Genomic DNA, 56228 nt, shown 5'->3' with positions numbered 1-56228 from the left:
TAGGCCATGTCGGCAGTTGCCCAGTCGGCCTCCTCCAGTGAGGCGGTGTTGCGCTCCCAGTCGGTGGGTGGTCGGTCCGCCGGCAGGGGGACGGTGATGCGACCCTGGCTGGCGGCCACGTCGGGCGAGCAGTCGGCCAGATCGGCGGCCAGGTCGCGGGCCCACGTGGAGGGCAGCTCGACGTCGTCGTCCAGGAAGGCGATCCACTCCACGGAACGGTCGACGACGGCCCGCCAGCCACGGTTGCGCGCCGCCGCGGGGCCGCGACCGTAGCCGCGCACCACGCGCACGGGCTCACCGGCCACCGTGGGCGCCAGGGAGGCCAGCCGAGTGCCGGTCTCCCCCGGTTCGCGCCGGTCGTCCACCACGACGACCTCCACCGGGCCGGGGTGGGATACGTCGGTCTCCAGGGCGGCCACGGTCTCCAGGAGCCGGTCCAGAGAGGGGCGTCCGACCGAGGGGATGACGAGGGCGTAAGGACTCTGCGCCATCATGCCGCTCACGCGAAGAGCTCCGCCCGGCGGACCAGGTGCGGGCCCAGGACCAGCGCGGCCACGGGCGCCGAACCGAACAGCTCGAGGGCGTCTCGGGGGTCGTCGACCATGGGTCGTCCGGCCGTGTTCAGGCTGGTGTTGACCACCACAGGGACGCCCGTGCGTTCATCGAACGCGCGCAAGAGTGCCGCGATGCCGGCGTTGTCCCGGTCATTGACCGTCTGGATGCGGGCGGAGCCGTCCACGTGCGTGACGGTGGGGATGCGGTCGCGCCACTCCGGGGCGACGTCGTGGGTGAAGAGCATGTAGGGACTGGGGATGGGACCGCCGCTGAAGATCTCGGCGGCACGGTCCTCCAGGACCATCGGGGCCACCGGACGGAACTGCTCCCGACCCTTGACGTCGTTGAGCCGCTCCAGGTTCTCAGCATGCATCGGGTTCGCCAGCAACGACCGGAATCCGAGGGCTCGGGGCCCGAACTCGCTGCGGCCGTCGAACCAGGCGATGACGCCGTTCTGCTCGAGGATGCCGGCCACCTCCGAGGCCAGCGCCTCGCGGGACCCGGGCGTGGTGAAGGGCACCTGTGCGGTCGTGAGCCACTGAGCCAGCTCATCGTCGTGCCAACTGCGCCCCAGGGCCGCCGTCGGCCGCGGGGCGGCGAGGTCGTCGGCCTGCTGGGACAGGGTCAGGGCGGCTCCTAGCGCCGTGCCGGAGTCCCCCGACGCCGGCTGGACCCAGACGTCGTCGAAGCCGGCCTCGCGCCAGATCCTGGAATTGGCCACGCAGTTGAGAGCGGTGCCCCCGGCCATGGTGAGCACGCTCTGGCCGCTCTTCTCGCGCAGCCACCGGGCCAACTCCACCAGGGTCTCCTCGACCACACACTGAACGGAGGCGGCGAGATCGGCGTGGGCGCCGCCCCAGGTGCCGTCGTCGATGCGCCGGGGCGCGAAACGCTCCCACTGCGGGGCGCGGGCGGTGAAGCCGCCGTCTCCGGTGGCGTGGACGTACTCCCGGAGTTCCTCCAGGAAGCGCGGAGTCCCGTAGGACGCCAAGGCCATGACCTTGAACTCGTCGGACGAGCGCAGGAAGCCGAGGTGGTCGGTCAGGGATTCGTAGACCAGTCCCAGGGAGTCCGGCAGTTCCTGGCGGGCCAGGATGGAGAGTTTCCCGTCGACATACTCCCCGGCCAGGTGGGAATGGCCCTCTCCCCGCCCGTCGGAGACGAGCACCGCGCCGGTGCGGTAGGGCCCGGCGAGCCCGGAGGAGGCTGCATGGGCAACGTGGTGCTGGACGAACGTGACCTTGGACGGATCAAGGCCGGGCAAGGCTTCCGCGAGGAAGTTCGGAGCTCGGCGAACGTAGTCCAGGCGGAGGTGGTCATAGGGATCGTCGGGGATCTCCACGGCGATCTCCGGGTCGAAGGAGTACGCCACGCCGTCCAGTTCCTCGGGAGTGATCCCGGCTTGGGCGAGCACCCAGCGCATGGACTGCTCGGGCAGCTCCCACGCGGAGAACGGTACGGGCCGCTTGCCGTGCTTGCGGCGGGAGAACCTCTCCTCCTCAGCGGCCGCCACGACCTCGCCGTTGACGACAAGGGCGGCAGCCGGATCATGGAACGTTGCATTGATTCCCAAGTAGCGCACGCGGTCAGTCTTACATAAGTAGCCTGTGACGCGGGTTATATTTTTTCGCGCTTCGGTCAGTCGCTCCGCAGGTGGTGGATGAGCCTGCTCAATGCTGCGTTGACCGGGCTGTCCGCCGAGAAGTGTTGGTCGACGACAGGGTGGCCGGCACGTTGCGTCCCGCGCTCTGGACTATCATCCCCCTGCCCGTCTCCGCGTCCGGATCCCATCCCGGACGCCAAGGACTGTGCGATGGCCCGCCCCTCGGACAGGCACCACGCCAGTTGGTGGTCCAGGGTGGACTTTGAGACCGCGGCGGCGGACAGGACGGCCGGCCAGCCCAGAGCGCGCGCCTGCGCCGTCACCTTGCCGCCGCCCTCCACGGGGTCCAGGGCGATGACCGGGACCCCGGCCCGCAGCGCCAGCACGAGGCCGTGCATCCGCATGGTCACCACCGCGTCCAGGCGCCGGATCACCGACTGCAGCTGTTCCGGCGATGCCGGCAGGCGCCAGTCTCGCGGGTCCAGGCGGGTGTCCAGGTCCAGCCGGCCGGCGTCGACCCGGGACAGCCACGTCTCCAGCGTGTCCTTCACTGCATCGTGCCGGCGCCGGGTCCCGTACTCCCGCTGACCGGCCGTCAGGAACACTCCCAGCACCGGCGGAAGTCGCGCCTCGGCTGCCATCGGTGCCACCGTGGCCAGGTCCGGCCGTGGAGGCGCCCCCAGGCGGTCTCGGGCGAAGACCTGGTGGAACCCAGTCACGGCGGGATCGGTGGGATCGATGACGCTGACACCGATGGCGTACCGGGTGCAGTGGGCGAAGCGTTCATGCAATTCCACCAGTGGCGTCCCCGTGGCTGGTCCGCAGACGAAGACCAGATGCGAGTAGAGGCCCGGTTCTGCATCGTCCAGAACGAGTCCGCCCGGCGGACACATGACGGGGCTCCACGCTGTGTCGTGCCCGACGCCTGCCGTAGACAAGGCGCGTTCGACCGTCCGCAGGGCCAGCACGTCGCCCGCGGTGGCCTCCCCATGCAGGACGGACGGCCAGCCGACCACGAGGACCCGCGCGTCGGTCACCGGAGGACGGATTCGTAGACGTCCAAGGTCCTATCGGCGATGGCCACCCAGGAGAAATGGTCGATAGCGCGCTGCCGGCCGACCCTGCCCATCCGCTCTGCCTCGACGGGATCCTTGAGCACAGCTGTCAGGGCGGCGGCGAAGTCGGTGACGAAGCGCTCCTCGTCAAGCGGCGTCCCGGAGCCGTCGGCGCTCTGCTCGAGATCCACCAGAAGGCCGGTCTCACCGTGCTGGACGACCTCGGGGATGCCGCCCACGGCGGAGGCGACCACGGCCGTGCCGCACGCCATGGCCTCGAGGTTGACGATGCCGAGTGGCTCGTAGACGGAGGGGCAGGCGAACACGGTGGCGTGGGACAGGATCTGCATGATGTCCGCCCGGGGAAGCATGCCCTCGATGACGGTCACCCCATCTCGGGTGGCCTTCAACTCGGCCACCAGGCCAGCCACCTCGGCGGCCAGCTCAGGGGTGTCTGCCGCTCCGGCGCAGAGGACGAGCTGGACCTCGGGGGCGAGCCTGGCCGCGGCCCGCAGGAGATAGGGCACGCCCTTCTGCCGGGTCACCCGGCCCACGAAGGCGACGGTCGGTCGAGCCGCATCGATGCCGTGGCGAGCGAGGGTGCCGGCGTCGTGCCCGGGCTTCCACAGGGCGGTGTCAATGCCGTTGTGGACGACGCGGACCTTATCCGGGTCCACGTCCGGGTAGGCCGCCAGGATGTCCCGGCGCATGCCCTCAGAGACCGCGATGACGGCCGCCGACGAGGCGTAGGCGGTCGCCTCGGCCCAGGAGGACACCCGATAGCCGCCGCCGAGCTGCTCGGCCTTCCAGGGCCGCAAAGGTTCCAGTGAATGAGCGGAGAGGATGTGGGGGACGCCGTGGAGGAGTCCGCCGAGGTGGCCAGCAAGATTCGCATACCAAGTGTGAGTGTGGATCAGGTCCGTGCCAGCCAGGTCCCCCAGGATGGCCAGGTCCGTACCGAGGGTCTGGACGGCGGCGTTGGAGGCCTCTAGTCCGCCGGGGACGGCGTAGTTGGACACGGTGGCGCCGTGAAAGTCCGGCTCCCGTGCCTCTCCGAAAGCATGAACCCGCAGGTCGACCCGGCTGGCCAGCACGCGGGACAGCTCGGCGACATGGACGCCGGCGCCTCCATAGACGGCCGGGGGGAATTCCTTGGTCACGATGTCGATGCGCACGACATCAACGTAGTCGAGTACGGAGGACTCCCGTTAGTGTGAAGGCACGGACACTCCTCCAAGGGAACGGGACGCTGCAGATGCCACAGAAGAAGGTGCTGGCGATCGTACTCGCCGGCGGTGAAGGCAAGCGGCTGATGCCGTTGACGGCGGACCGGGCCAAGCCCGCTGTTCCGTTCGCGGGAGGCTATCGGTTGATCGATTTCGCCCTCTCCAACCTGGTGAACTCGGGATACCTGAAAATCGTGGTGCTGACGCAGTACAAGTCACACTCCCTGGACCGGCACATCTCCGAGACCTGGCGGATGTCGACCCTGCTGCGGAACTACGTGGCCTCGGTCCCGGCACAGCAGCGTCGGGGCAAGGACTGGTTCCTGGGCAGCGCCAACGCCATCTATCAGTCAATGAACCTGATTCACGACGCACGACCGGACATCGTGGTGGTCATCGGGGCGGACCACGTCTACCGGATGGACTTCCAGCAGATGGTGGAGCAGCACATCGACTCGGGGGTCTCGGCCACCGTCGCCGCCGTCCGGCAGCCGCTGGAACTGGCGTCGTCCTTCGGGGTCATCGAGACCCAGCGGTCCGATCCGAACCTGATCGAGCGCTTCGTGGAGAAGCCCGCGAAGACTGCGGGACTCGCCGACGATCCGACGCAGTTCCTGGCGTCCATGGGCAACTACGTCTTCACCGCCGACGCGCTGGTCAATGCTCTCAACGAGGATGCCCGGGCCAAGGACACGGATCATGACATGGGCGGAGACATCGTCCCGTGGTTCGTGGAGCAGAACGACTGTGGCGTCTACGACTTCACCACCAATGTTCTGCCCGAGGAGGCCGACCGCACGCACTACTGGCGGGACGTCGGCACCCTGGACTCCTACTACGACGCGCACATGGACCTGGTCAAGCCATTGCCGGATTTCAATCTCTACAACCCCGAGTGGCCCATCTTCACCCGCCAGTCCGTCTCTCCCCCGGCCAAGCTGGTGCGGTCGGCGACGAAGCGCCCGGGCACCGCAGTGGACTCCATCCTGTCCCAGGGGGTGGTGATCTCCGGGGGAACCGTGGCCCAGTCCGTGCTGTCCACGGATGTGCGGGTGCACAACGAGGCCTGGGTGGAGCAGTCCGTCCTGCTCGACGGCGTGGTGGTGGGCAAGGGCGCCAAGGTCCGCAACGCGATCCTGGACAAGAACGTGGTGGTCCCGGAGGGTGTGCAGATCGGCTTCGATCGGGCCGAGGACGAGGCGCGTGGCTTCACCGTCACCGAATCGGGCCTGACCGTGACGTCGAAGGGACAGTTCGTCCCACCCCTCGACTGAACGGCGGAGAGCCCGAGCCATTGGGCGGCGCCAGGACAGTGTCCCGAACGAACAAACCTGACGCCTTGTCTGCTTGAGGACAAGGCGGCAGCTTTGTTTTTCCCCACTGTCAGGTCGCCAACCGGGAGCGGAGCGGCCGGGACGACCCCTCGACTCAGCGGCTCACGGCCAGGAGGGCTCCTCCGCGTGGGCGATGAACAACTCCCGCACCTCGCAGCCCGCCGGCTGGGACAGGGCGAACAGCACCGCCTGGGCCACATTGGACGGGTCGTTGAGCTGAGAGTCGTCCTGGGGCTTGTACTGCTCGGTCCGGTCGTCGAAGAAGCGGGTCTTCATGCCGCCGGGGATGAGCTGGGTGACGCCGACCTCCCCCTTGAGCTCCGCGGCCAGGGCCTGGGTGAAACCGAGGACGCCGAACTTGGAGGCGCAGTAGGCGGTGGCGTCCGAGGCGCCCTTCAAGGCGAGTGTGGAGGCCACCGTGATGACACGCCCGCGCGAGGCCTTGAGCGCCGGCAGGGCTGCCCGCACAGTGGAGACGGTACCGAAGAGGTTCACGCGGACCACCAACTCCCAGTCTTCGATCGAGACGTCCTCGAGCCGCCCGCAGCGATCGATCCCCGCAGCGGTGACCACGGCATCGAGTCCGCCCGCCGTCGCGGCCGCTCGTTCGACGGTCTCGGTCACCGCGGCGGTGTCGGTCACGTCTACCTCGTAGGCGGTGACGCCGTTCAGCGAGCCGATGTCCCGGTCGAGGACGATCGGCTGACCGCCGCTGCCCCGAACCGCCTCCACGACGGCAGCGCCGAGTCCAGAGCCGCCACCGGTGATCAGGACTCGGCCGGGGCCGGAGGTTGAAGAAACCATGCGCACTACCTCTCATAGGGATGACCACCGGTACGGCGGTCTGATTCCCCCACCGTAACCTCAGACCGCTAGGGTCGGAACCATGACGACATCGATCCCCCCAGCCGAGATCACGGTCCTCAGCCCCCATGACGGCACACCCGTCGGCACGCTGCCCTGCGCGGGAGCGGAGGAGGTCCGCGAGGCCATCGCCACCGCCAGGAAGGCCGGCCGGCACTGGTCCCGCACCAGTCCCGAGGAGCGCGGCCGCCTGGTGCGCGCCGCAGCGGACGCGCTGGCCCAGCATGCCGAGGAGTTGGCCGCCCTCAACGCGCGAGAGACCGGGAAGTTGCCGGATGAGGCCCTCGGCGGCGTGTTGGCCGGTGTTGGGACCCTGCACCAGTATGCGGAGCTCGGCCCGGTGCACCGTGGCCATGCCCTGCGCGGAGATGCCCTGGCGACCGACTACACCGTGGCGGAACCGCGCGGCGTCGTGGCCGCGATCACCCCCTGGAATGACCCGGTTGCCGTCGCCGCAGGCCTGCTGGGCGCCGCCCTCGTCACCGGCAACACCGTGGTGCACAAGCCCAGTGAACGCTGCCCGCACACCGGCGCCCGCCTCGGCGAGATCCTCGCGGCGGCTCTGCCCGATGGTGTGTTAGTCACCGTGACCGGCGGCCCGGAGACCGGGAGGACACTGGCCGGAGAGGCCGGCCTCGACGTCGTGGCCCACGTGGGCTCGACCGCGACCGGTCGGGCCATCGCCCGGGCCGCACTGGACACCGGAGCGCACGTGATCAGGGAGAACGGTGGCAACGACCCCCTCGTGGTGGATGATGACGTCGCCCCGGCGTGGGCCGCCGAGCAGGCGGCCATCGGCGCGTTCACCAATGCGGGCCAGATCTGCACCTCCGTGGAACGCATCTACGTCCACCGGGCCGTGGCCGAGCCGTTCCTGCACGCACTGGCCGCCGAGGCCCGTCAACGCAACCGCGAGGCCGCACTGGCCCCGCTGGTGGACCGTCGGATGCGGGACGCCGTGCACGGTCACGTCTGTGCCGCGCTGGAAGGCGGCGCCACTGTGCTGGAGGGTGGAGAGATACCCGAAGGGGCCGGTTCGTTCTACCCAGCCACCGTCCTGCGAGACTGTACCGACGCCATGCAGGTGATGACCGAAGAGACCTTCGGGCCGGTCGCTCCCGTCAGGGTGGTGGACAGTTTCGCCGACGGCCTGTACCTCGCGTCCCGGGATCGCTACGGCTTGGCGGCGACGGTCCTGACCGGGCGGATCGCCCACGCCCAGCGGGCCATCGCAGAGCTGCCTGCGGGCACCGTCAAGGTCAACAACGTCTTCGGCGGCGCCCCGGGCGGAGCGGCCCAGCCCCGGCGGGACAGCGGCGCAGGGTTCGGCTATGGACCAGAACTGCTGGACGAGATGACCCAGGTGAAGGTCGTGCACGTGGAGATGCCCTCCAGCGGCTGAGGATCACAGCGTCACCCCGGGATTCTTCGACATCGTCGAGATTCCCCGCGACTTCTCGGTCATGATTTCGTGAAAGAGTGGTTGAATATCTCTCATGGTGACCGACAACACGCTGGACGCGCCCGTGGCCGACGCGCTCCCGACGTTCCTGGACCGCACGAACCTGACCCGGGATGAGGCATTCGCCCGGTCTAGCCAGGTCGTCACCCGCGAGTACGACGTGCACATCGACCTGTCCACGGCCCTGGACCCGGCCGCCTCCGGCTACCGCTCGACGACGACCCTCACCTTCTCCTGTGTGAATCCGGGAGCGTGGACGTTCCTCGACTTCATCAATGACGGCGTGGAGTCGGTGGTCCTCAACGGCCACGCCCTGGATCCCGAACGGGTCGCGGGGCGTGCGCGCATCCTGCTGGAGGACCTGGACACAGAGAACGAGGTCACCGTCATCGGCACGGCCCTCTACTCGACCTCGGGCGAGGGACTGCACCGCTTCGTGGATCCTGCGGACGGGCAGACCTACCTGTACACCCAGTACGAGCCGGCCGACGCCCGCCGGGTGTTCGCGAACTTCGAGCAACCCGATCTCAAGGCACGGTTCACCTTCCACCTCACCGGCCCCGGACACTGGGTACTGGCCTCGAACCAACCGGAGACCGCGCGCCGGCCGGCCGTCGTGGTGGCAGACGATGAGTCACCCGCCCGCAACCTGGTGACCGTCGACTTCGCGCCCACACCGCCGCTGTCCACGTACCTCACCACGCTGCTGGCCGGGCCGTACGCCACGTGGGCAGACCGCTGGGCCGGCCATCCGGCGTCGGGTGCCCCGGAGGCGCCCCTGGCCCTGTACTGCCGGGCCTCGATGGCCGCCTCCCTGGACGCCGAACGGTTGTTCGACACCACCCGGGCCGGGCTCGACTTCTTCCATGACCTCTTCGGGGTCCCGTACCTGTGGGGCAAGTACGGGCAGGCGTTCGTGCCCGAGTACAACCTCGGCGCCATGGAGAACCCGGGGCTGGTGACCTTCACCGAGGACTACGTCTTCACCTCACAGGCCACCGCGGCGCAGTACGAGTCCCGGGCCACCACGATCATGCACGAGATGGCCCACATGTGGTTCGGCGACCTCGTGACGATGCGCTGGTGGGACGACCTGTGGCTGAAGGAGTCGTTCGCGGACTACATGGGCACCCTCGCCGTCGCCGAGGCCACGGAGTTCACCGGGGCCTGGACCACCTTCGCCAACCGGCGCAAAGGGTGGGCCTACGTCCAGGACCAGTACCCGACCACCCACCCGATCGTGGCCGACATCACCGACCTCGAGGCCGCCCGGCAGAACTTCGACGGGATCACCTACGCCAAGGGCGCCTCCGTGCTCAAGCAGCTGGTGGCCTTCGTGGGCCGGGACGCCTTCATGGCGGCCTCCCGCCGGTACTTCGCCCGGCACGCCTGGGGCAACGCCTCCCTCGCCGACTTCGTCGGCGCCCTTGCGGAGGTCTCCGGGCGGGACCTGGAGGAATGGGTGGACACCTGGCTTCACACCCGCGGAGTACCGGAGCTGAACGTGGAGGACGGACGCCTCCATCACCGGGGCACCGACCCCGTGACCGGCGCGGAGGTGCTGCGCCCGCACGTGCTGAAGGTCGGTCGGTACTCCCCCGACGACGTCGGTCGGCTCGTCCGCACCGGCACGGTGGACGTGGATGTGCAGGCCGGTCGAGCCGGAACGAGCATTCCTGTGGTGCTGCCGGCCTCCAGTGGCTCGGAGGCGGCGCAGCTCATCCTCCCCAACGACGATGACCTCACGTACGCCAAAATCCGGCTCGACGAGGCCTCGCTGCACGCGGTGCTCCGATATCCCGTCGAAAATGGCCTGGCCTGCGCCACCGTGTGGGCTGCGCTGTGGAACATGACCCGGGATGCCATCCTGCCCGCGGCACAGTTCGTGGACGCGGTGTGCCGGCTCTCGGGACTGATGGCCGACGCCGGCCTGTACGGTCGGGTGCTTGAGCAGGCCCTGAGTGCCGTGTCCAGGTACGTCCCGCAGCCGGACCGGCCCGCCGTGCGATCCCGCCTGGGTGCCGCACTGGCCGATGCGCTGCAGACGACGGGCGCCGGCAGCGATCGGCAGCTGTCCGCAGTCCGTACGCTGACCCGATTGGTCCGTGGCATCCGGGACGAGGGACCCGCCGCAGCGGAGAAGCACCTCGTGGCGGTCCTGCAGTCTCTCGTGGACTCCGGCCCGGAGGCGGCGCGGGACCGTGCCGTGGTGGCACCGGGGCTGGACGTGGACGCCGAGATCCGCTGGGCGGCCTGGCAAGGGCTGGCGGCCCTCGGGCTGGCCGCGCAGCACGAACTGGACGCGGCGCTCCAGGCCGACGTCACCGCAGCAAACACCGTCCGGCACCGGATGGCGTCTGCGGCGATTCCCGAGGCGCCCGTACGCGGGGCGGCCTGGGAGGCCGTGATGACGGGCCGCACGGCGCACGGTCAGACGTTGTCCAACGATCACCTTTCGGCCATGGCAGCCGGTTTCACCGCCTCCCGCCCGGACCTGGCGGCACCGTTCACCGGCCGATTCTGGCCGGAACTGGAGGCCATCTGGTCCAGCCGGTCCAACGGTCTGGCCTCCCGGACCATCATCGGGCTGTTCCCCTCGGCGCAGGACGCCCTTCCGGGAACGCCCGACGACCAGCAGCGCCACCCCATGGTGCTTGCGGCGAACGCCTGGCTTCAGGCCCATCCGGACGCCCCACGCGCCTTGCGCCGGATCGTGATCGAGGAGACGGACGACGTGCTGCGGGCGCTGCGGGCGCAGGCAGCGAGCCGACCCTGAACCGGCCCCGGAATACCGGGACTACGGAACCCGGGCCGTCCAGGCCGGCGTCGCGAACTTCGCGGTGGCCAGGGCCTCGGCGCGAGAGATCTCGTCCTCGGTGAGGTGCGTCCGGGTGGCCCCATAGCGGTCGGTGAACGTTGACATCATGGTCTCCCAGATCTCCGGGCGCGTCAGGCCGGTCTGGCGGCGCAGTGGGTCGACACGCTTCTTGGCGGAGCGGATGCCCTTGTCCCTGATCTTCTCCCGGCCGATGCGCAGGACCTCGGTCATCTTGTCCGCGTCGATGTCATAACTCAGGGTGACGTGGTGCAGCAGTCCCCCGCTGGCCAGCCTCTTTTGCGCGGCGCCACCGATCTTGCCCTCCGGCGTGGCGATGTCGTTCAGCGGCTGATAGAACGCCTCCACACCGGTCCTGGCCAGGGCGTCCATGGCCCAGGCGTCGAGGAACGGGTAGGAGTCCGCGAAACTCATCCCATCCACGAGGGACTGTGGCAGGTAGAGCGAATAGGTGACACAGTTGTCTGCCTCCATGAACATGGCCCCGCCGCCGGAGATGCGGCGCGCGACTGTGATCCCGTGCCGCTCAACGCCCTCCGGATCCACCTCGTTGGCCAGGGACTGGAACGAACCGATGACGACCGCCGGCTCCGTCCACTGCCACAGTCGCAGCGCGGGCGGCCGCCGGCCAGCGGCCACGTCCTCGGTGAGGATCTGGTCCAGTGCCACCTGGGTGGTGATGGGCAGCGGCTGTGGCGCGAGGATCTCCCAGTCATGGTCCTCCCATGTGGTCGCATGACCCAGGGCACGGCGCACTGCCGTGGCCACGGAGGCCGGATCGAAGCCGAACATCACCGTTTCGGTCCCGACGGCGGCGCGCACCGTCTCGGCGATGGTCCCATGGGGTGCGGTGACGTCCAGCCCCAGGATCGAGCGGTTGATGTCCTGCAGGGCCTCGTCCGGCTCGAGGAAGAAGTCCCCGTTGATGCTGGCCGTGGAGACGGCCCCGTTCGAGACCGTCAGGTCCGCGATGACCAGCTTGCCGCCGGCGACTTTGTACTCGCCATGATGGGAGGATTCGAGAGGGGTGTTCATCATTCCATCTTCACACCTCACGTTCTGGGGAGCTGGCGCGTCTACTGTGTGATGACGATGACAGAACCGTTCGATGAGGCCGTCCAGCGGCACGGGGCCACCGTGTTGCGGGTGTGCCGAGCCGTGCTGGGGCCCGGACCCGACGCCGACGACGCGTGGCAGGAGACCTTCCTGGCCGCACTGCGGCAGTGGCCAGACTTGGCGCCAGTGACAAACGTGGAGGCATGGCTCGTGCGAGTGGCCGGCCGCAAGGCCATCGACGTCCTCCGTGCCCGAAGCCGGGGTGCGGTGCCGATGGAGACCCTCCCCGAACGTCCGGCGGCAGACGGAGTGCCGGGCGCAGGCGCGGACGGGCTCTGGTCCCTAGTGGCGTCTCTCCCGGACCGTCAACGTTTGGCCGTGGCCTACCACTACCTCGGTGGGCTCCCCCATGCCGAGACGGCCGCGCTGATCGGCGGCAGCGTGGAAGCGGTCCGGCGCGCCTCCTCGGACGGCGTCCGGGCGCTGCGATGGATCCTCGAAGAGAACGAGGGCACGCCGGATCACACCGCGTCGGAACTGACGACAGGACCGATAGGACCAGGATGATGACGAAGACCATGATGACGAAGCTTGTGACCACGTCACCGAACACACCCCCGGCCACGCCACCCGGGACACCGGTGCATGCTCCCGAGCGACTGGATCCACTAGCAGGGACCGGACTGCAAGGGCGTTTCTCCGTAGCCGAGGCGGACCTGACAGCCCTGCGGGACCGGCTGTCCCATCGCGCGGACGAGGCAGAATTGCTGGACCTGGCCTACCGCATCGTGGACAGCCCCGTGGGCCGGCTCCTGCTCGTGTCCGGCCCTCGCGGCCTGGTCCGCGTGGCTTTCGAAAGCGAGGGATTCTCACAGGTGCTGAGCGGACTGTCCGAGAGGATCAGCCCCCGGTTGCTGCACGCCCCGTGGAAGCTGGAGGCTGTGGCCCGCGAACTTGAGGAGTACTTCACGGGGTACCGCATCCGTTTCGACGTCCCCGTGGACTTCATCCTGTCCTCCGGGTTTCGGCTGGCAGTCCAACGGGAGCTTCCTGGCATCGGCTACGGGCAGACCGCCACGTACCGGGAGCTCGCCGAACGGCTCGAGAACCCCAAGGCGGTCCGTGCGGTGGGAACCGCCTGTGCCACCAATCCGCTGCCCGTGGTGGTCCCCTGCCACCGGGTGCTGCGTTCGGACGGCAGCCTCGGTGGCTACCTCGGCGGTCTGGAGGCCAAGACCCTGTTGTTGGATCTTGAGAAGGAGAACGCCGCGGCATGAGTGACGAGACACGGGCGGCGGGCCCCGCGACTGATGCTCGCGATGATGGTCTGGTGCTCGGCGAGGACGGTTTCGCCCGGCCACTGTGGGCCTCCAAGGACCTGATGCTGCGGGAGTACTACGACGGCGAATGGGGCCTGCCGGTCCGGGACGAACGGGGCCTCTTCGAGCGCCTGAGCCTGGAGGCCTTCCAATCAGGCCTGTCCTGGGCGATCATCCTCCGCAAGCGACCGGCCTTCCGGCTGGCCTTCGCGGACTTCGACCCAGACACGGTGGCCGCCTTCGACGACCGTGATGTGGAGCGCCTTCTCAGTGATGCCGGCATAGTGCGCAACCGGGCCAAGATCCTGGCTACGATCGGCAACGCCCGCGCCACGGTCGCCCTGCGAGACGAGGGAGGGCTGGCGGAGTTCATCTGGTCCTTCCAGCCGGCGGAGACTCCACAGCCTCGGACCCTGGACGAGATCCCCAGCCGATCGGCCGAGTCGGTCGCGGCAGCCAAGGCCTTGCGTTCCCGGGGATTCTCCTTTGTGGGTCCGACCACCGTGTTCGCCCTGATGGAGGCCGTCGGAATCGTGGACACGCACCTGCTCGACTCGCACCGCCGTGGCACTTCAGGAGTCTGGTCCGCTCGCTAGGATCGGACCATGTCATCGCCGGTCACCGCACCCTCGCCAACCCCTGGCTCCCCACGTCCGGAGAGTGGGGAGGAATACCGCCGGTGGACAGCGCGCCTGGGCTGGGTGTTGGCCGTGGCCGTTCCCGCGTGGCTGGCCGGTGGGCGTGTCCTCACGGACAGCACCGGGAACCTGACGCCCGTCTACGCGGCGACGCTGGCCCCGGTGCTGCTGGTCCTGTCCGTCGTCGCCCTCGCCGTGCCGGCGCGGCGTCCGGCACGCTACCCCTCCACCCGGGCCTGCACCGTCCTGCAGATCTCCTGGGCGTGTGGGATCGCCCTCGGCTTCACCCTGCCGGATACGGGCGAGGGCGCGTCGTCCGTGCTGGGTGCCTGGGCCGGTTCCGACGCGGAGGGCGTCGCTGCGGCGTTGTCCAATCCCCTGGGGATCATCATGCTGTTCATGGCCATCATGGGGTGCGTTCTGTCCATCCGCCACAGCGCCCACGGAGAGGGCAACGGACGACGGTCCCGGGATGCCGACGAGGACGACGCGCAGGGCACCGGATTCTTCCCCGTGCTGGACGTGTAGGGGCACCTGAGCGAGAGGTGTGAGGATGCGAGGCCACTCCTTAAACGCGAACCGGGGCCGATCCGGACTCGTCCCCGAGGGAAGGTCCTGGATCGGCCCCGGTGCGCTGGGGCATCCGGTAGGGCGGTAGGCCTTACTTCTTGCCGCCGAAGCCCTTGAAGCGGGCGTTGAAACGCTCCACGCGGCCGGCGGTGTCCATGATCCGCTGCTTGCCGGTGTAAAAGGGGTGCGAGGCCGCGGAGATTTCCACGTCGATGACCGGGTAGGTGTTGCCGTCTTCCCACTCCATCGTCTTCTGGGACGTGGTGGTGGTGCGGGTCAGGACCTTCTCGCCGGAGGCCAGATCGTTGAAGATCACCAGCTGGTAATCGGGGTGGATGTCAGTCTTCATGGGGAATCCTTCGGTGGCGCCACTGGATTTTGCCAGCGGCTGATGAGGAACGTGTCGTGGTCGACCGCAGTACGGCCAGCTACCCACTATAACGCATGGGCCCAAGGAGAGTCATCCGACACCTGGGGGGAAGCTGACCCGGGAGCCGGTTGCCACCTCAACATGACCCACTACCGTGTGGCGTAGAAGGCGATAGCCGAGGCGGCGGCGACGTTGAGCGAATCGAGCTCGTTCATCATGGGAATGGTAACTCTCCTATCGAGCCACCGCTCCGTCTCCACAGCCAGCCCGTCACCCTCGTGGCCGAAGATCAGGGCGAGTCTCTCATGATCCTCGGCGACCAGGTCGTCCAGCGTGATGGCGCCGTGCCCCAGGGTCATCCCCGCCGCCGTGAAGCCCGCGTCCTTCAGCACGTCGATACCAGCTGGCCAGGGGTCGATGCGAGTCCACGGCACCTGGAACACGGCGCCCATCGAGACCCGGATCGAACGGCGGTAGAACGGGTCCGCGCAGAGCGGGGTCACGAGCACGGCATCGAGGCCGATCGCCGCTGCCGACCGGAAGATGGCCCCGACGTTGGTGTGGTCGGCGATGCCCTCCAGCACGGCGATGCGGCGGGCGCCGGCCAGCACCTCGTCGACCTCGAGGGGCACGGGCCGTTCCATGGCGGCCAGGGCACCCCTGTGCAGGTGGAAGCCGGTGATCGACGCAAGCAGGGCGTCTGAGCCGGTGTAGACCGGGACGCCCGGATACGCGGCGAAGACATCGGCCATCGAGTCGAGATACCGGTGCGCCAGGAAGAAGGAGCGGGGCCGGTGGCCTGCGTCGAGGGCCCGGCGGACCACCAGCGAGGACTCCGCAAGAAAGATCCCGTGGGCCGCGTCCTGCCGCTGGCGCAGGGCGGCATCGGTGAGGCCGCTGTAGACCTCGACCCGCGGATCCGAGACGTCCGTCAGTTCGGTGACGCCGACAGCCCCGAGAGACTCACCCACCGGTCACCAAAGGCCATGCCAGGTTCACGAGGCCTGCCACCCCGACGATGACGATGACCACGCGGAGCCAGAACGGCTTGATGCGGCGGCCAATCTGGGCGCCCAGGGAGGCGCCGATCATCGAAGACACCGCGATCAGCAGCACGGCCCGCCAGTCGATGCGGTCGAAGGCGAAGATCAAGTAGGAGATGGCCGCGATGAGGTTCACCGCCAGGGACAGCCAGGTCTTGATAGCGTTCGCGTAGACGAGGGCCCCGGACAGGAACACCCCCATGATGCCCAGCAACAGGACCCCCTGGGCGGCCACGAAGTATCCACCGTAGATGCCCGCGGCGAAGATGAGCGCCCAGAGCACGGGAGACACCGGCCCCGTGGGGGTCTCCGGCTCCTCGACATGGTCTTCCCCGGCCTTCCGCCGGCGGACCCATCGGGACAGGGCAGGCTGGAAGACCACGAAACAGATGGCCACCGCGATGAGGATCGGAGCGGCAATCCCGAAGACCTCCTCCGGCAAGACCATCAGGAGGAATGCTCCCACGAGGCCACCCGCAAGGGAGGCGATCGTCAGGGTGGGCAGCACGGATTTGGAGGCCGCCAGCTCACGGCGGAAGCCGAAGACTCCGGACACGCCGGCGGCCACCAGGCCGATGGCATTGGACATCTGTGCGGTGACGGGCGGAAAGCCCATCGCGACCAGCACCGGAAAGGTCACGAGGGTGCCCGAACCCACCACGGTGTTGATGGTGCCGGCCCAAAAGCCCGCCAGGAGGATGACGATGACCTGCCACAGGTCCAGCCCCATGACATCGAGGCCCAGAACGTCCACGCAGTTCTCCCTCGGGGCCGGTCAGCGGGCGACGGCCGTGTAGCGGCCGTCAACACGCGTGACCTTGAGGGGCAGGCCAAAAGCGGTGGAGAGATGGTCTTCAGTCAGCGTCTGCTCCAGGGGTCCCGCGGCCACAACCCGGCCCTGGCGCATCAGCAGCGCATGGGTGAATCCGGGCGGGACCTCCTCCACGTGGTGTGTGACCAGCACGAGCGCGGGAGCGGCCGGGTCGGAGGCCAGACGGGTCAGCGCCCGGACGAGAGTCTCGCGTCCGGCCAGGTCGAGGCCTGCGGCCGGCTCGTCCAGGAGCAGCAACTCCGGGTCGGTCATCAGCGCCCGGGCCACGAGGACCCGCTTGCGTTCGCCCTCGGACAGGGTCCCGAACCGGCGGTCCTCGTAGCCATTCAGGCCCCACTGCCAGATCAGCCGGCGGGCTCGTTCCTCGTCGACGGTGTCATAGGCCTCATTCCAGCGGCCCATGACCCCCCAGGACGCGGTCAGTACGGCGTTCAGCACCGTCTCGCCATCAGGGAGCTGCTGGGCCAGAGCCGCGGAGGACAGGCCGATGCGCGGGCGCAGCTCGAACACGTCGACGGCGCCGAGCACCTCGTCGAGGATGCCCACCATGCCGGTGGTCGGGTGCATACGGGTGGAAGCGACCTGCAGCAACGTCGACTTCCCCGCCCCGTTGGGGCCCATGATGATCCAGCGCTCACCCTCCCGGACCTGCCAGCTGACCTCGGACAGTAGGTCCTTAGGACCCCTCCGGACCCCGACTCCGGCCATCTCCACGACCGCATCACCCGAGGGAGTGAACAGTTCGGGATCCATGGCGGCGCGCAGGGGCTGGGAAGAGGGGCTGGTCATGAGTCAAACACTAGGCTAGAACCACCCCTTGAAGCACGAAAGGCCTCGGCATGCCGCGCATTGTTTCCCCGTCCACGAATCCGGACATCGTCCCCTCCTCCATCGGGACGGACCTGGTCCTGGTCTATGCCCCGGGTTCCGGCGGATCAGACTCCGACCCGATCTCGACCCCACCGGTGGTACCCGCCCATGCCGAGCCGGTGGCCGGCGTCGGCTTCCACGGCTGGCGGTGGCATGTGCAGGCCGGTGACGCAGCGGGCCGCCCCGACCTCGGGCTGCTCCCGGAGGGGTACGCCGCCGCGGTGGTCCCGGCCACCGCACTGGCGGCACGGCCGAAGATGCTGGTCATGGATGTGGACTCGACCCTCATCCGCCAGGAGGTCATCGAGCTGTTGGCCGCTCACGCAGGCCGAGAGGCGGAGGTGGCCGCCGTCACCGAGGCCGCGATGCGGGGTGAACTGGACTTCACCCAATCGCTCCATCACCGGGTCAAGGCTCTGGCAGGACTGGATGCCGCGGTCATCGACCAGGTGGTGGCCGCCGTCGAGCCCCAACCCGGTGCCCGAGAGGTCATCGGTGCCTTCCAGACGGCCGGGTGGCAGGTGTGTGCCGTGTCCGGCGGCTTCACCCAGGTCCTCGCGCCCCTCGCGGCCGACCTTGGTCTGGACCAGTACCGGGCGAACGACTTGGAGATCGTGGAGGGCCGTCTCACCGGCCGGGTCCTGGGCACTGTGGTGGACCGAGCCGTGAAGGCCGAGATGCTGCGTACCTGGTCCGAGGCGGCCGGGGTCGCCGCGGATGGCGTGATCGCAGCCGGCGACGGCGCGAATGACATCGATATGCTCCGGGCCGCGGGCCTGGCCGTGGCGTTCTGCGCCAAGCCCGCCCTGCGCGCCCATGCGCATGTTGAGTTGGTTCTGCCCTCCCTGGACGTCCTGCGCGTGCTGGCCGGACTCTAGCCGCCCGCACCACGCATGCTCAGTCGACGTCGTGGGGGTGTCGACGCAGAACACCCCCACGAAGTCGACTGACAACCCCCTGATTCAGCGGTGGTCGGGGTCCCCGGCCACGTCGAGGAAGTCCTGGGCACCGCCGACGTACTCGGTGTGACCGATCGGTAGATCCCGACCAGCAGAACCCACCACAGCGGCGATCTCCGCTGCGAACTCGGCTACCGAGTAGAGCTTGCCGGCGGCCTCGCGTCGTGCCTCGAGGGCACCGGGCTCGGCACGGTTGAGCATGGTGGCCGTGATGGTCCCCTCGATCATGTCCCCGGACACCACCACGAAGCCGATCCCCCGATCCTGCAGAGCGGGAATTCGCTCACGCAGGGCAACCTCGCCGGCGCGCTTGGACTGGGCAACCGGAACGTAGGCGTCCATGGTGGGGACCGAGTCGATGAAGTGTGCCTGATGGCTCGTGACGAAGACCACCTGTCCGCCGGACGGCATGACCTCCAGCGCGGCCTCAAACATGGCCACCTGGGAATCGCGGTTCAGCACGGTGGCGTAGTCCTCGCCCATCGAGGTCTCCATGCCGCCGGAGGCGTTCAGCACCAGGATGTCCAGGGACCCGAAGGTCTCGACGGCAGCGTCCACCATGGCCTTGCGGCCCTCGGCGGTGGTGATGTCCGCGCCCACGGCCACGGCACGGCCGCCGGCGGCCTCGATTCCAGCCACGACCTTATTGGCGCGAGGCGCCTTCTGACGGTAGTTGACGACGACGCCGGCGCCCCGGGCGGCGAGCAGTTGGGCCGTGTCCGCGCCCACACCCCGGCTGGAGCCGGTGACGATGGCGCCCTTGCCGGCCAGGTCCTGGGCGGTGGCCGAACTGGAGTCGCGTTCTGCTGCGTGCTCTGCGTTCTCGGAAGTCTCAGAAGTCATGGGAATCAGTGTCCCATCCCGAGACCGCCATCCACGGGGATGACGGCCCCGGAGATGTACGAGGCCTCGTCCGAGGCGAGCCAGCGCACCACGTTGGCGACCTCGGCGGGCTCGGCGAAGCGCCCCGCGGGGATCTGGGACCGGTACTGCTTCTGCAGATCCTCCCCCAGGGACTGGGTCATCTCCGTGTCGATGTAACCCGGCGCCACCACATTCGCCGTGATGTTGCGGGATCCGAGTTCGCGGGTCAGTGAGCGGGCCATGCCGACCAGCCCGGCCTTGGACGAGGCGTAATTGATCTGACCCGGTGAGCCCATGAGGCCGACCACCGAGGAGATCAGCACCACGCGACCCTTCTTCTTCCGGATCATGCCCTTCGACGCCCGCTTGAGAACGCGGAAGGCCCCGGTGAGGTTGGTGTCGATGACGGCGGAGAAGTCCTCTTCGCTCATGCGCAACAGCAGCTGGTCCCGGGTGATGCCGGCGTTGGCCACGAGGACCTCGACGGGGCCGTGAGCCTCCTCGACCTCGGTGAAGGCCCGGTCCACGGACTCGGCATCCGTGACATCGGCCTGCACGGCGAACAGGCCGTCCGGCGCCTCGCCAGAGCGGGAGGTCACGGCGACCTTGTCCCCATTGGCCCGGAATGCCTGGGCGATGGCGAGGCCGATGCCCCGGTTGCCGCCGGTGACGAGCACGCTGCGGCCGGCAGCCGGGGCGTCCGGGGAATCTGTCGTGGGGGTGGAAACGGTGCTGGCCTCGGCCATCGGGGTCCTCCTGGGACTGGTCTCTCGTGCGATCACTGCGGTATGTCAGATCACTTCTCCGGTCATCCACTCTAGGGCGGAAAGTGGGACAATGGACGGAACCGAAACCCCGCTGGACGGTCGCCGTGCCAGCGCTCAGCCTTGCAGGAGCGTCTCATGTCCACCCGTCACGTCCAGACCGGCTCGCAAGCCGGACAACCGGGCCGTGACGACGACGTGCAGCGGATCACCAGCGCCCCGGAGGCCGGACACGTGGACCGGGACGCCCGATTCGTCCGTTACGCGTGGCAGATGGGCATCCGGACGGCCTGTTTCGTCGGGGCCTTCTTCACCACTGGCTGGGTGCAGATCGTGCTCTTCATTGCGGCCATCGTGTTGCCCTACATCGCCGTGATGCTGGCCAACAACGGGGCCGTGTCCAACGGCGAGGTGCTGGATGCGGTGCCTCCGGCGTCCCCAGGTACCCCGCAGCTCGGCGCTCGGCTCGAGCTGACCGCCGGACCCGAGACCGTCGTGGGCGAAACCGTGGACGACGATAGGGCAGGGCCGCATGAGCCACGATGACCTCCTCGGTGCCCTGGACGGTACCAATCCGCCGATCCCTCCGCCGACCGTTCCCGGTGGCCGGCCGTCGTCGGGACGTGGAGCGCGCAGCGCTTCTGAGGCGGACCAGCAAGTCTGCTCCCGGAAAGGTTGCGGGCATCCTGCGGCCTGGCGCCTGGAATGGAACAATCCCCGGATCCATGCCCCCGAGCGGCGCAAGACATGGTTGGCCTGCGAGGACCATCGGGACTGGCTGGCCGACTACCTGCAGTCCCGGGGACTGCTGAGGGACGTGCTGTCCCTGGCCTTCAACGGTACTGACACCCGCGAGAAGGATTCATGACCCAGACGAGCAATGACCGCGTCACCGGCGCCGGCGGAGATCCGCGTGGCGAGAACGCCGGGCGATACGAGTCTTCCGAGAGCGACCGCCAGGCCGATTCCGGTCGACCTGGACAGAAGCGTGCCCGGCTCGACTTCCGGTTCCTGCTCTCCCCCCAGTGGCTCGGTGGGCTGGCGTTCTGCGCCATCTTCTCCGTGGCCTGCGCCCTGCTCGGCCAGTGGCAGATGGACCGACGCATGGAGGCCGTCACCGAGATCAATAAGGTGCTGGAGAACTACGACGAGGCCCCCATCCCGCTGGCCGGCAACGAGGACCTCTTCACGGCGTTCGAGGCCTCCCGCGAATGGACCCCGGTGGAGATGACCGGCGAGTACCTGGCCGAGGACACCCAGATCGTGCGCAACCGGCCGAAGGCCGGCAAGCCTGGGTACGAGGTCATCGTCCCGTTCCGGGCGGACACCGGGGACGTCATCGCGGTCGACCGCGGCTGGCTGCCCATCGGCAACACCGCCGGCTGGCCCGACGTCGTACCCGCACCCCCCGAAGGTGAGGCCACCGTGGTGGTCCGCACCAAACCCGGCGAGCCCACCCTGGAGCGGGATGCCCCGGACGGGCAGTTGGCCTCGATCGACCTGGTAGCCATGGAGGAAGCCGTCGGCTACCCGATCGCGGACACCGCCTACGGGGAGATGGTCGAGGAGGACCCCGCCCCGGCGAGCCGACCCCAGACCCTGGTGCCGCCCACCCTGGATGAAGGACCGCACCTGTCCTACTCGCTCCAGTGGTTCCTCTTCGGTCTGATGAGCTTCATCGTGTGGGGCTACATGGGACGGCAGCGGGCCGTGAACGACCGCGATGACCGTGAACTCGGGTTGACCGAGGAGCAGGGGTATCTGTCCGCCTACCGAGCGCCGAAGCGCAAGCCGGTTCGGCGCCGCGACGGTGTGCTCACCGACGAGGAAGCCGAGGACGCATTGCTGGACGAGGCGGAGGCCCGCCGGTAGCGCTCAGGCACTCAGGCACTCAGGCCAGGGTGATCAGGTCCTGATAGGTGCTGTTCCAGTGGTCTTCCACCCCGTCCGGCAAAAGCACGACCCGCTCCGGGTCGAGGGCCTCCACAGCACCCTCATCGTGTGTCACCAGCACCACGGCACCCTCGTAGGTACGCAAGGCGTTGAGGATCTCCTCGCGTGAGGCCGGGTCCAGGTTGTTCGTCGGCTCGTCCAGCAGCAGGACGTTCGCACTGGAGGCCACGAGGGTGGCCAGGGCCAGCCGGGTCTTCTCACCGCCGGAGAGCACGCCGGCCGGCTTGGCCACGTCATCACCCTGGAACAGGAAGGAACCGAGGACGTTGCGCACCTCGGTGTCCGCCAGGTCCGGTGCGGCGGTCTTCATGTTCTCCAGCACCGAACGGTCGGTGTCCAGCGTCTCATGTTCCTGGGCGTAGTAGCCGAGCTTGAGCCCGTGCCCGGCGATGACCTCGCCGGTGTCCGGCTGGTCCACCCCCGCGAGCATCCGCAGCAAGGTGGTCTTGCCGGCGCCATTGAAGCCGAGGATCACCACGCGGGAACCGCGGTCGATCGCCAGGTCCACGCCGGAGAAGATCTCCAAGGATCCATAGGACTTGGAGAGGTCCTCTGCCTTGAGCGGGGTCTTACCGCACTTGGCCGGCTCCGGGAAGCGGATTGCGGCCACCTTGTCGGCCGCCCGCTCCCCCTCCAGTCCCTTCATCATGCGCTCAGCCCGCTTGATCATGCTCTGGGCGGCCACCGCCTTCGTCGCCTTGGCGCGCATCTTGTTGGCCTGCTCCATCAGATGGGTGGCCTTCTTCTCGGCATTGGAGTACTCGCGCTTGCGGCGGGCCTGATCCTGCTCACGCTGCAGCAGGTAGTTCTTCCAGCCCATGTTGTAGGTGTCGATCACCTGACGGTTGGCATCCAGGTACAACACCTTGTTGACGGTCATCTCCATGAGGTCCACGTCGTGGCTGATCACGATGAACCCGCCCTGGTAGGCCTTCAGGAAGTCGCGCAGCCACACGATCGAGTCGTGGTCCAGGTGGTTGGTGGGCTCGTCCAACAGCAGGACGTCCGCGTCCGAGAAGAGGATCCGCGCCAACTCCACGCGGCGCCGCTGACCACCAGAGAGGGTATGCAGGGGCTGGTCGAGGATTCGGTCCGGCAGACCGAGGTTCGCGCAGATCGTGGCGGCCTCGGACTCCGCGGCATACCCGCCCGACGTCGTGAACTCCGCCTCGAGCCGGCCATAGCGGTTCATGGCCTTCTCGCGGATGGCGTCATCGGCATTGGCCATGTCGTCCTCGGCCTGACGCATGCGGCGGATGATCTGGTCCAGGGACCGTGCTGAGAGGATGCGGTCCCGCGCCGTCTGGTCCATGTCCTCGACCTTGGGGTCCTGGGGCAGATAGCCAACGGTGCCACGGCGGGTCACATTGCCTCCGGCAGGGAGGCCGCCGCCGGCCAGAACCTTTGTCAAGGTGGTCTTACCGGCACCGTTGCGCCCGACCAGGCCGACCTTGTCCCCCTTGTCCACCTTGAAGGAGACTCCGTCCATGAGCAGCCGGGCCCCCACGCGAAGTTCGAGGTCTGTGACGGCAAGCACGGGGAGGACTCCTTGAGGTGAATAGACTGTCCGGCAGGGTTGGCGGAACCCGCCAAGTCTACCGTCGTCGTCAAAACCGGCATGCCCGCCATCCGCACCACCGTCCCACCGCTTTCGAGGAGTCCACCGTGAGCCAGTCAGTTACCGTTGCCGGCCGCAAGCCGCTGGCCGTTCCGGCCCAGGTGGCCCTTGCCGGCGTCTTCGCCGCCCTGATTGCTGTATGCGCCATGCTCCCGCCGATTCCGGTGGGTGGATTCGGCGTGCCGATCACCCTACAGACCTTCGCGGTCATGCTCACCGGGCTCATCCTGGGGGCACGGCTCGGCTTCCTCTCGGTGGCCCTGTACGTGGTGGTGGGCTTGGTGGGACTGCCGGTGCTTTCCGGCTTCAACGCCGGCTTCGGTGTGCTCGCCGGACCTTCCGGCGGCTACCTGTTGGCGTTCCCCTTCGCGGCCGCCTTGACCGGTGCCCTCTCAACGCTGGTCCTGAAACGGGGGCAGTCCGCCGCTGCCCGGCGCGTTGCCCGGGGCACGGAGGTGGCCGCAGGACGGATCGGCTTCGGTTGGTGGGCCCTGGTCTGGATCGCGGCCATGGTGGGATCGTTCGTGTTCATCCACCCCATGGGCATCGGCGGGATGATGCTCGCGCTCGACCTGGACCTGCCGACCGCCCTGGCGGCGGACATGGTGTTCTGGCCCGGTGACGTCATCAAGAACGTGCTCGCCACCGCCGTGGCCGCCACGGTGATCCGGGCCTTCCCAGCCCTGGCCCTCCGGCGGTTCTGAGCGGAGTGGAGCCCTCCATCACACGGCACCGCGAGAACGTCACCCAGGGCCAGCCCGGCAACGGAGGAGCAGCCTCCGGCCTGGAGCTGCGGGACGTCGTGGTGGATGTCCCCGGGGCCGCGCCGGGACCTGGCCAGTCGACCGGTTCAGAAGCCGGCACCGTCCGCGTCCTGGGCCCGGTGGACCTGATGGCGTCCGAACCCACGGTCGCGGTGATCGGGGCCAACGGCTCAGGTAAGTCGACGCTCATCCGCCTCCTCAACGGCCTGGTACCGCCCGCTGTGGGAAGCGTGCGCGTGCACGGTCTGGACGCGGTCACGGAGACCACGGCCGTCCGCGCACGGACGGGCTTCGTCTTCACCGACCCCCTCGTCCAGCTGGTGATGCCTACCGCCGGCGAGGACGTCGAGCTTTCACTGCGGCGCACGCACCGGCGGCGCCCGGAACGAAGGATGGCTGCCGAGCGTCTGTTGCAAGAGCACGGCCTCGGAGGCCTGGGACACCGCAGCATCTACGACCTCTCCGGTGGGCAGCGCCAGCGACTGGCCCTGGCCTCCGTGTTGGCCACGGACCCTGTGCTGCTCGTGGCCGACGAACCCACCACCCTGCTGGACCTGGACTGGACACTCGAGGTCCAGGAGCTCTTGCTGTCCTTGCCGGGATCCGGCCGATGTGAGCAGATTGTCTACACCACCCATGACCTCGACTTCGCCGCCCAGGCGGACCGGTGTCTGGTGATCGCCGACGGCCAGATCGTCCACGACGCCACCGGCCCGGCCGCCGTTCAGTGGTATCGCACGGACGTTCTGGCCCGGCGCGCCCGCAGGGACGGCCCGGATGCGGGAACGGGACGGCTGTGAACCTGCTGGACTACCGGCCCGGTACCAGCGCGGTGCACCGCTGCCCCCTGTGGGCCAAGTACACCGTGCTGCTGGCCCTCTCTGCCGTCCTCGTCTTCTGGCGTCAGCCGCTGGTGGTCGGCGTGGCCGTGGCGGTGGTCTTCGCCCTCTACCTGACGGCCGCACTCCCGCGCGAGTTCCTCGCGCCGTGGCGCCGCGGCTGGCCCCTGCTGCTGTTCGCGGGAATCGCCCGCTTCGTCTCCGGGATCTGGGGACCGACGTCGTCCCCGCCCCTCGAGGCGCTGGGTCCGGCCCTCGTGGTGGTAGCCGCGGTGTTCGGTGCCCTGGCCGCGGCGCGGTTGCTGGTGATCACCACCCCGGGCACGGAACTGCTGGACGGCCTGGAGCGGTTCTTCGGCGTCCTGCGCCCGGTCGGCGTCAACCCCGAGGCGGCGGCCCTGGCGGTCAACGTGATGATCCGGTCCATCCCCTGGGTCGGTGGTGCGGTTCGTCGCAACGCCGACGCCCTGGCCTCACGCGGGCTGCGGCGTGGACCGGTGCGGCTCATGGGCCCTGTGCTGGTGGCGACCGTGGGGCACGCCCACGCCACAGGTGAGGCCCTGGCCGCCCGCGGGCTGCCTGGGGATCATCACGTTGAGACAGCAGAATCCCGGTCATCCTGACCTTTCCCGGTGATGATTCTCGGGAAAGGTCAGGATGACCGGGATTTTCCGGCGCATCGGGTCAGATGCTGGATCAGATGTTGAAGCCGAGGGCCCGCATCTGCTCACGGCCGTCATCCGTGATCTTCTCGGGGCCCCACGGTGGCATCCAGACCCAGTTCAGGCGCCACTCGTCCACCATGGTGCCGATCTCGTTGCCGATCTGTTCCTCGATCATGTCCGTCAAGGGGCAGGCGGCGGTGGTCAGGGTCATGTCAAGGATCAGTGCGCCGTCCTCGGCGTAGTGCATGCCGTAGAGCAGGCCCAGGTCCACGATGTTCACGCCCAGCTCGGGGTCCATGACCTCGTGCAGGGCCTCCCTGATGTCATCCAGTTCGGTCTGGGGTGCTTCAGTGGTCATGGGATACTCCTCAGGCTCCGGTTGCCGCGGTCTCGAAGCGCTCGTAGCCTTCGGCCTCGAGGCGGTCGGCCAGCTCGGCGCCCCCGGACTCGGCGACCTTGCCGTCCACGAAGACGTGCACGAACTGCGGCTTGATGTACTGCAGAATCCGGGTGTAGTGGGTGATCAGCAGGGTGCCCATGGTGCCCGAGTCCTGGGACCGGTTGACGCCCTCGGAGACCACGCGCAGGGCGTCGACGTCGAGGCCGGAGTCGGTCTCGTCCAGCACGGCGAACTTGGGCTTGAAGAGTTCGAGCTGAAGGATCTCCACGCGCTTCTTCTCGCCACCCGAGAAGCCCTCGTTGACGTTACGGGCCGCGAAGGTCGGGTCGATCTTCAGGTTCTCCATGGCGGCCTTGACGTCCTTGGTCCAGTGACGCAGGGAGGGTGCCTCGCCGTCGATGGCGGTCTTGGCGGTGCGCAGGAAGTTGGTCATGGTGACACCCGGGATCTCGACCGGGTACTGCATGGCCAGGAACAGGCCGGCACGGGCCCGCTCGTCCACGGACATCTCCAGCACGTCCTCCCCATCCAGGGTGATGGTGCCGGAGGTGACCTCGTAGCGGGGGTGGCCGGCGATGGTCGAGGCGAGGGTGGACTTGCCGGAGCCGTTGGGGCCCATGATGGCGTGGGTCTCACCGGTGTTGATGGTCAGGCTGACGCCCTTGAGGATCTCCTTGGGACCGTTCTCGGTCTCGATGGAGACGTGCAGGTCCTTGATTTCCAGGGTTGACATTCGTGTTCTCCTTGCGGGTTCCGCCGGCGAGGCGGGAAATTCTGGTGGGACGGGTTACGAGTTCAGGGAGGCGCTGTTCAGCACGGTGGCGGTGTCGACCCACACGGAGTCGTCCTCCACGGACAGCGCGTAGACGGCGACCGGAGCGGTGGCGGGCAACACGTTCGGCTCGCCGGTGACCAGGTCGAAGGCGGAGCCGTGGCCGATGCACTCCAAGGCGCACCCCTCGACGAAGCCATCGGAGAGGGACACCTCCTCGTGCGAGCAGATGTCGTTGACCGCGTGGAGCGAGCCGTCGGAGGCCCGGACCACGGCGACGTCGATGCCGTCGACCGTGAACCGCTTGGCCTCCTCGGCGCCGATCTCCGCGACGGCGCACACGCGCTGACCGGCGGCCATCAGAAGCTGGCCACCTGCAGTTCGGAGTCCATCTGGTCGATGAGGGACTCCTCGACGTCGGCGATCCCGATCTTCTGGATGATCTCGTGGAGGAAGCCGCGGACGATGAGTTCCCGGGCGTCCTGCTCCTCGATGCCACGGGCCATCAGGTAGAACAGCTGCTCGTCGTCGAACTGAGCCGTGGAGGAAGCGTGGCCGGCTCCGTCGATGAGGCCCGTCTCGATCTCCAGGTTCGGGACAGAGTCCACGCGGGTACCCTCCGAGAGGACCAGGTTCTGGTTCTTCTCGTAGCTGTCGGTGCCCTCGGCCTCCTTGCGGATCAGGACGTCGCCCACCCAGACGGTGTGCGCGTCCTGACCCTGCAGGGCGCCCTTGTACAGGACGTTGGACTTGCAGTTCGCCACGGCGTGGTCCACGAACAGACGCTGCTCCAGGTGCTGGCCGGCGTCTGCGAAGTAGAGGCCGAACATCTCGGTCTCGCCGCCCTGACCGGCCAACCGCGAGGTCGGCGTCAGGCGCACCAGGGAACCGCCGTAGGAGACGGCCACGTGCTTGAACGAGGCGTCCTTGCCGATCCTGGCCTGCTGGGCGGAGACATGCACCGCACCGTCATCCCAGGACTGCAGGGAGGTGACGTTCAGGCCGGCCCCCTCCTGAACGTCGAACTCGACATTCTGCGAGACCACGGCGGAACCGCGGTGCTGAAGCACGACGTCGGCGCGCGAGTTGGGCGCGGCGACCACCAGCAGGTGCTGGGCGGCCGGGGCCGTGCCAGTCCCGGTGATGTCGATGCGCACCGGGGCGGTGGCCTCGACATCAGCGCCGATGGTCACGACGGTGGCCTGCTCGAACGAGGCCCAGGCCGCAGCCGAGACACGGTCGTCCGGCGTGAGGACGGTGCCCAGTCGGGCATCGTCCCGGCCGACGGTCTCCACGGTGACGCCATCCAACTCGGTGACCGAGACGGCAGGTGCCGCACCGGTCAGGCGGGCGTCGTCGCCGTCGGGCAGGTGCAGGCCGGCCAGCCGGTTCAGGGGCGTGAAGCGCCAGTCCTCCTCGCGGCCCGTCAGGGCCGGGAAGTCCGCCAGCTCGAAGCTGGAGAGGCGGTCGGCACGGGAGGACCCGGGCTTCACCGGGCGCTTGTCCGAACGGGACGGCACACTGTGCGTGGCGTGGCCGGCGTCGGACGCGGCAGCCACGGTGGTGGAGAGCTTCTCGCCCTCCTCACCCATGCCGGGAATGACGGGCACACCGGCGCCGTCGGCGTCGATTTCCTCCGGGGAGGCGTTGTCAGTGGTGTTGACGGTCTGTGACACGCTCAGCCTACCGATCCTTCCATCTGCAATTCAATCAGCTTGTTCAGTTCCAGGGCGTACTCCATGGGCAGCTCACGAGCGATGGGCTCGATGAACCCGCGCACGATCATGGCCATGGCCTCGGTCTCGGACATGCCGCGGCTCATCAGGTAGAAGAGCTGCTCCTCGGAGACGCGCGAGACCGTGGCCTCGTGGCCGAGGGTGGCGTCATCCTCGCGGATGTCGATGTACGGATACGTGTCCGAGCGGGAGATCGTGTCCACCAGCAGGGCGTCACAGACCACGGAGTTCGCCGCGTTCTTGGCACCCTCCATCACCTGGACGAGTCCGCGGTAGGCGGCGCGGCCGCCGGAGCGGGCCACGGACTTGGAGACGATCGAGCTGGAGGTGTTCGGGGCCAGGTGCACCATCTTGGAGCCGGTGTCCTGGTGCTGGTCCGCGCCGGCGAAGGCGATGGACAAGGTTTCGCCCTTGGCGTGCTCACCGGTGAGGTACACGGCCGGGTACTTCTGGGTGACCTTGGATCCGATGTTGCCGTCGATCCACTCCATCGTGGCGCCCTCTTCGGCCACCGCGCGCTTGGTCACCAGGTTGTAGACGTTGGTGGACCAGTTCTGGATGGTGGTGTAGCGAACGCGGGCGTTCTTCTTCACCACGATCTCGACGACGGCCGAGTGCAGGGAGTCCGAGTTGTAGATCGGGGCGGTGCAGCCCTCGATGTAGTGGACGTAGGAGTCCTCGTCCGCGATGATCAGGGTCCGCTCGAACTGGCCCATGTTCTCGGTGTTGATGCGGAAGTAAGCCTGGAGCGGGATCTCCACGTGGACGCCCTTGGGGACGTAGACGAAGGAGCCGCCGGACCAGGTCGCGGTGTTCAGCGCCGCGAACTTGTTGTCCCCCACCGGGATGATGGAGCCGAAGTACTCCTTGAAGATCTCCGGGTACTCCTTCAGGCCCGTGTCCGTGTCCAGGAAGATGACACCCTGCTCCTCCAGGTCCTCGCGGATCTGGTGGTAGACGACCTCGGACTCGTACTGCGCGGCCACGCCCGAGACGAGGCGCTCACGCTCGGCCTCGGGGATGCCGAGGCGCTCGTAGGTGTTGCGGATGTCCTCCGGCAGGTCCTCCCAGGACTTCGCCTGGCCCTCCGTGGAACGGACGAAGTACTTGATGTTGTCGAAGTCGATGCCGGAGAGGTCGGCGCCCCAGGTCGGCATGGGCTTGCGGTCGAAGTACTTCAGGCCCTTCAGACGCAGGTTGAGCATCCACTCGGGCTCGTTCTTCTTCGCCGAGATATCCCGGACGACGTCCTCGTTGATGCCGCGGCGGGCGTTGGCGCCCGCGTCGTTCTGGTCCGACCAGCCGAACTGGTAGGCGCCAATGGCATTGAGTTCGGGGTTCTTCTCCAGTACCTCGGAGATCACGCCCGGGTCGGCGTTCTCCTTGATGATCTGATCGGTCATCGCTGCCTCTCTGGTGATCGAGCTGATGGTCTGTTGGATCTGTGTAAATCTGTGTGAAGCCGTCCGGCGGGGCCGGCGAATGGTGCGGTGCCGCTTCAGAGCCCGTTCAGGGACGAATCACGGCACCGTCGGGTCTGTCTGGTCCGCATCCCGACCCAACGGCACGTGGGTGGTGCAGACGTGACCCCCGGTGGGCAGGGTGGACAGTCGGCGCACGTCCACGCCGAGCAGGCGGGCGAAGAGCTCCGTCTCCTCCTCGCAGAACTGTGGGAAATCCGCGGCCAGGTCCTGGAGTGGGCAATGGCCCTGGCAGATTTGCGCGGCCTTCAAGGTGGTCCGGCCTCCGGCGTTGGCGGCCAGGCCCACGGTGCGGACACTGGCGGCGAAGCCCTCCTCATCCAGGACCCGGGCCAGGGCGGCGGTCCGGTCCTTGAGGTTCGAGGCGGTGCCGATGGCCTCCCGGTAGCGGTCCTCGACGGCGGCGAAGCGATCCCGGGCCACGGAGCGGACGGCGTCCGCCCCTCCGACCTGGTTCAGCCGATGGAGAGCCTGTGCGGCGACCTCGAGGTAGTCGTTGCCCAGGCGGGACTGACCGGCACGGCTGACCACATAGCGCCGTGAGGGGCGGCCAGCGCCGCGATTGCCGGAGACCAGCTTGACCTCGACGGCGCCTTCCTCGGACAGCACGTCCAGATGGCGACGGACGGCGGCCGCGGTCAGGCCCAGCAACTCGCCCACGCGGGCGGCGCTGACCGGGCCCTGGGTCAGGACGACCTGCAACACCCGGTCCCGGGTGCTCTCGCGCTGTCCGTCGACCGGGCCCGCGGCGGGCACGTCTAGCTGGCTGGTGGAATACACAACCCTTAGTTTACCTAATTAACCTCACCACGAAAGTAAGGCGTGCCTTTCCCGAGGGTGGTGTTGACCACGGAAGTTCTACGGGCCGTAGAACTGCCGGTCCACGCGGGTATCATGGATAGGTGCCATCCTCACCCTCCGTCCTGGTGTCCCTTGAGGGACTGCAGAAGACCATCCGCAGCCGTCGGGGAGATCTCCATATCCTCAAGGGCGTTGACTTCCGAGCCCGCAGTGGAGAGGTGACCGCTCTGCTCGGCCCCAACGGCGCCGGCAAGACCACCACCCTGACCATCGCACAGGGGCTCGACCGCCCTGACTCCGGCACCGTTCGCCTGCTCGGCGAGGACCCCTGGCATGCGGGGTCTGCTCTGCGCAGCCAGGTCGGCGTCATGCTCCAGGACGGCGGACTGCCCCCGTCCGCCACCCCGGCACGGTTGCTGCGCCATATCTGCTCGCTCTATCGGGAGCCGGCCGACATGGCCGCCCTGACCGACCGCCTGGGCATCGACGAGTTCTCCGGCCGGGACATCCGCCGCCTGTCCGGTGGCCAGAAGCAGCGTGTGGCGCTGGCCGCCGCCCTCGCGGGCCGCCCGCGCGTCGTGTTCCTGGACGAACCCAGTGCCGGACTGGACCCCGTCTCCCGCCAACTGGTGTTCGACCTGATCCTCGAGCTGAAGCAGGCCGGACTGGCCGTGGTGCTCACCACCCATCTGCTCGACGACGCCGAACGGCTGGCCGATCACGTGGTGCTTCTGCGGGAGGGTGCCGTGGAACGGTCCGGGTCGGTTGCCGAGCTCACCGACCGCGCTGGCCCGACCCCGATTCACTTCTCCGTCCCCCAGCCACTGGGCTCCGACGCGCTGGCCGCTTTCCCGTCCGGACTCCACCTGGTGCCGGAGGGCCCCAGCGCGCCGGCCGACTGCACGTTCCGCGTCGAGGGACTGACCACTCCCGACGCCTGGGCGGACCTGGCCGTCTGGTGGCGCGATCACCGCATCATGCCGACGGACGTGCGTCTGCTGCACCGTTCCCTTGAAGACGTCTTCCTGGAGGTCGCCCCGTGAGCAGTTCCGTGAACACCCCTCACAGCACCGCCAGCACCGCCGCGGCCGTATCCCCGCTGGGCAGCCCCTCGCGGCACGGCAACGCCAGCTCCCTGACCCGCCGGGTGATGGCGCAGGGACGCTATGAATCCGTCACCGCGATCCGCAACGGCGAGCAGCTGCTGATCTCTCTCGTCCTACCCCTCATGGCCCTGTTCGCCGTCGTCTGGTCCGGACTGATGGACAGCGCGGGGGTCCGCGGGGTGGACGTGGCCGTGCCGGGCGTCCTCGCCCTCGCCGTGCTCAGCTCGGCCTTCACCGGCCAGGGCATCGCCACCGGGTTCGACCGCCGCTACGGCGTGTTGGCCTACCTGTCCACGACTCCCCTCGGGCCGGCCGGGCTCATCCTCGGCAAGGCCTGCGCCGTCCTAGCTGTCTTGTTGCTCCAGGTCGTGGTGATCGGCGGGATCGGTCTCGTGCTGGGCTGGCAGCCCGTCTGGGCCGGGGTGCCGTGGGCCGTCCTCTTCCTCATCCTTGGGGCGGCCTCCTTCACCGCCCTCGGTCTGCTCATCGCGGGCACCGCCCGGCCGGAGGCCACCCTGGCCCTCACCAACCTGTTGTGGGTGCTGCTGGGCGCCGTGGGCGGGGCCGTCTTCCCTGTCCCCGCCATCAGCTGGTTCTCCGGCATCGCCTCCTTCCTGCCCTCGGCCGCGCTGGGCGACGGGCTCCGGTTCGCCTTCGGCACCGGAACGCCCGACGTCGGCGCCCTGCTCGTCCTGGCGGGCTGGGGCCTCCTGGCCACGGTGTGCGCGTTGAAGTGGTTCAGATGGCGCTGAGTGTTTCGCTGTCCATCCCTGTCCGTCTCCTTCAAAGGAGCCTGTTGTGAGTATCCCCACCCAGTCCACCACCCAGAACGGCGCCGCCACCCACCCCGGACTGTGGCGCCGCATCGATGCGGGCATCGGCCGATACACGCCGCGGGACATCACCCGGGTCACCCTCGTGCTCGCGGTTATCTCGCTCGTAACCGAGATCGGCATCATCGTCACCGGTGGCGCCGTACGTCTGACCGCCTCCGGCCTCGGTTGCCCGACCTGGCCCACCTGTACTGACGACTCCTGGACCAACACCCCGGAGATGGGGATCAACGGCGTCATCGAGTTCGGCAACCGACTGCTGACCTTCGTGGTGGGACTGGCGGCCCTGGCGGTGCTGCTGTGGGTCTGGAACCTTCGGAAGTCCCACCCGAGCCTCTTCTGGATCTCGGTGGGGATGCTGGCCTGCATTCCGGCGCAGGCCGTCGTGGGCGGCATCACCGTGTGGACCGACCTGAATCCCTGGGTGGTCGCGTTCCACTTCCTCGTCTCCTCGGTGATGGTCTGCTTCGCGACCCTGCTGGTGAACCGGGTGGGCGCGGAATGGCGTCACCGTCAGGCACACGGGGGCCACCCGGCCGCCCCGGCCACCGTGGTCGACGGCCAGACGTCCGCTCTCTCCCGAAATCTTGCTCGAGGCATCTTCGTGATCGGCTGGGTCGTCCTGTACCTCGGGACGATCGTCACCGGGACCGGTCCGCACGGAGGGGACGCCAACGCGCCCCGCCATGACTTTGACCCGCTGGTGGTCACCCGATTGCACGCCTTCCCCGTCTACCTGATGACCGCCGCGGCGCTCGTGCTGCTCGTGGCGGTCCTGCGCCAGCAGTCCTCGCGGCGGCAGCGGGTCTCGGCATGGGTCCTCATCGCGGTGATTGCCTTCCAGGGGGCCGTCGGCTACATCCAGCACTTCACCGGACTGCCGATCGGCGTGGTCCTGCTGCACATGCTGGGCACCGGCCTCGTCGTCTGGGCCGTCACCACCGTCTGGGACCGGCAGGTCTCCACCTACCACACCCGGCCGGCCGCAGTCCGTTCCTGACCAGGCGTGAGGCGTCCAGAGTGACCTGTTGCCTGGCTGGGTTCCGGAGGGAGGCTCCGCGGACGCATCTGAATGAGGGGACGGCTGAGATGGGCCCGGAGAAGTTCGTGGATTTCCGCACGCTCGGAACCCCGCTGCTCGCCGTCAGGGGCTCCCACCCTACTGGCGCGCCCATGCCACACTGGGTTGCATGACCGGCGCTGGTGCACGTGTACATCACTTCAGGCTGTGGCCACCGGCCGTCGCCATGGTGTCCGTCGCCTGGTTGGTCTTCTGGAGGTCACAGCAATTCCCGCTCGTCTGTGCGCTTGCGTTTCCCTGTCCAGACCCGCATGCACGGATAGCCCCAGCGCTGATCTTTGGCGGCTTCATGCTCGTGCCCCTGCTGGTGCTGGTGATGGGGTCTTCTACGCGGCGACCAAGAGCGTGGCTGGGCAACGTGTCCGACACGATGACGGCACCCTTCACAAACCCCTGCCGTGATCAGCACGTCCGTGGCGGGGTCCAGTAGGGCGCAGGGGGCTACTCGGGGGAACTCTGGCAGGGCTGGCAGGCACGGCGGTATTCTTCGCCTCATTCTGGATGGCGAGCCGGGCCACCCGTGGTCGTCGAATCCCGTGGCTTGTCGGTCGCCCGGAACGGTTCCCGCAGGGTCTACGCATACCGCCTCGTCGCCGCGGTGTTGCTCCTGCTCTCCGTCAGGGTCTGGATGGAGGCCATCGGCACGTGGATTGTCCTAATTCTCTCGGTGGCCATCATCCCACCGCGATCCTCGACAGTCACCACAACCGCCAGGTCGCGCTCACCTCGAGTCCCTGACGTGCTCCGTCCAGTCCTCGCCCTCAGGTGAGAGAAGTCAGGACGGGATGCCCGGGACCGGCATGAGCGGGCTGCCCACGAAGGGGTCCACGGCCAATGCGACGAAGACGAGGGTCAGATAGGTGATGGAGAGGTGGAAGACCTTCATCGCCTTCTTGTCGTTGTACTCCGGCTTCTGTGACTCTCCGTAGAGCACGTGGGACTCGTAGACGAACCAGCCACCGGCCACGAGGGCGACCGCCGTGTAGACGATGCCGGCCCACCCCAGCGGCACCAGCAGCAATGAGCAGGCAACGGTGGCCCAGGCGTAGAGCACGACCTGGCTGGAGACCACGCGTGCCGAGGCCACGGCCCCGAGCATCGGCACCTCCGCGGCCTGGTAGTCGCGCTTGTACTTCAGGGACAGTGGCCAATAGTGCGGCGGGGTCCACAGGAAGATGATGAGGAACAGGACGATGGCCGGCCATTCCACGGTCTCGCGGACCGCGGCCCAGGCGATGAGGACCGGGAAGCAGCCGGCGATCCCGCCCCACACGATGTTCTGCTCGGTGCGGCGCTTCAGGATCAGGCTGTAGATGACCACGTAGAAGAAGATGGCCAGGACGCCGAGGCCGGCGGCCAGCAGGTTGGTGCCCCAGAGCAGGATGGCGATGGACACCACGCCGATGGCCCAGGCGAAGATGAGGGCCTCGCGGGGAGTGACCTCGCCGGTGACCAGGGGGCGCTTCTTCGTCCGGTTCATCAGCTTGTCGATGTCCCGGTCGATGTAGCAATTGAACGCCGCGGAGGACCCGGCGGCCAGCGCGCCACCCACCATGGTGGCGATCATGGTGACCACGTCCGGGAAGCCCCGCTGCGCGAAGATCATCGTCGGCAACGTGGTGACCAGGAGCAGTTCCATCACCCGCGGCTTCGTCAGCGAGACGTAGGCTGCGGCCTTCCGCTTGAACCCGATCTTCCGGTGGACCGGACGGGCGCTGGAGGGCGCCGAGCTCGCGGCGGACTGGGCATCAAGGGTGCTGGGCATCTACTTCTCACGGTGCAGGCGGGCGGGATGAGGTCAACGGTGCTGGAACACCCCCTCCAGTGTACCGTTCCCCGCACGGAATGTCGGGTCATGACAGGTCACTGGCGGTTCACCCCCTGCAGGACGTGGCCCCATTCGGGATAAGCTGGCGTCAGGTCGGCACCGGCCCCCAGTTTCATTGCGTCAGGAGCAGCTTTCGTGACTTCAGCCCCGGCAACATCCACCGGATCCGCCACCGGGGGGACTTCCTCCCTGCAGCGTCTTCAGCCCGCCCGCGAGTACACGTATTCGGCCACCGACCGGAAAGCCGTGGACACCCTGCGAGTGCTGGCCGCTGACGCCGTGGAGAAGGCCGGTCACGGCCATCCGGGCACAGCCATCTCCCTCGCCCCGGTCGCCTGGCAGCTGTTCCAGAACGTCATGCATCATGACCCCGCGGACGCCAGGTGGGCCGGTCGCGACCGATTCATCCTCTCGGCCGGCCACTCCTCCCTGACCTTGTACCTGCAGCTGTTCGCCGCAGGCGCGGGGCTGGAACTCGAAGACCTCCAGGCCCTGCGCACCTGGGGGTCCAAGACCCCGGGCCACCCCGAGTACGGGCACACGGACGGCGTGGAGATCACCACCGGTCCCCTGGGCCAGGGCCTGGCCTCCGCGGTCGGCTTCGCCTTCGCCCAGCGCCGTCTGCGCGGCCTGTTGGACCCGGACGCCGCGCTCGGGACGAGCCCCTTCGACCACCACATCTTCGTCATCGCCTCCGACGGCGACCTCCAGGAGGGCGTCACCTCCGAGGCCTCCTCACTGGCGGGTCACCAGGAGCTCGGCAACCTCGTGGTGATCTACGACGACAACGAGATCTCCATCGAGGACGACACGGACGTGGCGTTCAGCGAGGACGTGGCCGCCCGGTATGAGGCCTACGGCTGGCATGTCCAGACCGTCGACTGGCTCACCACCGGGGACTACGTCGAAGACACGGAACAGCTGTACACGGCTCTGGCCGAAGCCAAGGCACAGCCCTCCAAGCCCTCCCTCATCAAGCTCCGCACCGTGATCGGTTGGCCCTCGCCCGGCAAACAGGACACGGGTGCCATCCACGGATCCAAACTCGGCGGCGAGGAGCTGGCCGGCCTGAAGACGGTTCTGGGCTTCGACCCGGAGCAGCACTTCGCCGTCGATGACGGCGTGCTGGCCCACGCTCGCAGCGTCGGCGACCGCTCGGCGGCCTACCGCGCCACCTGGGAGGAGTCCTACTCCGCGTGGCGTGGCGCCAACGTGGAGCGTGCCCGGCTGTTCGACCGCCTCACGGCGGGTGACCTACCCGAGGACTTCGCCGAGGCGTTCCCCGCATTCGAGGTGGATTTCGATGCCAGCTTCTCAGGCGGAGCCAAGGGGATGGCCACCCGCGCCGCCTCCGGCAAGGTCCTGTCTGCCCTGGCCCCGGTCATGCCGGAGCTGTGGGGCGGGTCCGCCGACCTGGCCGGCTCCAACAACACCACCATGGACGGCGAGCCCTCGTTCATCCCCGCCAGCCGGCAGACCTCGACCTGGAAGGGCGGTCCGTACGGCCGGACTCTGCACTTCGGCATCCGCGAGCACGCCGCCGGCTCGATCGTGAACGGCATCTCACTCGGCTCGCTGCTGCGGGCCTACATGGGAACCTTCCTGATCTTCTCCGACTACCAGCGCCCCGCGATCCGCATCGGTGCACTGATGGGCACCCCGGCCATCTACGTCTGGACCCACGACTCGATCGGGCTCGGCGAGGACGGCCCCACCCATCAGCCGGTGGAGCAACTTGCCTCGCTGCGTGCCATCCCGGGGTTGGCCGTCGTCCGCCCCGCCGACGCCAATGAGGTGTCCTGGGCCTGGAAGACCATCCTGGAGAAGACCGATGGCCCCGCGGGCCTCGTGCTCTCCCGCCAGAACCTGCCGGTCTTCCCGCGGAACGAACAGGGCTTCGCCGGCGCGGAGGGCACGGCACGGGGCGCCTATGTGCTGCTGGACGCCACCGATGACTCGGGCACGGCCGTCGAGCCCCAGGCGATCCTGATCGGGACCGGTTCCGAGGTTCAGCTCGCGGTTGCCGCACGGCACGAGCTGCAGTCCGAAGGCGTGCCGACCCGGGTGGTGTCCGCCCCCAGCCTCGAGTGGTTCGACGCCCAGGACGAGTCCTACCAAGCCTCGGTGCTGCCGGACAACGGTGCCGTCCGGGTCTCCGTGGAAGCCGGGATCGCGCAGGGCTGGGCCAAGTACACCGGAGTCCGCGGTGCCCAGGTCTCGCTGGAGCACTACGGTGCCTCGGCGGACTTCCAGACGCTGTTCCGCGAGTACGGCATCACGGCCGAGGCCGTGGCCGCCGCCGCTCGAGACCTGCTCGGCCGCTGACCCGGCACCGGCCGGTCACCACCGCCACGCAAAGCACCCCCCCAGACGTACGGAGCACACGATGACCGAACAGAACCCGAACACCCGTGCACTGGCCGAGGCCGGTGTGTCCATCTGGCTCGACGATCTGTCCCGTGAGCGGATCGCCACGGGCAACCTCGCCGAGTTGATCGAGACGCGGACTGTCACCGGCGTGACCACCAACCCCTCGATCTTTGCCACCGCCCTGAAGAACGGGGAGGCCTATGCGGAGCAGTTGGCGCAGTTGGCCGGCGACGGAGCTGCACTGGACCGGGCCGTCTTCGAGCTCACCACCCGGGACGTCCAGGCGGCATGTGACCTCTTCACGCCCGTCTACCAGGCGTCCAACGGCGTGGACGGCAGGGTGTCCATCGAGGTCGATCCCCGGTCCGCCCGGGACGCCGAGAAGACCGTTGCCGAGGCGGGCCAGCTGGCCCAGGCCGTGGACCGTCCCAACGTGCTGATCAAGATCCCCGCCACAGAAGAGGGCCTGCCGGCCATCACGGAGACCCTCGCCCAGGGGCTGAGTGTCAACGTCACCCTGATCTTCTCGCTGACCCGTTACCGCGAGGTGCTCAACGCCTGGCTGCTCGGCCTGGAGCAGGCGCATGCCGCCGGGATCGACCTGTCCACCCTGCACTCCGTCGCCAGCTTCTTCGTCTCCCGGGTGGACACCGAGGTGGACCGACGACTCGCCGAGTCCACGGCCGAGGGTGCCGCCGAGCTGACGGGGCAGGCGGGCCTCGCCAACGCCCGCCTCGCCTACCGCATCTTCACCGAGACCCTGGACACGGAGCGCTGGCGCGTCCTGGAGGCGGCCGGTGCCCGCCCGCAGCGTCCGCTCTGGGCCTCCACCGGGACAAAGGACCCGGCGCTGCCGGACACGCTCTACGTCACCGGCCTGGTGGCACCGGGAACCGTCAACACCATGCCGGAGAAGACCCTGGAGGCCCTGGCCGACCACGGTGAGGTCACCGGTGACACCATCACGGAGAGCTACGAGGAAGCGGACCGTGTGCTGGACGCGATCGCCCATGCCGGCGTCGACTACAACGACGTGGTGGCCGTCCTCGAGGCCGAGGGTGTCGAGAAGTTCGTGACCAGCTGGAGCGAACTGCTGGAGACCGTGCGCACCGCGCTCGTGGACTCCGCGAACCGCTGACGTCCATCGACCGCGGCCAGATCGCCTCGTGATCACGGCTTGACCAATTCCTGAATTCCTCCCCGCACGACCCAGGAGACTGACATGAGCTCACTCGGATTGCAGGCCACCGGCGCCGCCCTCGCGGCGATCGACCGGCACGTCCCGGCCTTGGTGGACGAGCGTGTCGCCAGTCGACTGGACAGCAAGGACCACACGCTGTGGGGTCCGGCCGCGGAGGCGGAGGCATCCCAGCGCCTCGGGTGGATAGACCTCTTCGAGGACTCGCGGGAACTGGTGTCACAGATCGAGGGCCTGCGCGCCGAGCTGACAGCCGAGGGCATCACCCGCGTGGTCCTCGCCGGCATGGGCGGGTCCTCCCTGGCCCCCGAGGTGGTCGCCGCCACCGAGGGACGTCCGCTCACCGTGCTCGACTCCACCGACCCCGAGATGGTGGGCAACGTCCTGGCGGCCGGATTGGTGGATACAGTCCTGGTGGTGTCCTCCAAGTCCGGTTCCACGGTGGAGACCGACTCTCAGCGGCAGGTCTTCGAACAGGCCTTCAACGACGCCGGCCTCGACGCCGCCTCTCGGATCGTCGTGGTGACGGACCCGGGCTCCCCGCTCGAGCAGTCTGCCCGCGAGGCCGGCTACCGGCGGGTCTTCACCGCGGATCCCACCGTCGGAGGTCGTTACTCCGCCCTCACCGCCTTCGGCCTGGTGCCCACCGGTCTGGCCGGGGTGGACATCGCCACCCTGCTCGACGACGCGGAGGAGACCTGCGAAGTCCTCGCCACCGACGACCCGGGCAACCCCGGCCTCCAGCTCGGTGCCGCCCTGGCGGGCACCGTACCGCTGCGCAACAAGCTGATCTTCTCCGACGAGGACTCCGGGCTGATCGGCTTCGGCGGATGGGCCGAGCAGCTCGTCGCCGAGTCCACGGGTAAGGACGGCACCGGTGTGCTGCCCGTGGTCGTGGACGCCGGCGACCCGGAGACTGTCTCCGCCGCCGACGACCTCCTGCAGGTCCGCCTGGTGGCCGACCCCGAGGACCGGGAGGAACCGGACGCGTCCGACCCATCCGGCAGTGTCCCGCCGTCCCGCTCCGAGCACGCCGTGGAGGTCTTCGGATCCCTCGGGGCCCAACTGCTCCTGTGGGAGTTCGCCACGGCGGTGGCCGGCCGCATCCTCGGGATCAACCCGTTCGATCAACCGGACGTCGAGGCGGCGAAGACCGCGGCCCGTGGCCTGCTGGCCGCCACGCCCTCGGCGGAGCGGCCGGACACCGTGATCGGGGCTGTCGAGGTCACCGGGCCGGCGGACGTAGTGGACGGCCACGGCGGGACCCCGGACGACCTCGGGCCGGTGCTGGCCGCCGTCGCGCGGCTGGTGCCCGCCCACGGCTACCTGGCCGTCCAGGCGTACCTGGACCGCGTGGGCTACCCCGAGCTGGAGGTCCTGCGCGCAGCCCTGGCCACGCTGTCCGGCCGCCCGGTCACCTTCGGCTGGGGCCCTCGGTTCCTGCACTCGACCGGTCAGTACCACAAGGGCGGCACGCCCGAGGGAGTGTTCCTGCAGATCACCGCAGATTCGGACCTGGACCTGGACATCCCGGGCCGCCCCTTCACCTTCGGCCAGCTGCTGGCCGCCCAGGCCGCCGGGGACGCCTCGGTGCTGCGCGAGCACGGCCGGCCTGTGGTGCGGCTGCACCTGACCGAGCGCACAGACGGCATCGGCCAGCTCCTCCGGGCGGCGCACGGCACGCAGGGATCCGATGGTGCCTGAGTCGTTGACCGGAGCGCGCCCGGCCAATCCCCTGCGCGACCCTCGAGACCGGCGGCTGACCCGGATCGCGGGTCCCTCCGCACTCGTCCTGTTCGGCGTCACCGGAGACCTGGCCCGCAAGAAGCTGCTGCCGGCGATCTACGACCTCGCCAACCGCGGGCTGCTCCCACCCGGCTTCTCCCTGGTCGGCTTCGGCCGGCGCGACTGGAGCGACGAGGAGTTCACGGCGTATGTGCGCGAATCCGTGGAGGCCTCGGCTCGGACCGGCTGGAACGACACCGTCTGGAATCAGCTGCGCGGTGGCTTCCGCTTCGTCTCCGGCGGCTTCGACGACGCCGCGGCCTACGAGGACCTCCACGGGACACTGGCTGACCTCGAGGTCTCCCGAGGCACCGCCGGCAACACCGTGTTCTACCTGTCCATCCCCCCCGACTGGTTCGAGGAGGTCAGCCAGCAGCTCGCCGACCACGGCCTCGCCGGCCGCCACCACGACGCCGGCACGCGGCCCTCCCCCGCCCAGGCCGGCTCCTCGGGGCGTCCATGGCGCCGAGTGGTCATCGAGAAGCCCTTCGGTCACGACCTGGCCAGCGCCCGGGAGCTCAACGACGTGATCGAGCAGGTGTTCGTCCCGGATGCCGTCTTCCGGATCGACCACTACCTCGGCAAGGAGACCGTCCAGAACATCCTGGCGCTGCGCTTCGCCAACCGCCTGTTCGAACCCGTGTGGAATTCCAACCACGTGGACCACGTGCAGATCACCATGGCCGAGGACATCGGCATCGGCGGCCGCGCCGGCTACTACGACGGGGTGGGCGCAGCCCGCGACGTCATCCAGAACCACCTGCTGCAGCTGCTGGCCCTGACCGCCATGGAGGAGCCCATCTCCTTCGACGCGGACCACCTGCGTACGGAAAAGGAGAAGGTCCTGGCTGCCGTCGAGGTCCCCGCGGACGACGCCGGCCTGGGCGCCGCGTCGGCGCGCGGTCAGTACACCGGTGGCTGGCAGGGCGGGGAGAAGGTGACCGGCTTCCTCGAGGAGGAGGGCTTCAACCCGGAGTCCACCACCGAGACCTACGCCGCCCTGAAGCTGGGCATCCGCACTCGGCGCTGGGACGGGGTGCCGTTCTACCTGCGTGCCGGCAAACGGCTGGGCCGCCGAGTCACCGAGATCGCCGTGGTGCTCAAGCGCGCCCCGAACCTGCTGTTCCCCGGACACGGTGAGGACGAGTTCGGCCAGAACACCATCGTCATCCGTGTGCAGCCGGACGAGGGCGTCACCATCCGCTTCGCCTCCAAGGTCCCCGGGACCCAGCAGGAGGTCCGGGACGTGACCATGGACTTCGGCTACGGCCATGCCTTCACCGAGGACAGCCCGGAGGCCTATGAGCGGCTGATCCTCGATGTGCTGCTCGGCGAACCACCCCTGTTCCCCCGCCAGGCCGAGGTGGAGCTCTCCTGGGCCATCCTCGACCCGTTCGAGGAGTACTGGGAGTCCCTGGCCGGGCAGCCGGAGCCATACGCCCCTGGCAGCTGGGGACCGAAGAGCGCCGACGAGCTCGTGGCCCGTGACGGCCGCGTCTGGAGGAGGCCCTGATGATCATCGAGGTCCAGGACACCACCACATCCCAGGTCGCCAAGGAGATGAACCGCCTGCGCGAGGCCGGGGGCGTCGTCGCGCTCGGCCGGGTGCTGACGCTGATCATCTCCACCTCGCCGGACCATGCCGAAGAGGCCATCGTGGCCGCCAACCTGGCCAGCCGCGAGCACCCCTGCCGGATCATCGTGCTGGCCGGCGGGGACGCCGCCGCGCCCACCCGGCTAGATGCTGAGATCCGGGTGGGCGGTGACGCCGGGGCCTCCGACGTGGTCATCCTCCACGGCTCCGGCTCCAATGCGGAGGAGTCCGAGTCGCTCGTCGGCGCCCTGCTGCTGCCGGACGCCCCCATCGTGGTCTGGTGGCCCCATTCCGCCCCGGTGATTCCGGCCGACTCGGCCCTGGGGCGGATCGCCCACCGCCGCATCACTGACACGGCCACGGCCCCCTCGCCGCGGCGGGCCCTGATGCATCTGCGCCAGACCTACCGGGCCGGGGACACCGACCTGTCCTGGACCCGGCTGACCGGATGGCGCATCCAGCTGGCCGCGATCCTGGACGGGTTGGATCCCGCTGAGATCCTCTCCGTCACGGTGGACGGAGCCGAGGACTCCCCCTCCACGATGCTGCTGGCCGCCTGGCTCACCCGATGCCTCGGTGTCCCCGTCACCATGGCCCACTCGAAGGCCGGCCAGGGCATGCGCTCCGTGCGGCTGCGGCGCCAGCAGGGCGATGTGGTGTTGTCCCGGCCCGCCGGTGACGTGGCGTCCCTGTACCAGCAGGGCCGCCCGATCCAGCACATCTCCCTGCCACGGCGCAGCGACCAGGACTGCCTGGCCGAGGAGTTGCGCCGACTGGATCCGGACGAGGTCTTCGGCGATGTGGTGGTCAACGGACTGCCCCTGACCGATCTGAAAGCGGTGTTGCCCAGTGACCGATGAAACCCGCCTGTTCTCCGACCGCGAGTCGCTCTGCCATGATGCCGCCGGTGAGCTGCTCAGAATCCTTGCTGACGGTGTCCGTGACCGGGGTGCGGCCTCGGCCGTCCTCACCGGTGGCGGGACCGGCACGGGGATCCTGGCGGCGCTCTCGGACCTGGTGTCGTCTGCCTCGAACGTCGCCGAGTCTTCGGCCGGTCTCCGTAGCCCGGATCTGCGCATGCCGGATTGGTCCCGGGTGCACCTGTGGTGGGGTGATGAGCGTTTCCTGCCCGCCGGGGACCCGGACCGCAACGAGCAGCAGGCCGAGGAGGCCCTCCTCCAGGAGCTGACGGCCAGACACGGGATGCCCGCCGCGAACATCCACCGGATGCCCTCTGCTGCCAGGACAGCGGGGGCGGCGACGATGCTGCCCATGACGCAGTCGATCACGACGGCGGCGGAGGCCTACGCGTCCGAACTCGCCGCCCAGGCGCGCGTGGACCCGGGGCCGGACGACCGCCTGCCGGTCTTCGATGTGGTGATGCTGGGCGTGGGGCCGGATGCCCATATCGCCAGCCTGTTCCCGGGCCTGCCCGGCCCCCTGGCCCGCGGAGCGACGGTGATTGCCGTGGAGGACTCCCCCAAGCCGCCGCCGCGGCGGCTTTCGTTGACCGTGGATGCGCTCAACACGGCCGAGCGGCTCTGGTTCGTGGTGGCCGGTGCGGACAAGGCCGAGGCCGTCGCAGAGGTTAGGCGCGCCCGAGACGACGAGACCACCGACGCGGCCCGTTGGCCGGCCTCGGTGGTCTCAGGTCGGGATGCGACTGTCTGGTGGTTGGACGGGGCGGCGGCCGGCCAGGACTGATCCGATGGGTTGACTCGCCGGGCTGGTCCTGCGCCACGTATCCTGTCCGGCCCGCCCGTCCAGGACGGATTAGAAGTCTTGCGAGAACCGCATGATCAGGCCGAGGGCCACCACGATCGCGCCCCAGGTCAGGCCCAGGGTGATGGTGATGCGGTTCAGGTTCTTCTCGGCCACGCCGGAGGCTCCCAGCGAGGAGGTCACGCCGCCGCCGAACATATCGGACATACCGCCGCCGCGGCCCTTGTGCAGCAGAATCAGCAGGACCAGCAGGACGCTGACGGCGGCCAGGGCGATCTGCAGGATGAGGGTCAGGACGTCCACGTCACTCTTTCCATTGGCGGGAGGCCGTCACCGGCCCGTTCGGGTACTTCTGCGCCATCCGACCAAAGCCGGACAGCCGGAATCAGTCGGTCAGCAGGTGATGCTCGAACCTGACTATGCTAGCAAACTCGGCCTCGTCCAGGCTGGCGCCACCCACGAGGAGGCCGTCCACGTCCTTCTCCCGCAGGATGGAGGCCGCGTTCGAGGACTTGACGGATCCGCCGTACAGCAGGCGAAGGCCCACGGCGGCCTCCTCACCATACCGGGAGGCGACGTCGGTGCGCAGGGCGGCGCACATCTGCTGGGCGTCATCCGGACCGGCCACCTCGCCGGTGCCGATGGCCCACACGGGCTCGTAGGCCACCACCATGTCGGTGACCTGCTCGGTGGACAGGCCATCGAGCGCTCCCCGGAGCTGGGCCAGGGTGTGCTCCACGTGATGACCGTCCTGCCGGACATCCAGCCCTTCCCCCACGCACAGGACGGGCGTGAGGCCATGCCGCAGGGCTGCGGTGAGCTTGCGGTGGGACACGGCGTCGTCCTCGCCGTGCAGCGTGCGCCGCTCGGAGTGGCCGACCAGGACGTAGCGGCACCCCAGCTTGGACAGGAACTGTGCCGAGATCTCGCCGGTGAACGCACCGGAATCCTCTGCCGAGACGTCCTGGGCCCCGTACACCAGGGGCAGCCGGTCCCCCGCCACGAGGGTCTGGACGCTGCGCAGATCCGTGAAGGGTGGGAACACCGCCACTTCGACCTTCTCGAAGTCGTGGTCCGCATCCGTGAGGATCCAGGTCAGTTTCTGTACAAGGGTGACGGCCTGCTGGTGGTCCAGGTTCATCTTCCAGTTCCCCGCGATGAGCGGGGTGCGGTCATAGACGCCGTTGGTTTTCGAGGTCATCCTCAGGCACCTGCCCGCGCCGCGTCATGACCTGCACCGTGGTCCGTGCCGTGGTCCGTGGCCGAGTGCTCCAGGGCGTCGACACCCGGCAGGGACTTGCCCTCGAGGTACTCCAGGGAGGCACCCCCACCGGTGGAGATGTGGCCGAACTGCGCGTCGTCGAAGCCCAGGGCGCGCACAGCGGCCGCCGAGTCACCGCCACCCACCACGGTCAGTCCGGTGGACTCGGTCAGGGACTGGGCCACCGTGCGGGTGCCATGGGCGAAGGCCTCGAACTCGAAGACACCCATCGGCCCGTTCCAGAACACGGTCTCGGCTCGGCGGATCTCCTCGCTGAACGCCACGCGCGTCTCGGGTCCGATGTCCAGGCCCAGGGCCGCGGCACCGTGGGCCCCGGACGTCAAGGCCTCCACGGGCAGGACCTCATGCTCGGCGTCGGCGGCGAACGCCGAGGCCATGACGATGTCCGTGGGCAGGACGATCCGGCAACCGCCCTTCTCGGCGCGCTCCAGGTAGTCGGTGACGACGGGGATCTGGTCCTCCTCCAGCAGGGAGGCACCGACCTCATGGCCCTGGGCCTTGAGGAAGGTGAACAGCATCCCGCCCCCGATCAGCAGGGTGTCCGCGCGGTCCATCAGGTTGTCGATCACCGCCAGCTTGTCCGAGACCTTGGAACCGCCGAGAACCACCACGTAGGGGCGGTCCGGCTCGCCGGTCAGGCGGGAGAGCACGTCCAGCTCCCGGAAGACGAGGCCGCCCTGGTAGGACGGCAGCAGACCGGCGATGTCATACACCGAGGCGTGCCGGCGGTGCACGGCGCCGAAGGCGTCATCCACATAGGCTCCCAGAGTCGCAGGAGCTGACTCGGACGAGACTCTGCCACCGGTCAGCGCCGCCATCTCGGCGGCCAGCGCGGCACGCTCGGCATCGTCCTTGGAGGTCTCGCGGGGATCGAACCGGACGTTCTCGAGGAGGAGGATGCCGCCGTCGGGCAGGTTCGCCGACTCCTCACGGGCCGAGGCGCCCGTGACGTCCGCGGCCAGGCGCACCTCACGACCGGCCAGCTCGGCCATCCGCTCGGCCGCGGGCCTCAGGGAGAAGGCCGGGTCCGCCGTGCCCTTCGGGCGCCCGAGGTGGGCCATGACGACCACGCGTGCGCCGGCGTCGGCCAGCGCGGTGATGACCGGCAGGGAGGCGCGGATACGACCGTCGTCGGCCACGGCGCCGTCCTCCAGCGGGACGTTGAGGTCGGAGCGGACGAGGACGTGGCGTCCTGCCACTCCTGCCTCCAGCAGGTCGTCAAGGGTCTTGGCGGTCATGCACAGGGCCTTCCGGGGTGGTGGAACGGGGGTGGGCGGGATACGAACCCGGACTACAGCTTAGAGGCGACCATGGAGGTCAGGTCCATCAACTGGCAGGTGTACCCCCATTCATTGTCATACCAGCCGATGATCTTGACAGTCTTGCCGATCGACTTGGTCAGCGGGGCGTCGAAGGTGCAGGCCGCCGGCGAGGTGATGATGTCCGAGGAGGTGATCGGGTCCACGTTGTAGACCAGGCGGCCCTGCAGCTCGGGGGTCTGCGCCGCGGCATGGAAGGCCGCGTTGACCTCATCGATCGAGGCCTCCCGCGCCAGTTCGACGGTGAGGTCCGTGGCGGAGCCGGTGATCGTGGGCACCCGCATGGCGAAACCGTCCAGCTTGCCCTTCAGTGAGGGGATCACCTCACCGATGGCCTTGGCCGCGCCGGTGGAGGTGGGGACCATGTTCTGGGCGGCGGCACGGGCGCGGCGGCGGTCCTTGGGGTGCGGCCCGTCATGCAGGTTCTGGTCACCGGTGTACGCGTGGATGGTGGTCATGATGCCGTCCACGATCCCGAAGGAGTCGTGGAGGACCTTGGCCATGGGGGCCAGGCAGTTCGTGGTGCAGGAGGCCGCGGAGATGATGTCCATGGCCGGGTCATAGGAGGAGTCGTTCACGCCCATCACGAAGGTGCCGTCCACCCCCTTGCCGGGGGCCGAGAGCACGACCTTGCGGGCGCCGGCCTCCAGGTGCTTGCGGGCACCCTCGGCGTCGGTGAAGTGACCGGTGCACTCGACGACGATGTCCACCCCGAGCTCGTCCCAGGGCAGCTTCGACGGGTCCTCTTCCGAGAAGACCCGGATGGTCTTGCCGTTGGCGACCAGGTCGCCGTCCACGAGTTCGATCCCGTGCGGGTAGCGACCCAGGATCGTGTCGTACTTGACGAGGTACAGCAGGTCCTCGACGTCCGCGAGGTCGTTCACGGCCACCAGCTCGAGATCGTGGCCCTCCTGTTCGATGACACGCAGTGCGTTGCGGCCGATGCGGCCGAATCCGTTGATGGCGATCCTGGTTGCGGTACTCACGGTGGTGCCTTTCGATCGGACGGAGTGGGGTGAGAAGTGTTGTCTGAGGACACGAAGCGGGCCGGCCGACCGCAATGGCCGGCCGGCCCGTCAACGGGTCACCTGGTTCAGGGGGTGATGAGCTTGGAGGCACCGGCGCGGGCTGCCTCGAAGCGGGCCGAGACGTCCGCCCAGTTCACGATGTTCCAGATGGCCTTGACGTAGTCCGCCTTGACGTTCTGGTAGTCGAGGTAGAAGGCGTGCTCCCACATGTCCAGCTGGAACAGCGGGATGGTGGCCACGGGGACGCCGTTCTGCTGGTCGTAGAACTGCTCGATGACCAGGTTGCCACCGATCGGCTCGTAGGCCAGTACGGCCCAGCCGGAGCCCTGGATGCCCAGCGCGGCGGCGGTGAAGTGGGCCTGGAACTTGTCGAAGGAGCCGAAGTACTCGTCGATCGCGGCGGCCAGTTCGCCCTCCGGCTTGTCCCCGCCGTTCGGAGACAGGTTCTTCCAGAAGATGGAGTGGTTGGTGTGCCCACCCAGGTTGAACGCCAGGTCCTTGGAGAACTGGTTGACGGTGCCGAAGTCGCCGGCCTCGCGGGCGGCGGCCAGCTTCTCGAGGGCGGTGTTGGCACCCTTCACGTACGTGGCGTGGTGCTTGGAGTGGTGCAGCTCCATGATCTTCGCCGAGATGTGCGGCTCCAGCGCGCTGTAGTCATAATCAAGTTCCGGCAGGGTGAATTCAGCCATGTTTCCTCCTTGATGGACATGTATCCAGGGCCCGGGGTGCCGGGCCCTGGTGTCTGGCCCCCGTCAGGAGACCTTGCTTCCCATCCTAAGCACCCCTGTGGGGGCGTTGGCCACCGGTTCCGCTCAGAGCCGGAATGTTCAGCCGCCGGAAAGTCGCAGGCCAGTTGCAGGCCAGCTGCAGGCCAGGTGCCGTGTGGTCATCGCAGCACCGACGCAGAGCGTGGCCCAGGGAAACTCAGAGGTCGCGTCAGGCGTCGTGGTCGGCCGAGTCCGACGGCAGGGCCGCATCGGTCCCGGGCAGGCCCTCCTCGATGGCCCGCTTGTCCGCCATGGCCAGCAGCCGGCGGATCCGGCCGGCGATGGCGTCCTTGGTCATGGGCGGGTCGGCCAGCCGGCCGAGCTCGTCCAGGGACGCCTGCTTGTGGTCCACGCGCAGCTGCCCGGCGTACTTGAGGTGGTCCGGGACCTCGTCCCCGAGGATGTCCAGAGCCCGTTCCACCCGTGCTCCGGCGGCGACGGCGGCCTGGGCCGAACGGCGCAGGTTGGCGTCATCGAAGTTGGCCAGCCGGTTCGCCGTGGCTCGGACCTCCTTGCGGGTGCGGCGCTCCTCCCACACCAGCACAGTGTCATGTGCCCCCATCCGGGTCAGCAGGGCCGAGATGGCGTCTCCGTCACGGATGACCACGCGGTCCACACCGCGGACCTCCCTGGCCTTGGCGGCGATGCCGAGTCGGCGGGCGGACCCCACCAGCGCCAGGGCGGCCTCGGAACCGGGGCACGTCACCTCCAGGGAGGATGAGCGGCCCGGCTCGGTCAGCGACCCGTGGGCCAGGAAGGCTCCGCGCCACACAGCCTCGGCGTCGGCGACGGAACCGTTGACGATCATGGGGGGCAGGCCACGCACAGGGCGGCCGCGAACGTCCAACAGGCCGGTTTGCCGGGCCAGGGACTCGCCATCACGGATGACCCGGATGACGTAGCGGCTGCCCTTACGCAGGTTGCCGCCGGACACGACGATGATCTCGCTGCCGTGGCCGTAGACCTCGGCGATGGCGGTCCGGAGGCGGCGGGCGGTGGCGGCCTGGTCCAACTCGGCCTCGATGACGATCCGGCCGGAGATGATGTGCAGTCCCCCGGCGAAGCGCAGCATGGCCGAGACCTCGGCCTTCCGTTCGGAAGAGCTCTTGATCCCGTGATGGGCCAATTCCTCTTTCACCGCCGCAGTCAACGCCATGGCGTCTCGCCTCACATCTCTCGGTTGTACTGGTGGAGCCGCCATACCGGTGGGCGTGACGGACGACGATGACCGTATCAGGAGCCTTTGAAGGCCTCCTGGAAGGCCAAGGCCAGACGCAGTGGGTCATGGATCGGGGTCCCCGAACCGGCACCAACCCTACTAAACAGGACCGCGGCCCCCAGACGCTCGGCCGCATCCACGAACCCTTGGGCGTCCTGCACCGCGTCCTGGTCTGCTATGACGACGTCCAACCGCAGATCGGGCGCGTAGTGATGGATGACCTCCAGGTGGTCCGCCGCGTTCATGCCCGAGGTTTCCGCGGTGTCCGTGGTGAGATTCATCACGAGCGCCTTCCGCGCCGGAGTGCGGACCAGGGCGTCCCGCAGCTCGGGCAGCAGCAGGTGCGGCAGGACGGAGGTATACCAGGAACCAGGACCGAGCACGACCCAGTCGGAGAGCTCGATGGCCTCCATGGACTCCTCACACGCCGGGGCGCTCTCCGGTTCAAGCCGGATGTGGGAGACCCTCGTGTTCTTCCCCGCGGCGGCCAGCGAGGACTGGCCGGTCACGGTCCGCCGGACCAGCTCGCCCTTCTCGTTCTCGGACAGCACGGCACCTGAGATCATCAACGGAACGGTGGACATGGGCAGCACCTGGCCGCGGGCACCCAACAGGGCCCCGGCCCAGCGCAGTCCGCCCACCGGGTCGCCGAGCAGCTCCCATAGGGCCACGATCAACAGGTTGCCCAGGGAGTGGTTGTCCAGGGTGGCCTCGGTGCCCTCCTTGGAGGTGAACCGGTGCTGCATGACATCGCGCCAGGTCCGCCCCCAGTCAGTGTCATCACACAGGGCGGCCAGAGCCATCCGCAGGTCACCGGGCGGCAGCACGTCCATCTCCCGGCGGATGCGGCCCGAGGATCCTCCGTCATCAGCCACCGTGACCACGGCCGTGATCTCTCCAGCGATGAGCCGCAGGGCCCGCAGTGTGGCGGACAACCCGTGGCCGCCACCGAGCGCCGTGACACGCAGGGTGGGGTCGTACGTGCCGGCCGGCTGGCCCGGCGCCGGAACGGAACTGGGCGCCAGGGGCAACTGGCCCGTGAAATTGCTGCTCATGCCCGGCATCCCCGCCATCCCACTCATTCCCGGCCCAGGTCCCGGTGGTGCACATTGACCGTGACGCGCGGTTGCTGGCTCAGCCGGTGGCCCAGCTCCTCGGCCACGGCCACGGAGCGGTGTTTGCCGCCCGTGCAGCCGATGGCGAAGGTGGCGTAGTGCTTGTTCTCCCGGCGGTAACCGTCCAGGACGGGCACCAGCGCCTCGAGATAGTGGTCCACGAATTCGCTGGCACCCTGTTGCTGCAGCACGAAATCGGAGACCGCGGTGTCCTGGCCCGTGAAGGGACGCAGCTCGGGGACCCAGTGCGGGTTGGGCAGGAACCGGACGTCGGCCATGAAGTTCGCGTCCTGGGGGAGCCCGTATTTGAAGCCGAAGCTCATGACGTTCAGGCGCAGCACGATGGGGCCGGACTCGGTGAACAGCTCTGTGATGGTGGTGGCCAGCGAGTGCACGTTCTTCGTGGTGGTGTCCACCACGATCTCTGCCTCTTCCTTCAGTTCCCGCAGGAGTAGGCGTTCGGCGGCGATCCCGTCCGGGATGCGGCCGGAACCCTGCAGCGGGTGCGGTCGGCGGGCCGACTCGAAACGGCGCACCAGCAGCTCGTCACTGGCGTCCAGGAAGAGCACCCGGTAGTTGACGCCCTGGGCACGCAACTGCCCCAGGGCCTCCTGGATGTCCTTGAAGAGCTCTTTCGACCGCACGTCCACCACGAGCGCCAGCCGCGGGATCGCCTCCGGGGAACGGCCCACCAGGTCCGTCAGGGTGATGAAGAGCTGTGGCGGGATGTTCTCCACCACGTACCAACCATGGTCTTCCAGCGCGTGAGCGGCGGTGGTCCGTCCTGCCCCGGACATGCCGGTGACGATGAGGACTTCAGAGGTGGGTGGTTTCACCGGGGTCAGTCCGTCGCTCATACCTCCAGACTACCCAGATTCACCCCGGCCACGTCGCTCAGTCCAAGATCTCCCCGGTGGTGAGGTTGACGCCCTGCGTCACCCGGTCGACTGCAGTCTCGCCGGCAGTCTCGCTGGTCACCGGGGAATTCGGGTGCAGCGCCGCATGGACGGTGGCCGCCAGGGCCGGGCCGATGCCCCGGGCCTCCTGCAGCTGATCCACGCTGGCGGCACGGATTCGCTTGACCGAGCCGAAGTGCTTCAGCAGGACTTTCTGTTTGGCCGGGCCCAGACCCTCGATGCCGTCCAGTGCAGAGGACACCATGGACTTGCCACGTTTCTCCCGGTGGAAGGTGATGGCGAAGCGGTGGGACTCATCGCGGATCCGCTGCAGCATGTAGAGCCCTTGGGAGGCACGCGGGAGCACGAGCGGGAATTCCTCGCCGGGCAGCCACAGTTCCTCGAGCCGCTTGGCGAGACCGACCACGGGCAGGTCGGTGATGCCGAGGTCCGCCAGGGCCTGGACGGCCGAGGCCACCTGTGGGGGGCCGCCGTCGACCACCACGAGGGAAGGCGGATAGGCGAAACGGCGCGACGACGGGCCGGCCGCGGGCACCCCTGCCGGACCCTCGGCCGCTCCGATGTGACCCGTCTGATCAGCTGGATCATCCAGGACTGCCGGATCCATCGGGTCCGGTTCCAGAGCGATCTCCCCGGTGGCAAATGTGCCGCTGCGTTCCTGATCCTCCAGATAGTGGCGGAATCGGCGGGTGAGGACGTTGCGCATGGCGGCGGTGTCATCCCGGGCGGCGTCCCCTGTCACGCTGAACTTGCGGTAGTCGGCCTTCTTCGGCATCCCGTCCTCGACCACCACCATGGAGCCGACCACGTTGGTCCCGGACACGTGGGAGATGTCATAGCACTCGATCCGCAGCAACGGTTCGGGCAGTTCGAGGGCGTCCTGGAGCTCGCGCAGGGCGGCGGAGCGGGTGGTCAGGTCTCCGGAGCGGCGCGTCTTGTGCACCCGCAGGGCGAGTACGGCGTTCTCCTTGACGGTCTCCATCAGGGACCTCTTGTCACCGCGTTGTGGCACCCGCAAGCTCACCTGGGCACCTCGCATGCCGGACAGGAGAGCGGCCACCTGGTCGGCGTTGTCCGGCAGCTCGGGCACGAGGACCTCGCGTGGGATGCGGCTGGTGTCCTCGAGCGAGCCGTAGACCTGCTCGAGCAGCTGCTCCACCATGGTGGCGCCCGAGACGTCCTCGACCTTCTCGACCACCCAGCCACGCTGACCGCGGATGCGCCCGTCTCGGACGTGGAACACCTGGACGGCAGCCTCGAGCTCGTCGTCGGCGAAGGCGAAGATGTCCGCCTCCGTGGACTCCGAGAGGACCACGGCATTGCGCTCGAACACCCGCTTCAAGGCTGCGATGTCGTCCCGGCGCCGCGCGGCGTCCTCATAGCGCAGATCCGCCACAGCCTCGTTCATCTGGGTCTCGAGCCGGCGGATGTACTTCTGGGCGTCCCCGGCCATGAAATCGCAGAAGTCCTGCGCGAGCTGCCGGTGCCCCGCCTGGCTGATGCGGTCCACGCACGGGGCGGCGCACTTGTCGATGTAGCCCATCAGGCAGGGGCGGCCCGAGAGCTCGGCCCGGCGGAAGACGCCAGAGGAGCAGGTCCGGACCGGGAAGACGCGGAGCATCAGGTCCACGGTCTCGCGGATGGCCTTGGCCGGGTGGAAGGGGCCGAAGTACTTGACGCCCTTGCGCTTGTCCCCACGCATGACCTGGACTCGTGGGTACTTCTCGTTCATCGTCACGGCGAGGTACGGGTAGGACTTGTCATCCCGGTACATGATGTTGAATCGCGGCGTGTACTGCTTGATCCACGTGTACTCGAGCTGCAGGGCCTCCAGCTCAGAACCGACCACGGTCCACTCCACCGAGGCAGCGGTGAACACCATCGCCCGGGTCTTGGGATGCAGCCCGTTGGGATCCTGGAAGTAGGAGGCCAGTCGAGACCGCAGGTTCTTGGCCTTGCCCACGTAGATGACGCGCCCGTCCGGATCGCGGAAGCGGTACACCCCCGGCGAGGTGGGCACCTCACCGGTCCTTGGGCGGTAGCTGGCCGGATCAGCCATGGCGCCTCAGTCCTGGGCAGGCGTCGGGTTCTGTCCGGCGTGAGCGCCGGAGGTGTTGCCCGAGACCGGTTCGTTGTAGGTGGCCGCGCGTTCTTGGCCCGAGAGGGCCGCGATGGCGTCCATGATCTCCGCTGTCGCCTGCCGCCGGGGCGGCAGCGGGTGCTTGGTGCCGAGGTGATCGAATTGCAGCGGCTGACCGATGGTCAGGGAGAAGCGATGCGGCGTGAACCGGTTCGAACCGGGGGGCTGGAGGCGATCGGTGCCCCGCAGCCCGACGGGCACCACCGGCACACCCGTGGCCAGGGCCAGCCAGCCGACACCGGTGCGGCCCTTGTAGAGGCGGCCGTCCCGGCTGCGGGTGCCCTCGGGGTAGATGCCAACGCCCGAGCCGGCCTCCACATGGCCCACGAGCAACTCCAGGGCCGCCACGGAGGCGGCCATCTCACCGCGTTCGACGGGAATTGATCCCACGGAGTCGAAGAAGCCCTTCATCACCTTGCCCTTGACGCCGGGTTGGGTGAAGTACTCGGCCTTGGCGAAGAAGTGCACCATGCGCGGCATGACAGCCTGAAGGATCACGGAGTCGAAGAAGGACAGGTGATTGCTGGCCACGATGAACCCACCGGACTCCGGCACGTTCTCCAGGCCGCTGATGGTCGGCCGGCAGGTGACCTTGACCAGGGCACGGATCCCCGTGCGCACGGCTTCATTGGTCGCCATGACCGTCCTCTCAGTGGAATCGACAGAGCTGAGTGTCCCGGATGCTCCTGCGGACCGGGTCCATCATAGTGCCCGGGTCAGAGCCGGGCCGCGGTCACCAGTGCTCGGCAGTGCTCCGGCAAGTCGCCCGCGCCCTCACACAGGACCGTGGCCCCGGCTTCCTCCAGCTCGTTCCGACTGCCGAAGCCCCAGAGCACTCCGACGCCCGGGATCCCGTGGTGGGCGGCCCCGGCCAGGTCGAAATGCCGGTCCCCCACCATCACGGCGCGCTCCGGATGCCCGACGGCGGCCAGGGCCTCGGCCATCGCCTGCACCTTGGTGCCGTGCGGTGGCAGCGGTGCTGTCTCGTCGTCGTTCGATCCGCAGACAGCCGCGAAGAGGTGGTCAAGGTCCTGGACGCGCAGCAGCTGGCGCGCGAGTGATCTGGGCTTGGAGGTCGCGACCACCAGCCGGTGGTCAGTCCCCAGGCTCTCGAGGGCGTCGCGGACACCGGGGTAGACGGTGCTGGCCGCCATACCGTGGCTCAGGTAACCGGCCCGATAGTCCCGGATCACCGAGGGCATGTTCTCCGCCGTGACGCCCTCGAGGGACGCCAGGCTCTCCTGCAACGGCGGCCCCACGAGTGACGCGAGGTGGTCCGGGCCGGGCACGGGGAGCCCGTGACGCTCCAGGGCGGCGGCGATGCCCCCGGTGATGGCCCCCGCAGGGTCCACCAGCGTTCCGTCCAGGTCGAAGAGAATTGCAGTGCCTGCCGTGGTCATAGGATCTCCGCGAGGAACTGACCGGTGTGGCTGGCCCCGATCCGGGCGACCTGTTCCGGGGTGCCGACGGCGACGATGCTGCCGCCGCCGGAGCCGCCCTCGGGACCGAGATCGATCACGTGGTCGGCCGACTTGATGACGTCCAGGTTGTGCTCGATCGTGATCACCGTGTTGCCCTTCTCCACGAGGGACTGCAACACGCCCAGCAGCTTGCGGATGTCTTCGAAGTGCAGACCGGTGGTGGGTTCGTCCAGCACGTAGATGGTCCGGCCGTT

55 protein-coding genes (2 of these 55 running past the window's edge) are annotated in these 56228 nt (G+C 68.6%); 23 read left to right on the top strand and 32 right to left on the bottom strand.

Annotated elements, in window-relative coordinates; genetic code table 11:
- From ABD134_RS04405 to glgA, 4 genes are all read right to left on the bottom strand, one after another.
- On the bottom strand, nt 1-494 hold part of the coding region annotated (locus ABD134_RS04405) for a glycosyltransferase (protein WP_344227691.1) (this coding region is incomplete at its 3' end). The annotated region extends 294 nt beyond the left edge of the window; 494 of 788 annotated nt are visible.
- A gap of 5 nt (nt 495-499) precedes the next feature.
- Nucleotides 500-2137 (bottom strand): carbamoyltransferase family protein, encoded by a 1638-nt coding sequence (locus tag ABD134_RS04400; protein WP_344227036.1) that lies wholly within the window; start codon nt 2135-2137, stop codon nt 500-502.
- A gap of 56 nt (nt 2138-2193) precedes the next feature.
- Nucleotides 2194-3195: a polysaccharide pyruvyl transferase family protein gene (locus ABD134_RS04395; RefSeq protein ID WP_344227034.1), complete on the bottom strand. Its 1002-nt coding sequence runs from the start codon at nt 3193-3195 to the stop codon at nt 2194-2196.
- On the bottom strand, nt 3192-4388 hold the full coding sequence (gene glgA / locus ABD134_RS04390) for a glycogen synthase (RefSeq protein WP_344227032.1): 1197 nt from the start codon (nt 4386-4388) through the stop codon (nt 3192-3194). The genes ABD134_RS04395 and glgA overlap by 4 nt, the downstream gene beginning before the upstream one ends.
- A 74-nt stretch (nt 4389-4462) precedes the next feature.
- On the opposite strand from glgA, the gene glgC reads away from it, so the two are divergent.
- Nucleotides 4463-5713 (top strand): glucose-1-phosphate adenylyltransferase, encoded by a 1251-nt coding sequence (glgC, locus tag ABD134_RS04385; protein ID WP_344227689.1) that lies wholly within the window; start codon nt 4463-4465, stop codon nt 5711-5713.
- 162 nt (nt 5714-5875) lie between these two features.
- On the opposite strand, the gene ABD134_RS04380 is transcribed toward glgC, so the two are convergent.
- Entirely contained in the window at nt 5876-6577 is a 702-nt protein-coding gene (locus tag ABD134_RS04380) for an SDR family oxidoreductase (RefSeq protein WP_344227030.1), read from the bottom strand.
- 82 nt (nt 6578-6659) lie between these two features.
- Between ABD134_RS04380 and ABD134_RS04375 the strand changes: the two genes are divergently transcribed.
- Together ABD134_RS04375 and pepN are read left to right on the top strand one after the other, a co-directional pair.
- Nucleotides 6660-8039 (top strand): aldehyde dehydrogenase family protein, encoded by a 1380-nt coding sequence (locus tag ABD134_RS04375; RefSeq protein ID WP_344227028.1) that lies wholly within the window; start codon nt 6660-6662, stop codon nt 8037-8039.
- A gap of 94 nt (nt 8040-8133) precedes the next feature.
- Complete coding sequence (gene pepN, locus ABD134_RS04370; RefSeq protein WP_344227026.1) at nt 8134-10875, top strand: aminopeptidase N; 2742 nt, start codon at nt 8134-8136, stop codon at nt 10873-10875.
- Between the two features lie 21 nt (nt 10876-10896).
- Here the strand turns inward: pepN and lplAB are convergent, their stop codons facing one another.
- Nucleotides 10897-11973, bottom strand: a complete 1077-nt coding sequence (gene lplAB, locus ABD134_RS04365) for a lipoate-protein ligase LplAB (RefSeq protein WP_344227024.1) — start codon at nt 11971-11973, stop codon at nt 10897-10899.
- 54 nt (nt 11974-12027) lie between these two features.
- On the opposite strand from lplAB, the gene ABD134_RS04360 reads away from it, so the two are divergent.
- From ABD134_RS04360 to ABD134_RS04345, 4 genes are read left to right on the top strand one after another with little or no spacing between them, the layout of a single operon-like run.
- Nucleotides 12028-12558 (top strand): RNA polymerase sigma factor, encoded by a 531-nt coding sequence (locus tag ABD134_RS04360; protein ID WP_344227687.1) that lies wholly within the window; start codon nt 12028-12030, stop codon nt 12556-12558.
- Nucleotides 12555-13268, top strand: a complete 714-nt coding sequence (locus ABD134_RS04355) for a methylated-DNA--[protein]-cysteine S-methyltransferase (RefSeq protein ID WP_344227022.1) — start codon at nt 12555-12557, stop codon at nt 13266-13268. The genes ABD134_RS04360 and ABD134_RS04355 overlap by 4 nt, the downstream gene beginning before the upstream one ends.
- Nucleotides 13265-13906 carry a DNA-3-methyladenine glycosylase I gene (locus ABD134_RS04350; RefSeq protein ID WP_344227020.1) on the top strand — a complete coding sequence of 214 codons (642 nt, stop codon included), beginning with the start codon at nt 13265-13267 and terminating at the stop codon, nt 13904-13906. The genes ABD134_RS04355 and ABD134_RS04350 overlap by 4 nt, the downstream gene beginning before the upstream one ends.
- 9 nt (nt 13907-13915) lie before the next feature.
- Nucleotides 13916-14476 carry a hypothetical protein gene (locus ABD134_RS04345; protein ID WP_344227018.1) on the top strand — a complete coding sequence of 187 codons (561 nt, stop codon included), beginning with the start codon at nt 13916-13918 and terminating at the stop codon, nt 14474-14476.
- A gap of 133 nt (nt 14477-14609) precedes the next feature.
- Here ABD134_RS04345 and ABD134_RS04340 read toward each other — a convergent pair whose 3' ends face one another.
- The 4 genes from ABD134_RS04340 to ABD134_RS04325 form a co-directional block, all read right to left on the bottom strand.
- On the bottom strand, nt 14610-14867 hold the full coding sequence (locus ABD134_RS04340) for a type B 50S ribosomal protein L31 (RefSeq protein WP_115931261.1): 258 nt from the start codon (nt 14865-14867) through the stop codon (nt 14610-14612).
- A 170-nt stretch (nt 14868-15037) separates the two neighbouring features.
- The gene (locus ABD134_RS04335; RefSeq protein WP_344227016.1) at nt 15038-15859 is read right to left on the bottom strand and encodes a TrmH family RNA methyltransferase; all 822 of its coding nucleotides are present in this window, start codon (nt 15857-15859) and stop codon (nt 15038-15040) included.
- On the bottom strand, nt 15852-16661 hold the full coding sequence (locus ABD134_RS04330; protein WP_344227685.1) for a sulfite exporter TauE/SafE family protein: 810 nt from the start codon (nt 16659-16661) through the stop codon (nt 15852-15854). The genes ABD134_RS04335 and ABD134_RS04330 overlap by 8 nt, the downstream gene beginning before the upstream one ends.
- 45 nt (nt 16662-16706) lie before the next feature.
- Entirely contained in the window at nt 16707-17516 is an 810-nt protein-coding gene (locus ABD134_RS04325; protein WP_344227683.1) for an ABC transporter ATP-binding protein, read from the bottom strand.
- An 86-nt stretch (nt 17517-17602) separates the two neighbouring features.
- Here ABD134_RS04325 and serB point away from each other — a divergent pair, with 86 nt between their 5' ends.
- Entirely contained in the window at nt 17603-18511 is a 909-nt protein-coding gene (serB, locus tag ABD134_RS04320) for a phosphoserine phosphatase SerB (protein ID WP_344227014.1), read from the top strand.
- A gap of 84 nt (nt 18512-18595) precedes the next feature.
- On the opposite strand, the gene ABD134_RS04315 is transcribed toward serB, so the two are convergent.
- Both ABD134_RS04315 and fabG read right to left on the bottom strand, forming a co-directional pair.
- Nucleotides 18596-19435: an SDR family oxidoreductase gene (locus ABD134_RS04315; RefSeq protein ID WP_344227012.1), complete on the bottom strand. Its 840-nt coding sequence runs from the start codon at nt 19433-19435 to the stop codon at nt 18596-18598.
- A gap of 5 nt (nt 19436-19440) precedes the next feature.
- Nucleotides 19441-20202: a 3-oxoacyl-[acyl-carrier-protein] reductase gene (fabG, locus tag ABD134_RS04310; protein ID WP_344227010.1), complete on the bottom strand. Its 762-nt coding sequence runs from the start codon at nt 20200-20202 to the stop codon at nt 19441-19443.
- A 156-nt stretch (nt 20203-20358) separates the two neighbouring features.
- On the opposite strand from fabG, the gene ABD134_RS04305 reads away from it, so the two are divergent.
- The 3 genes from ABD134_RS04305 to ABD134_RS04295 are packed head-to-tail and all read left to right on the top strand — an operon-like array spanning nt 20359 to nt 22092.
- Complete coding sequence (locus tag ABD134_RS04305; RefSeq protein ID WP_344227009.1) at nt 20359-20766, top strand: DUF3099 domain-containing protein; 408 nt, start codon at nt 20359-20361, stop codon at nt 20764-20766.
- Complete coding sequence (locus ABD134_RS04300; protein ID WP_344227007.1) at nt 20753-21088, top strand: hypothetical protein; 336 nt, start codon at nt 20753-20755, stop codon at nt 21086-21088. The genes ABD134_RS04305 and ABD134_RS04300 overlap by 14 nt, the downstream gene beginning before the upstream one ends.
- A complete protein-coding gene (locus ABD134_RS04295; protein ID WP_344227005.1) occupies nt 21085-22092 on the top strand; it encodes an SURF1 family cytochrome oxidase biogenesis protein in 1008 nt (335 codons plus the stop codon). Before ABD134_RS04300 ends, ABD134_RS04295 begins: the two co-directional genes overlap by 4 nt.
- Nucleotides 22093-22111: 19 nt before the next feature.
- On the opposite strand, the gene abc-f is transcribed toward ABD134_RS04295, so the two are convergent.
- Entirely contained in the window at nt 22112-23710 is a 1599-nt protein-coding gene (gene abc-f, locus ABD134_RS04290; protein WP_344227003.1) for a ribosomal protection-like ABC-F family protein, read from the bottom strand.
- Nucleotides 23711-23838: 128 nt separating this feature from the next.
- On the opposite strand from abc-f, the gene ABD134_RS04285 reads away from it, so the two are divergent.
- Genes ABD134_RS04285 through ABD134_RS04275 form a run of 3 tightly spaced genes read left to right on the top strand, consistent with a single transcriptional unit; the run spans nt 23839 to nt 26017 of the window.
- Nucleotides 23839-24495 (top strand): biotin transporter BioY, encoded by a 657-nt coding sequence (locus tag ABD134_RS04285; protein WP_344227001.1) that lies wholly within the window; start codon nt 23839-23841, stop codon nt 24493-24495.
- Nucleotides 24496-24500: 5 nt separating this feature from the next.
- Nucleotides 24501-25355, top strand: coding sequence for an energy-coupling factor ABC transporter ATP-binding protein (locus tag ABD134_RS04280; RefSeq protein WP_344226999.1), 855 nt, complete (start codon nt 24501-24503; stop codon nt 25353-25355).
- Entirely contained in the window at nt 25352-26017 is a 666-nt protein-coding gene (locus tag ABD134_RS04275; protein WP_344226997.1) for a CbiQ family ECF transporter T component, read from the top strand. The genes ABD134_RS04280 and ABD134_RS04275 overlap by 4 nt, the downstream gene beginning before the upstream one ends.
- A gap of 73 nt (nt 26018-26090) precedes the next feature.
- On the opposite strand, the gene ABD134_RS04270 is transcribed toward ABD134_RS04275, so the two are convergent.
- The 6 genes from ABD134_RS04270 to ABD134_RS04245 all read right to left on the bottom strand — a co-directional run bounded on the left by ABD134_RS04270 (nt 26091) and on the right by ABD134_RS04245 (nt 31228).
- Nucleotides 26091-26417 (bottom strand): metal-sulfur cluster assembly factor, encoded by a 327-nt coding sequence (locus ABD134_RS04270; RefSeq protein WP_115931250.1) that lies wholly within the window; start codon nt 26415-26417, stop codon nt 26091-26093.
- A 10-nt stretch (nt 26418-26427) separates the two neighbouring features.
- The gene (gene sufC, locus ABD134_RS04265) at nt 26428-27192 is read right to left on the bottom strand and encodes a Fe-S cluster assembly ATPase SufC (RefSeq protein ID WP_344226995.1); all 765 of its coding nucleotides are present in this window, start codon (nt 27190-27192) and stop codon (nt 26428-26430) included.
- A 54-nt stretch (nt 27193-27246) separates the two neighbouring features.
- The gene (locus ABD134_RS04260; RefSeq protein WP_115931248.1) at nt 27247-27591 is read right to left on the bottom strand and encodes a non-heme iron oxygenase ferredoxin subunit; all 345 of its coding nucleotides are present in this window, start codon (nt 27589-27591) and stop codon (nt 27247-27249) included.
- On the bottom strand, nt 27591-28823 hold the full coding sequence (gene sufD, locus ABD134_RS04255; protein ID WP_378108464.1) for a Fe-S cluster assembly protein SufD: 1233 nt from the start codon (nt 28821-28823) through the stop codon (nt 27591-27593). Before sufD ends, ABD134_RS04260 begins: the two co-directional genes overlap by 1 nt.
- 86 nt (nt 28824-28909) lie before the next feature.
- Nucleotides 28910-30370 (bottom strand): Fe-S cluster assembly protein SufB, encoded by a 1461-nt coding sequence (sufB, locus tag ABD134_RS04250; protein ID WP_229672671.1) that lies wholly within the window; start codon nt 30368-30370, stop codon nt 28910-28912.
- Nucleotides 30371-30487: 117 nt separating this feature from the next.
- Complete coding sequence (locus ABD134_RS04245; protein ID WP_344226989.1) at nt 30488-31228, bottom strand: helix-turn-helix transcriptional regulator; 741 nt, start codon at nt 31226-31228, stop codon at nt 30488-30490.
- Nucleotides 31229-31350: 122 nt separating this feature from the next.
- On the opposite strand from ABD134_RS04245, the gene ABD134_RS04240 reads away from it, so the two are divergent.
- Genes ABD134_RS04240 through ABD134_RS04230 form a run of 3 tightly spaced genes read left to right on the top strand, consistent with a single transcriptional unit; the run spans nt 31351 to nt 34188 of the window.
- Complete coding sequence (locus ABD134_RS04240; RefSeq protein WP_344226987.1) at nt 31351-32292, top strand: ABC transporter ATP-binding protein; 942 nt, start codon at nt 31351-31353, stop codon at nt 32290-32292.
- Complete coding sequence (locus ABD134_RS04235; protein WP_378108358.1) at nt 32289-33107, top strand: ABC transporter permease; 819 nt, start codon at nt 32289-32291, stop codon at nt 33105-33107. The genes ABD134_RS04240 and ABD134_RS04235 overlap by 4 nt, the downstream gene beginning before the upstream one ends.
- A 46-nt stretch (nt 33108-33153) precedes the next feature.
- On the top strand, nt 33154-34188 hold the full coding sequence (locus ABD134_RS04230) for a COX15/CtaA family protein (RefSeq protein WP_344226985.1): 1035 nt from the start codon (nt 33154-33156) through the stop codon (nt 34186-34188).
- Nucleotides 34189-35044: 856 nt separating this feature from the next.
- On the opposite strand, the gene ABD134_RS04225 is transcribed toward ABD134_RS04230, so the two are convergent.
- Nucleotides 35045-36034 (bottom strand): heme o synthase, encoded by a 990-nt coding sequence (locus tag ABD134_RS04225; protein ID WP_344226983.1) that lies wholly within the window; start codon nt 36032-36034, stop codon nt 35045-35047.
- Nucleotides 36035-36232: 198 nt separating this feature from the next.
- Here ABD134_RS04225 and tkt point away from each other — a divergent pair, with 198 nt between their 5' ends.
- The 6 genes from tkt (at nt 36233) to pgl (ending at nt 44748) form a co-directional block, all read left to right on the top strand.
- Entirely contained in the window at nt 36233-38422 is a 2190-nt protein-coding gene (gene tkt, locus ABD134_RS04220; RefSeq protein WP_378108359.1) for a transketolase, read from the top strand.
- A gap of 61 nt (nt 38423-38483) precedes the next feature.
- Complete coding sequence (gene tal, locus ABD134_RS04215; protein ID WP_344226981.1) at nt 38484-39605, top strand: transaldolase; 1122 nt, start codon at nt 38484-38486, stop codon at nt 39603-39605.
- Nucleotides 39606-39689: 84 nt separating this feature from the next.
- A complete protein-coding gene (locus tag ABD134_RS04210; protein ID WP_344226979.1) occupies nt 39690-41369 on the top strand; it encodes a glucose-6-phosphate isomerase in 1680 nt (559 codons plus the stop codon).
- A complete protein-coding gene (gene zwf, locus ABD134_RS04205; protein ID WP_378108360.1) occupies nt 41359-42963 on the top strand; it encodes a glucose-6-phosphate dehydrogenase in 1605 nt (534 codons plus the stop codon). Before ABD134_RS04210 ends, zwf begins: the two co-directional genes overlap by 11 nt.
- Nucleotides 42963-43904 (top strand): glucose-6-phosphate dehydrogenase assembly protein OpcA, encoded by a 942-nt coding sequence (locus ABD134_RS04200; RefSeq protein ID WP_344226977.1) that lies wholly within the window; start codon nt 42963-42965, stop codon nt 43902-43904. Before zwf ends, ABD134_RS04200 begins: the two co-directional genes overlap by 1 nt.
- The gene (gene pgl / locus ABD134_RS04195) at nt 43894-44748 is read left to right on the top strand and encodes a 6-phosphogluconolactonase (protein ID WP_344226975.1); all 855 of its coding nucleotides are present in this window, start codon (nt 43894-43896) and stop codon (nt 44746-44748) included. Before ABD134_RS04200 ends, pgl begins: the two co-directional genes overlap by 11 nt.
- Nucleotides 44749-44817: 69 nt before the next feature.
- On the opposite strand, the gene secG is transcribed toward pgl, so the two are convergent.
- From secG to uvrA, 12 genes are all read right to left on the bottom strand, one after another.
- Complete coding sequence (gene secG / locus ABD134_RS04190; protein WP_344226973.1) at nt 44818-45069, bottom strand: preprotein translocase subunit SecG; 252 nt, start codon at nt 45067-45069, stop codon at nt 44818-44820.
- A gap of 82 nt (nt 45070-45151) precedes the next feature.
- A complete protein-coding gene (gene tpiA / locus ABD134_RS04185; RefSeq protein ID WP_344226971.1) occupies nt 45152-45967 on the bottom strand; it encodes a triose-phosphate isomerase in 816 nt (271 codons plus the stop codon).
- A gap of 2 nt (nt 45968-45969) precedes the next feature.
- Complete coding sequence (locus ABD134_RS04180; RefSeq protein ID WP_344226969.1) at nt 45970-47286, bottom strand: phosphoglycerate kinase; 1317 nt, start codon at nt 47284-47286, stop codon at nt 45970-45972.
- A 53-nt stretch (nt 47287-47339) separates the two neighbouring features.
- Nucleotides 47340-48353 carry a type I glyceraldehyde-3-phosphate dehydrogenase gene (gene gap / locus ABD134_RS04175; protein ID WP_344226967.1) on the bottom strand — a complete coding sequence of 338 codons (1014 nt, stop codon included), beginning with the start codon at nt 48351-48353 and terminating at the stop codon, nt 47340-47342.
- Nucleotides 48354-48460: 107 nt separating this feature from the next.
- Nucleotides 48461-49084 (bottom strand): superoxide dismutase, encoded by a 624-nt coding sequence (locus ABD134_RS04170; RefSeq protein ID WP_344226965.1) that lies wholly within the window; start codon nt 49082-49084, stop codon nt 48461-48463.
- A gap of 247 nt (nt 49085-49331) precedes the next feature.
- Complete coding sequence (whiA, locus tag ABD134_RS04165; RefSeq protein WP_344226963.1) at nt 49332-50318, bottom strand: DNA-binding protein WhiA; 987 nt, start codon at nt 50316-50318, stop codon at nt 49332-49334.
- Between the two features lie 77 nt (nt 50319-50395).
- Nucleotides 50396-51436 carry a gluconeogenesis factor YvcK family protein gene (locus ABD134_RS04160; RefSeq protein ID WP_344226961.1) on the bottom strand — a complete coding sequence of 347 codons (1041 nt, stop codon included), beginning with the start codon at nt 51434-51436 and terminating at the stop codon, nt 50396-50398.
- Nucleotides 51437-51459: 23 nt separating this feature from the next.
- Entirely contained in the window at nt 51460-52353 is an 894-nt protein-coding gene (rapZ, locus tag ABD134_RS04155) for an RNase adapter RapZ (protein WP_344226959.1), read from the bottom strand.
- Nucleotides 52354-52390: 37 nt separating this feature from the next.
- Nucleotides 52391-54472, bottom strand: a complete 2082-nt coding sequence (gene uvrC, locus ABD134_RS04150) for an excinuclease ABC subunit UvrC (protein ID WP_344226958.1) — start codon at nt 54470-54472, stop codon at nt 52391-52393.
- A 6-nt stretch (nt 54473-54478) separates the two neighbouring features.
- A complete protein-coding gene (locus ABD134_RS04145; protein ID WP_344226956.1) occupies nt 54479-55192 on the bottom strand; it encodes a lysophospholipid acyltransferase family protein in 714 nt (237 codons plus the stop codon).
- A gap of 77 nt (nt 55193-55269) precedes the next feature.
- Nucleotides 55270-55953, bottom strand: coding sequence for an HAD hydrolase-like protein (locus ABD134_RS04140; protein WP_344226954.1), 684 nt, complete (start codon nt 55951-55953; stop codon nt 55270-55272).
- On the bottom strand, nt 55950-56228 hold the 3' portion of the coding sequence (gene uvrA, locus ABD134_RS04135; protein WP_344227675.1) for an excinuclease ABC subunit UvrA. 2715 nt of this gene lie beyond the right edge of the window; the window shows 279 of its 2994 coding nt (coding positions 2716-2994); its start codon lies off the right edge, out of view; its stop codon occupies nt 55950-55952. The genes ABD134_RS04140 and uvrA overlap by 4 nt, the downstream gene beginning before the upstream one ends.

This window comes from Citricoccus alkalitolerans (genome assembly GCF_039528175.1).
In the GTDB taxonomy this organism is placed as follows: domain Bacteria; phylum Actinomycetota; class Actinomycetes; order Actinomycetales; family Micrococcaceae; genus Citricoccus; species Citricoccus alkalitolerans.
Note: the sequence above shows the minus strand (reverse complement) of the source record. Positions and strands in the feature narration are given on the sequence as shown.

Excerpts from the sequence above, each read along its gene's own strand:
- ABD134_RS04380 (WP_344227030.1), bottom strand. The coding sequence starts at position 6,577 with ATGGTTTCTTCAACCTCCGGCCCCGGCCGAGTCCTGATCACCGGTGGC.
- ABD134_RS04375 (WP_344227028.1), top strand. The coding sequence starts at position 6,660 with ATGACGACATCGATCCCCCCAGCCGAGATCACGGTCCTCAGCCCCCAT.
- pepN (WP_344227026.1), top strand. The coding sequence starts at position 8,134 with ATGGTGACCGACAACACGCTGGACGCGCCCGTGGCCGACGCGCTCCCG.
- lplAB (WP_344227024.1), bottom strand. The coding sequence starts at position 11,973 with ATGATGAACACCCCTCTCGAATCCTCCCATCATGGCGAGTACAAAGTC.
- ABD134_RS04360 (WP_344227687.1), top strand. The coding sequence starts at position 12,028 with ATGACAGAACCGTTCGATGAGGCCGTCCAGCGGCACGGGGCCACCGTG.
- ABD134_RS04355 (WP_344227022.1), top strand. The coding sequence starts at position 12,555 with ATGATGACGAAGACCATGATGACGAAGCTTGTGACCACGTCACCGAAC.
- ABD134_RS04350 (WP_344227020.1), top strand. The coding sequence starts at position 13,265 with ATGAGTGACGAGACACGGGCGGCGGGCCCCGCGACTGATGCTCGCGAT.
- ABD134_RS04345 (WP_344227018.1), top strand. The coding sequence starts at position 13,916 with ATGTCATCGCCGGTCACCGCACCCTCGCCAACCCCTGGCTCCCCACGT.
- ABD134_RS04340 (WP_115931261.1), bottom strand. The coding sequence starts at position 14,867 with ATGAAGACTGACATCCACCCCGATTACCAGCTGGTGATCTTCAACGAT.
- ABD134_RS04330 (WP_344227685.1), bottom strand. The coding sequence starts at position 16,661 with ATGGGGCTGGACCTGTGGCAGGTCATCGTCATCCTCCTGGCGGGCTTT.
- ABD134_RS04325 (WP_344227683.1), bottom strand. The coding sequence starts at position 17,516 with ATGGATCCCGAACTGTTCACTCCCTCGGGTGATGCGGTCGTGGAGATG.
- serB (WP_344227014.1), top strand. The coding sequence starts at position 17,603 with ATGCCGCGCATTGTTTCCCCGTCCACGAATCCGGACATCGTCCCCTCC.
- ABD134_RS04315 (WP_344227012.1), bottom strand. The coding sequence starts at position 19,435 with ATGACTTCTGAGACTTCCGAGAACGCAGAGCACGCAGCAGAACGCGAC.
- fabG (WP_344227010.1), bottom strand. The coding sequence starts at position 20,202 with ATGGCCGAGGCCAGCACCGTTTCCACCCCCACGACAGATTCCCCGGAC.
- ABD134_RS04305 (WP_344227009.1), top strand. The coding sequence starts at position 20,359 with ATGTCCACCCGTCACGTCCAGACCGGCTCGCAAGCCGGACAACCGGGC.
- ABD134_RS04300 (WP_344227007.1), top strand. The coding sequence starts at position 20,753 with ATGAGCCACGATGACCTCCTCGGTGCCCTGGACGGTACCAATCCGCCG.
- ABD134_RS04295 (WP_344227005.1), top strand. The coding sequence starts at position 21,085 with ATGACCCAGACGAGCAATGACCGCGTCACCGGCGCCGGCGGAGATCCG.
- ABD134_RS04270 (WP_115931250.1), bottom strand. The coding sequence starts at position 26,417 with ATGACCACTGAAGCACCCCAGACCGAACTGGATGACATCAGGGAGGCC.
- sufC (WP_344226995.1), bottom strand. The coding sequence starts at position 27,192 with ATGTCAACCCTGGAAATCAAGGACCTGCACGTCTCCATCGAGACCGAG.
- ABD134_RS04260 (WP_115931248.1), bottom strand. The coding sequence starts at position 27,591 with ATGGCCGCCGGTCAGCGCGTGTGCGCCGTCGCGGAGATCGGCGCCGAG.
- sufD (WP_378108464.1), bottom strand. The coding sequence starts at position 28,823 with ATGGGTGAGGAGGGCGAGAAGCTCTCCACCACCGTGGCTGCCGCGTCC.
- sufB (WP_229672671.1), bottom strand. The coding sequence starts at position 30,370 with ATGACCGATCAGATCATCAAGGAGAACGCCGACCCGGGCGTGATCTCC.
- ABD134_RS04225 (WP_344226983.1), bottom strand. The coding sequence starts at position 36,034 with ATGCCCAGCACCCTTGATGCCCAGTCCGCCGCGAGCTCGGCGCCCTCC.
- tal (WP_344226981.1), top strand. The coding sequence starts at position 38,484 with ATGACCGAACAGAACCCGAACACCCGTGCACTGGCCGAGGCCGGTGTG.
- ABD134_RS04210 (WP_344226979.1), top strand. The coding sequence starts at position 39,690 with ATGAGCTCACTCGGATTGCAGGCCACCGGCGCCGCCCTCGCGGCGATC.
- zwf (WP_378108360.1), top strand. The coding sequence starts at position 41,359 with ATGGTGCCTGAGTCGTTGACCGGAGCGCGCCCGGCCAATCCCCTGCGC.
- ABD134_RS04200 (WP_344226977.1), top strand. The coding sequence starts at position 42,963 with ATGATCATCGAGGTCCAGGACACCACCACATCCCAGGTCGCCAAGGAG.
- tpiA (WP_344226971.1), bottom strand. The coding sequence starts at position 45,967 with ATGACCTCGAAAACCAACGGCGTCTATGACCGCACCCCGCTCATCGCG.
- ABD134_RS04180 (WP_344226969.1), bottom strand. The coding sequence starts at position 47,286 with ATGACCGCCAAGACCCTTGACGACCTGCTGGAGGCAGGAGTGGCAGGA.
- ABD134_RS04170 (WP_344226965.1), bottom strand. The coding sequence starts at position 49,084 with ATGGCTGAATTCACCCTGCCGGAACTTGATTATGACTACAGCGCGCTG.
- whiA (WP_344226963.1), bottom strand. The coding sequence starts at position 50,318 with ATGGCGTTGACTGCGGCGGTGAAAGAGGAATTGGCCCATCACGGGATC.
- ABD134_RS04160 (WP_344226961.1), bottom strand. The coding sequence starts at position 51,436 with ATGAGCAGCAATTTCACGGGCCAGTTGCCCCTGGCGCCCAGTTCCGTT.
- rapZ (WP_344226959.1), bottom strand. The coding sequence starts at position 52,353 with ATGAGCGACGGACTGACCCCGGTGAAACCACCCACCTCTGAAGTCCTC.
- uvrC (WP_344226958.1), bottom strand. The coding sequence starts at position 54,472 with ATGGCTGATCCGGCCAGCTACCGCCCAAGGACCGGTGAGGTGCCCACC.
- ABD134_RS04145 (WP_344226956.1), bottom strand. The coding sequence starts at position 55,192 with ATGGCGACCAATGAAGCCGTGCGCACGGGGATCCGTGCCCTGGTCAAG.
- ABD134_RS04140 (WP_344226954.1), bottom strand. The coding sequence starts at position 55,953 with ATGACCACGGCAGGCACTGCAATTCTCTTCGACCTGGACGGAACGCTG.